This window comes from Sphingobacterium sp. UBA6317, from assembly GCF_002440385.1.
GTDB lineage: Bacteria > Bacteroidota > Bacteroidia > Sphingobacteriales > Sphingobacteriaceae > Sphingobacterium > Sphingobacterium multivorum.
The window spans coordinates 46,773-104,443 of record NZ_DJTD01000038.1; the positions used below are offsets into that span (position 1 = coordinate 46,773).

Genomic DNA, 57,671 nt, shown 5'->3' on the forward strand with positions numbered 1-57,671 from the left:
ATTTTCCCCTTTTTAGTTTTATGATCGAATGGTTAATAGCGATTACATAACCAATCGCGACTTAAAGACGATCTGTTGATCGACAATTTCGGTGTTGTCAATGCGTTCAAATAAAATTTCAGCCGCTTTACGCGCTTGCATTCCCGGAAATTGCTCTATGCGTCCCATTGGTGGATTTTCCATGTATTGCCATAAGGGATAGTTGGCATAACTAATAAAGAAAATATCTTGATTTAAGACAAGCCCCTTTTGTCTGGCCGCTTTCATCAAATCAAGTGTAACAAAGTCATTAAAAGATATAATTGCAGAAGGTCGCTCAGACATCGCAAATATACTATCCATAGCCTTTTCATTTCCTTCCGTACTCAGGTCTGTTTCGATGATATTCTTTTCTAAAATATCCATCCCATTCCTTTTCATGGCGGATAGATAAGCTACTTTTCGATCTTCACTAGCTGGCAAGGTTTTTGGCCCATTTACAAGCGCAATAACTTTATGTCCACGCGCGACAAAAGCATCCACAGCTTCGTTCATACCCGTAGAAAGATCGCTTTGTACTTTATTGATATTGGGTAAGCTAGGCACACAGTCAAAGAAGACAATCGGGATACCAGACGCTTCCAATTTTTCAATAAACTCCAAATTGGTCGTCTTCTTCCCTATAGACATCAAAATCCCATCGACACGATGGTTTTTAAATGTTTTCAAGATCTGTTCTTCTCGATCAGGATCGTCCAATGATTGTCCCATCAAAACAGTATATCGGTGTTCTGACGCAACATTTTCAATTTCACTGATCGCAAAAGAAAAAAATGGTTCAGACAAACTCGGTAAGATAACAGCAATCGTAAAAGTTTTACGCTGCTTGAAGAATATAGCCGTTTGATTGGGTTCATAATTCAATTCTTCGGCCATTTTTTTTACGCGCATTGTTGTTACCAATCCAATACTAGGATGATCATTCAATGCTCTAGAAACCGTCGAAGGACTGATTTTCAGCTTCTTGGCAATTTCTTTAATCGTGGCAGGCTTGTTCACTTTATTCATAAATCCAAGGGCTTTATATAAAAATAGGGCTTTTATATCCCTAATCATAATTTTTTCTCAACAATATCGAAAACGACTTTAATAACAATTATTGTTGGTAGATTCAACAAAGATACTGACTGTAAAGTTAGTCTACAAATTGAATTGCGGTCGTGTCTACCGTAAACTCATCGGCGAGGAACTCCAATGGATCAATTCCCCTAAAAACAAGTTCATCCTTAAAGTAAACTTTTATATCATCCCCATATTCACCCCAATCCACAAATTTGACTTTATTGAGTTGTTCTAGCGGATTTCCTTTCGTCAAAATACAAACATGTTTATCTGCGGCTTTTAACTGCCTAAACAGCGTATGAATATGATCAAACAAATGTAACCGTAGCGGCAAAATTGCATTGACATGAAGCCGCTCAAAATTCTCCTTATATTTTTGATCAAATCCAAAAGTTTGCTGCGCATGTTCGAACAATAAATTCTCACCTTGATGCTCGAGGTGATTTTTCATAAATTGAACCAAATCTGCTTGAGCCGGAACAGTCTCTGTAAATTCTATAAAATTAGCAAAAAGATAATATACTTGAAGTAAGTAATCCTTTTTAGGAAAAACAACGTCATCTAATTCAAAAACATATACCTTTTTTTCTTCTGGGAACATCATGATATGTAAAAGCTTAAAATTAAGGGCTGTGTCGACAGGGTTAAAACCTGAATAACACTAACCACAAAAATAAGATTCTATTTGGATACACAGATTAATGCTAAATCCTCCCCGGAATCCGAAGCAACAAACAATCCATCCAGTGATCTTTCGAAAGTCGCTGAGTCCAATAAATCGTTGCCCTTTGACAGAAGTCTATAAGGCAAATCAGCTGGTGGATTTTCCATAACAGGAATAGCTTCAAGCAGATCCTTATCGGGGACAAGAACTGAAATCTGATATTCCTCAAATAAAACTTTGGCTGCAGCCAAGGGTTCCAGTTCAAAACCACCTAAAGGCAGCACATAATCAACCTGTTGGTCTAAGCTTAATTTGAGTACCTCGTGTGCAAAAGTTGGAAGAAGGCCTTTCGGAATTCTGGCATATTTCCCCGATGCTAAAAGCAATTCGGGAATATCTTCTGAACTTGCATATACTATTTCGAAATCAGCACCAAGTCTTTTCGCGATACGCATCGCCAAAGGTCTGGTTCCGAAAGTTATGAGTATTTTCTTCATTAAAAATATAGTTATAATCCGGATTACTGTTACACGACTAACCCATCGCGCATATGAATCGTTCGATCCGAAATTCGGGCAAGTTCCTCATTATGGGTAACGATAATAAATGTCTGCTGAAATTTATGTCTAAGATCAAAAAACAATTGATGTAAAGCGGCAGCATTCTCCGAATCGAGATTACCCGAAGGTTCATCTGCCAAAATAATGGAAGGATCATTGATCAGAGCACGAGCCACAGAAACACGTTGTTGTTCTCCGCCAGACATTTCAGCAGGCTTGTGATCAATACGATGAGAAACCCCTAATAGTTCAAGCAATTCTCTTGCTTTAGCTTCCGCCTCGGACCTCCCCTTTCCTTGAATAAAAGCTGGAATACACACGTTTTCCAAGGCTGTAAATTCAGGCAGCAAATGGTGAAATTGAAAAACAAAACCAATATGTTCATTTCGGAAAGCACTGAGCTTTTTAGCATTCAATTTTTGAACATCAACACCATTGATGAAAACCGCTCCCTGATCAGGCTTATCCAAGGTACCAATGATGTGCAACAGTGTACTTTTACCAGCTCCTGAAGCACCAACAATACTGACGATTTCCCCTTTTTCAACAGCGATATCAACACCTTTCAAAATTGGTAATGACCCATAAGCTTTGTGAATTCCTTTGGCATGTAACATCATAGGACAAAGATAAATAAATTTACGATACCACGAGTTTGAATAAATAAGCTGTTATTTCTCTATTCCAGCCATTTTATTTTGTCTAAATGTCAAAAAATAGATAAAAGAGCAACTTATCCCTTGTCTTATCCCCCAAAAAATTATATTTTTACGCCAAATATTTTTGCAAATGAACATTCACGAATATCAAGGAAAGCAAATACTAAAGAGCTTTGGTGTGCGCGTACAGGAAGGTATCGTAGCAGATACTCCAGAGCAAGCTGTGGAAGCGGCCAAAAAAATGAAAGAAGACTACAATTCTGATTGGGTTGTTGTTAAAGCTCAAATTCACGCTGGTGGCCGTGGTAAAGGTGGTGGTGTCAAGTTAGCTAAGAACTTAGATGAAGTCAAACAAAGAGCAACTGACATCATTGGCATGCAATTGGTAACGCCTCAAACTGGACCTGAAGGTAAAAAAGTAAACAAAGTTTTGGTAGCTCAAGACGTTTATTATCCTGGCGAGAGCGAAACAAAAGAATTCTACATGTCTGTATTATTAGACCGTGCTAAGGGACGTAACATCGTTATGTACTCTACAGAAGGTGGTATGGACATCGAAGAAGTTGCAGAAAAAACACCACACTTGATTTTCAAAGAAGAAATCGATCCAAAAGTAGGCTTACAAGGATTCCAAGCACGTAAAATTGCTTTTAATCTTGGTCTTTCTGGTGCTGCACACAAAGAAATGGTGAAATTTGTTGCCGCTCTTTACAAAGCATACGATTCTACAGACTCTTCTATGTTTGAGATCAATCCGGTATTAAAAACTTCAGACGACAAGATCTTAGCAGTTGATGCGAAAGTAAATCTTGATGAGAACGCTTTGTACCGTCACCCAGATTACGCTGCTATGCGTGACGTAACTGAGGAAGATCCAACGGAAGTTGAAGCTGGTGAATCAAACCTAAACTACGTTAAATTAGATGGTAACGTAGGTTGTATGGTAAATGGTGCTGGTTTAGCAATGGCTACAATGGATATCATCAAATTAGCTGGTGGTGAACCTGCAAATTTCTTGGACGTAGGTGGTACTGCAAATGCTGAAACTGTAAAAGCTGGTTTCAATATCATTTTAAAAGACCCTAACGTAAAAGCGATCTTAATTAATATCTTCGGTGGTATTGTTCGTTGTGACCGTGTTGCTCAAGGTGTAATTGATGCTTACAGCGAAATCGGTAACATCCCTGTTCCAATCATCGTTCGCCTTCAAGGTACGAATGCTGAAGAAGCGAAAAAATTAATTGATGAGTCCGGTTTACAAGTTTATTCTGCAATCTTATTGAAAGAAGCTGCTGAATTGGTAACGAAAGTATTGAAAGGTTAATTCCTTTAATCATCATAACAAAAAACGCGGACTAGTTATAGTCCGCGTTTTTTGTTTCTACTCTTCCTATCGTTCGCCACACAGACAAAAAGTTCTCTTAGCAAACCTATATTCCGTAGCAAAACGAGCTGTGTGCCATTTCCCAATCTTGGAGTTTTCACCTGTCTTTATTTCAACATATATTTTCCTTGTGCAGGTTAACGAACCATCTTTAAGTGAATTAAATCAACATTTATAACCAATAAACCAACAGAATAGCTTATTTTTGTATTGCTTTTTTAACAAAGCATCTTTTACAAGTCAATCTCCAAAAATTAAGATGGAACACACAAGAATAAAGGAACTATTGAATGCCACAGAATTTGGCAAAGAGGTCGTTGTTAAAGGTTGGGTAAGAACTTTCCGCAACAATCAGTTTATAGCAATCAATGACGGTTCGTCAATCAATAATATTCAAGCAGTTGTCGATTTTGAAAATACACCTGAAGATATCTTAAAACGTATCACCACTGGAGCCGCAGTTCGCGTAAAAGGTCAATTGATAGAATCACTGGGTAAAGGGCAAAAAGTTGAGGTTAAAGCTACTGAAGTTAGTATTATTGGCGACTCTGACCCCGAAAAATATCCATTACAACCCAAAAAGCATAGCTTAGAATTTTTACGTGAAATTGCACATTTGCGTTTCCGTACCGGAACATTCAATGCGGTATTCAAAGTGCGTAATGCTTTAGCATTTGCGGTACACAAGTTTTTTCAGGAAAACGACTTTGTCTACATGCATACACCAATCATCACAGGTTCGGATGCGGAAGGTGCTGGAGAAATGTTTCAGGTTACAACCCTGGATTTAAAAAACCCGCCACGCAAAGAAAATGGAGATATCGATTTCAAAGAAGACTTCTTTGGAAAACCGACGAACCTTACTGTATCGGGCCAATTGGAAGGTGAGCTTGGTGCCATGGCATTTGGAAACATCTATACGTTCGGTCCGACATTTAGAGCGGAAAACTCAAATACAACACGTCACTTAGCCGAATTTTGGATGATCGAACCTGAAATGGCTTTCTATGAATTAGAGGACAATATGGACTTGGCCGAAGCTTTGCTGAAATATGTGATTAAATATGCTTTGGAAACCTGTCCAGAAGAAATTGAGTTCTTAACCAATCGTTTGTTGGAAGAAGAGAAATCTAAGCCTGCTGCAGAACGTTCAGAATTAAATCTTGTTGAGAAATTAAACTTCGTATTAACAAACGATTTTGAACGCGTTACCTATACCGATGCCGTTGAAATATTAAAGCGTAGCAAACCAAACCAAAAGAAACAATTCAAATATTTAATTGATGATTGGGGTGCTGATTTACAATCGGAACACGAACGCTACTTGGTTGAAAAACACTTCAAGAAACCTGTTATCTTAACAGACTATCCGCGCGAAATCAAGTCCTTCTATATGAAGCAAAATGAGCCGGATGCGCAAGGAAGAAACACCGTACGTGCCATGGATATTCTTTTCCCAGGTATTGGTGAAATGGTCGGTGGTTCGCAGCGTGAAGAAAATCTTGATCGCTTACTCGATCGCATGGCTGAAGTTGGTATTCCTGCAGAAGAAATGGAGTGGTTCTTGGATACACGCCGTTTTGGATCGGTACCGCATTCAGGATTTGGCGTAGGTTTTGAACGCCTCGTTTTATTCACGACAGGAATGACCAATATTCGCGACGTCATTCCATTCCCACGTACGCCGAAAAACGCAGAATTTTAATATAAAGAACAACAGCCAAAACAAAATATTTTGGCTGTTGTTCTTTTAGATATAGCGTATCTGAATGCAGATAATAACCATTGCCCTATTGACATCCTACAACAGCGGCTAAGATTAAACCTAATTCAGGTACTTAACAAAAATAGAAAATGCTTATTAAGATATATAACGACAATCCTAACCCTAAGGCAATAGAACAGGCGGTTGATATTCTACGGCGTGGAGGTGTAATCATCTACCCTACTGATACCGTATATGGTATCGGCTGTGATATCACGCAACAAAAAGCCATAGAACGAGTATGTGAAATTAGAGGTCTAAAACCAGAAAAGGCCAATCTATCATTTATATGCTATGATTTAACAGATATTTCGCAATACACAAAATCCTTCGATACCTCCGTATTCCGTGTATTAAAAAAAGCCTTGCCTGGACCTTTTACCTTTATTTTTAACGCAACAACTAAAGTCCCTAAGCTACTAAGTTCCAAAAAGAAGACTGTGGGTATACGTGTGCCAGACAATAATATTGTTCGTGAAATTGTCAAACAATTAGGCAACCCTATTGTGACAACCTCCATTCACGATGAAGATGAAATTATTGAATATTCTACTGATCCCGAATTAATTCATGAAAAATACGAAGATCTAGTTGATGCTGTTATTGATGGCGGTTATGGCGATAATGTCGCATCTACCGTGGTCGATCTTACAGAAGGAACTTTTGATGTTATTCGTGAAGGAAAAGGTGATTTGGAGCAATTCCTATAAAATCAACTTTCAATAGATACTCCCCTTATTAACTATTTGCAAAATTCCCAACAACAGCATTGTTGGTAATTTGTGTATAAACTACCCCCATCAACATACTTATCAACAAAACAGGCTACTTATTAACACAAGAAATGTTAATAAGTAGCCTGCCGACCTATATACATTAACATAAAATGTGCATAAGTACTCCTTTATCAACACTTAATTGTTAATAACGCAAACCAAAAGGATTCAAAAAAACAACAAAATGTGTAAAACTAAGGGGTTATACACATAAAAATGTGCATAAGATAACATTCATCGACAAATTTGTTAAATATCGTGTTTATAAATAAACTATACTAACAGATCCCTGTGGAAAGTTAAGAACGATACGCTACCCGTCTTTTTATCGCTATATTGAAAAGTTCAAATCCGCGCTTTGTTTCTATCAGTAGTTTTCCCAGAAAAGGAACCAACAATCCAGAAAACAATTCACCTTGGACAAATCTAACTTGCGTAGCGCCCACTTGCTCTAACCTAAAATAATGCTCGCCATCAAAAATACCTGGAAAGAATAAATCTCCTTTCCAGCGCAGCTCGCTATTCTGTTCAATAGACAGGAATTTTGGATTCATTTTGATCTTGAATCCGTTTGGTTGTTCTAAAAGGACTTTGCAGCGTTTTCCGACTACCGGTTGCTTTTCAAACTGTTTGATTGTTGGGCTCCATTGGGAATAAGCCTTAAATTCACTTAATACCTGCCAAACCTCTTCTGCTGTTGCATCAATGAGAATACTCGTTTCAATCTTTTTCATTTTGTACTTTTTATCGCTGAAACGACAAAATAGCTCAAGCTTCTTCAGCTGTCTTCAAATAACGATAAAACGTATGTGATGCTATTCTAGTTTCATCTTAATTTCAATTATTACAGCTACAAACAAACTATTCCAAGCTTATTATGAACCGTATAAATACATAAAATTTTGGTTACGTGTTCGATTAAGCAAGTTGTTCGTTAACAGCTACAAGACAAAACTAGAAAAAGACAGGCAGCTCGCTCTTGACTTTTATCAAGAACTTATTTTTGTTCGAATACGACTCAAGGTTTCTGGGCTCATACCCAACACGGAGGCGATATATTGAAGGGGAACTTGTTGGAATAATAATTTATGTTGTTCAAAGTATTGGACATACCTTTCTTCCGCTGTTAGACAAATAAAATCCGAGATTCGCTGCTCCATGGTACAAAAGCATTTTGCCAAAAAAGCCTTCTCAAATTTATTCCATTCCACAATTTCGGATTCCATTCGCTGGTAATCGGACTTTGACAAACGGTATACCGTACAATCGCTAATGCATTGGAAATTCCATATGGAAGCCCTGTCAAACATGAAAGAAGCAAGATCTGTCACAAAATGATTCCTTGTACCTATCCATTGCGTAAACTCTCCTTTTTTTGACCAAGCATATTGACGGATTAATCCGGATTCTATCACAAACAGATTGGAAGAGTAATCGCCCGCCTTGATCAGATATTCACCTCGTTTTAATTCAATACGCTCGAAGTTTGAGAAAAGTTTTAAGGCACTAGCCTCAGAAATAGGAAAAAAATCTTGAAAGAGTTGATCTAACATGAAAGGAGGTTTTATAAAATCACGACTTCTTCAATAATGACGTGACCTACATATTCATTTACCCTTCCTAGAATTTGTCTTCGCATAAGCGCCAATTCATTCTTAATCACAGCAGACTCCACACGTACGAACAGTTTTTTATCACGAACATATAGCTGCTGTGTGCGATTAGCGATAGCTTTACCAATCAATTGAGGCCAAACAGATGCGATCGAAGTTTCATCAAATTTTCTTCGTAGTTTATAAGCCTCAAGAAGACGCTCAACCCCCTCCTTAATTGTCATATCGTCGCTTGATCGAATGAATTCCAGGCTTTTTTTAGTTTGCTTCTTATACATTGACTTGTCCTCCTTCAATATCAAATATACGAACAGGTCGGCTGATTTCGTCAAAGATTCGCTGAATTCTCACGGAATCCGTATCTGTCAGGAAAATCTGTCCAAAATCATCTTCTGAAACCATTTGCATCAATTTATGTGTACGGCGATCATCAAGTTTATCAAAGATGTCATCCAAAAGAAGTAGGGGCTTAAAACCCTTTTTCTGCTGGAGATAAGAATATTGTGCAAGCTTCAGGGCAATTAGAAAAGATTTTTGTTGGCCCTGAGAACCAAACTTCTTTAAAGGCATTCCACCGTGAATGGTAAAGATCAGATCATCTTTATGTATTCCTTGCGTTGTGCGTTCCAGCATACGGTCACGTTCCAAATTCTTCTCCAAAATATTTAGAAAAGAATCTGTCATTAAAGGCGATTCATATTGTAATTGAACAGACTCTGCATCCTCGGTGAGGAACTGATAGTGTCGGTCAAACTCCGGCTGAAACTCCTCCATAAAAGACCTTCTTTTTTGAAAAATAATATTTCCAACTTCTTCAAGTTGAAAATTGAGAATTTCGATTAGGCCAAGATCCAATACACTGGTTTGACGTGCTTGTTTAAGGAGACTGTTACGTTGGGCTAAAAACTTATTATAAATAATCAGGGTATCTAAATATTTATTATCTGTTTGGGAAATCACATTATCCACAAACTTTCTACGCTCTTCACTCCCATCTGTAACGATGATGCTATCGTTTGGGGATACCATGACCAAAGGAAATAAGCCGATATGATCAGCCAGTCGCGGGTAATCCTTCTTATTTTTTTTAAATTGTTTTTTCTGATTTTTTTTTAGGCTACAAGAAATGAAATCACTAATGGATTCTTTATCAAATTCACCCTGTACCATAAACCAATCATTTCCTGATTTGATATGCTGCGAATCAATTGGATTGAAATAACTTTTACAGAGTGATAAATAGTGAATCGCATCCAAAAGATTGGTTTTACCAACACCATTATTCCCTGTAAACGCATTTACCTCGGGGAGAAATTCCAAAGATGATTCCGAGTAATTCTTGAAATTTAGAACAGAAAGTTGCTTCAGCCACATAGCACAAAGATACGCTATTTGGATTGCTAAAAATTATTTTATTTCCTCAAAATCCACAAACTCACCAGCAGTTTCAGTCCCTTTGCGTTCAGGGCTTTCTTTCGGTGGAATGTAATCGACATGTACCTTACCTTCGGGCTGAGACCTTTTACTTTCCTGTTGCCCTTGACCATTAAATTCATAATAAAAGGTACCACCTGATCCTTGGCTACCGTATGCTCCACCCTGCTGCTGCGCTTTTTTCATCAACTTTTCAGCTGCTTTACGCATTGCAAATGGTAAAAATAATCTAAATAAGAATCTTACTACAAAGTAAACAGCGAATGTAATAAGTATAAATTTTAAAAATGCCATAGTTAATTCGTTGCTATTTTATCAAATTTAACCAATAACTCGATAAACTGTTGTCTTTAAAATGTCAGATAAGAATTTATTAACAAATTTTAAGACTTTCCTAATCGCGCTTTTGTTTCCATAATAATTCGATAGAGCTCTTCCTGGCGCTGTGTACCCAACACGTAGGTAAGACCATCTTTATCTGTTAAAAAAACAGCATTTTTGCCTCCAGCGAAGAATTTAATCTTTCCTTTAGTGTGCAGATTATAAACAGGATTATTGAAAAAGAATGTATTATAAGGCGCCTTTTCTATTTTTGTAATGGAGGCAAGATCGATTTTGACGACTCGAGTAGACCATAGTCCACTAATAAGTATATGGTCTTGAAATACTTCCGTACGAAATAATACCATATACATCATGACAATAGATGTGATGATAATCCCTACTCCTACAATAAAGAACAATTGGCTCGATATCAAATGGTCTAAATTCAAATAAAATGCCGTAAAACAAAAAAGTACGAGCACTAAACGCACGCTGATCCAAACACGGTCACGACCTAAATATTGATTTTCCGAATAGAGTACACCTTCTTTCATTTACTTAAGATTTAGCTATTAATTTGGAGACTTCGCACCATTGTCTCTTACTATTTGAACTCCTCATTAGTATCATTTTTGCTGCTATAGATTTTGTATCATTCAGGATCCTTCCATCATTTTTAGCAGCAACAATTTTTCTTGCTAATCAGTTCTGCAAACTAAAGTAAGGACTTTTTTTGTATTGGCGGTAATTTTATAACGATTGTCCATGCGATAATTGGCTACCCAAAGGATATCTCCATTTCCATTCACCACGATCGGGATATTTTCCTTTTCAAATAAGCTGATCTTCTTATTGATAAAAAAATCACTCAACTTCTTGCGCCCTTCCATACCTAAAGGATAGAAGCTATCGCCAACTTTCCATGATCGAATCGTGAGCGGGAAAACTAATACATCATAATCCAGCTTTGCAACCTCACTCGCTTTGACAATAGCTAGATCCGCAGAAACATTGGCATGAAAACAATAGTGTTTCCACTCCACAGTTGAAGTTTCGGAAGTGATTAAAGCCTCATCTGGTGAAATAAATTCCTTTTCACGAATAAAAAGTTCATTTCTATCCAGGAGCATATGGTAGGCATCGGATTGAAAAATACGTCCAGACTCTCTTGACCAAGCTTGTTGAAGATCACTTAGTACCGGCTTTGAGAAATTAAAAGCCGAAAACAACTCATAGAGCAAAGGCAGATTATCTATATAGGGTTCCAGATCTTCCTTCCGAACTCCCCATCCTTCGTCAATAGGGTAAAACAGCTTTCTCCGAATGGGCTCCACAAATTGCTGCAACAGCTGGTAAGATTCCTTAAAATGATTGATATTCTGCTCGAAGACCATCTCAAAATCTGGCTGAAGTTTTTTAAAATGTGGGATGATATCAATCCTTATTTTATTACGTGCATATTTTGTTGAAAAGTTGGATTGATCGTCTCGATAAGCAATCCCATACATATTCACGAAATGTTCAATTTCGCTAGCCTTCAGAAAAAGTAGTGGTCGGATGATGCGCTCTCTGATAGGGAAAATACCCTGGAGGCCTTGGAGACCGGTTCCACGTGAAAGGTTCAGGAGTACCGTTTCGATATGATCGTTCAGATGCTGAGCTACTGCAATTCGGTCGAACTGCAGCTCATGTCGCAATTTCTCAAACCAAGCATAACGAAGTTCCCGTGCCGCCATTTGAATCGAAATCTGATGGTCCTTTGCGTAAGCTTGTGTATCAAAGTGCTTCACGTATATTGGCACATTATTTTCCGCTGCAAATTTTCTGACTAGAGCTTCATCCCCTTCAGATTCCGCCCCCCTTAATTGAAAATTGCAATGTGCAATAGCAATTGTATACCCTGCTTTTGCAAATAAATGTGCCATTAACATCGAGTCCTTCCCCCCACTCACCGTAAGCAATATTTTATCATGAGGCATCAACAAATGCTCCTTTTCAATATAGCCCATTAGTCTTTCCAGCACATTCATATAACAAAGTTACGGTATATTTTGTCCGAATGATAAATTCAAGTCTTAAAATTTGTGAAATCCAGTGAAGTAGCAATTAAAATCCATATTTTTGCCCTTGTGAAACAATACATTTATACACTTATTGTATTTATTTTAACTGGCTTGTCGGTCCAAGCACAGAAACAGGATGAACTAAAGCTTCTTTCATCATCCCATATTATTACTGGAAAAGACGGCAATATCCTCTTTTACCGCCCAGTCTATGAACATGTAGGCTCAACGCTATCATCAGATAGTGGCTATTTACACAAAGACAACATTGGTAGACAATTTTTTGAAGCCTTTGGAAATGTAATCATTACTCAACCCGACGGCACGCAGATATTTTCCAATAAATTACACTATGAAGCGGCCATGCAGCTCGCTACACTTACGGGCGCTGTACGAATGGTCAGCACCAGTGGCTCTATACTGACAACCGATCACCTTGTCTATAATATGCGAAGTAAAATCGGTAATTATTACAGTGGTGGGCGTATTCTATCAGGAAGCGATACAATTACAAGCCAGCGAGCTACTTATTTCGAAAATACAGGGGAATCTTATTTCAATCAAAAAGTTGTGGTCCGATCAACCAATGTAAAAGTCTACACGGACTCCATGAAATATAATGGTAATACTCGCATTACTGATTTCTATGGGCCTACCAATATCAAGGGAAATAAAGGGGAAAACCTGTATACTGAAAAAGGCCGATACCATATGGCAACGGGCCAGGCTTATTTCTCTAAAAACAACCTCTACACAGAAGGGACAAAGTTTCTTAAGGGAGACAGCCTATTCTACGATAGACAAGTGGGAATCGGTAAAGCCGTAAAAAATGTGGTCTTTGTTGATACCTTAGACAAATTTTACGCCTATGGTGGATTTGGTTTGTACAACGGGAGAAACGAATCCATTACGATGACAGACAAACCCCTGATCATTTCGGTTGTCAAAAAAGATTCAACACAAAAAGATTCTGTATCTTCTTTGTCTCCTGTCCAACAAAAATCGGAGAAAGAGCTAAAAAATGAAGCGAAAGAATTGAAGAAGATTGAAAAAGAACAACACAAAGATGACCTCAGATCAAATAAAACTACATCGCAAGTTGCTCTAGAAGAAAAGGAACATCCAGGTAAAAATATCAAAAGCGGCAATAATAAACCACTTAAGGCTGATTCACAGGTAGATTCTGTTTTTATGACAGCCGACACGCTCTTCTCACAGATGATATTTCGCCGGGATTATATTGCAAAAGATTTTAAATTGAATCGTGAAGGTGGGGCTATTGAGGATGATAATGAGGTCGATTATGGTGACCAGGATTCCAGCTCAACAACAGTTGATTCCACAGGTACATTAGAAAACATAAAAGATGACCTTCACAAGGGAATCGACAGTTTGCCTAAAAAAGACAGCGGCAAACCGGTTCTTGAAAAGAGCATTAAAAAAGTACAAGATACACTTACAAATAAGAAACCGATTGCAGCAAAGAAAACACCAGCTATTGTCGGTGACCAAAACAAGATAGAAATTGAAAAAAATCTCAAGGCTGATAGTGTATTGCGTAAAAAAGCGATCATCCCGAAAGGCGGTGAATCCGATAAACTGATGGGAGCAGCTTTAAAAAATGCCCAACAGGGTAAACGGGATTCTCTCGCCCAGGATACGGCCAAAACACGGATTATAAAGGCATACTATAATGCCCGATTATTTAAATCGGACTTGCAAGCCGTAGCAGATTCTATGTATTATGGTATGCAAGATTCCATGTTCAGACTGATGGGAAAACCAATGATGTGGGCCGAAAACTCACAAATATCCGGAGATACCATATTCTTACAGGTAAAGAATCAAAAATTGGACAATTCGCTACTCGTCGGTAACGCTTTCATGGTTAACGCAACAAGTGACTCATTGAAATTCAATCAGATTAAAGGTCGGAAGATTACCAGCTTTTTTACCAATAACCGTATGGAACGTCTGTTTGTTGATGGCAACGCTGAAAATATATTCTACAATATTGATGAAAAGACCAATATAACCACTGAGCTTGTCCATGATCGAAGCAGTCGTTTCAAGATCTTGATGGAAGATAATAAGCTGAAGGAATATGTATCTATTCGGAAAGTCGATGGCAAAGTATATCCTATTGCTGAAGTCACGGCCGACAAGGAGTTTCTTCCGAATTTCACCTGGCGCCCCGAAGATCGACCTAAATCAAAAGATGATTTATTAAATCGAAAAAGGGATCTTTCAAAAGCGTCATTTACGGTTCCGGCGGCACCAGAAGGTGAAGAATCTGGAACAATGAAGTCTATTAAAAAAGGCGATAAAACAACTACCCCTCAAAAGGGTGCCGCCAAGAAAGCTGGTGCTAACGAAACGCTCGAGAAAGAAAAAGAGGTGGACGCTACAAACAATAAATCAAGCGCTGTCACCAAAACAGCTAAGCCATCTGAAATAACGGATAAAGCTAACGTTACAAAAACAAGTGTTAAGACCGCAACTGACAAAGTAGCTGCAAAGTCCGACTCAACAACTAGTAAATCGGCGATAATACCTGCACAAGATAGTACACAGACAAAAGTAAAAGCTAAATAACCGGCCAATACTGAGTCGCACAAAAAAGCAGCGCAAAACAAATTGTTTTGCGCTGCTTTTTTGTATTTAAGTTATCTGCTGATCCTATCAGATGTGCTCATTCCCTACCTCAGATAAATGGAAATTTCTATTTTACAACTCAAATGAGTTCCTTAATATAACCTATTTTGTTTTTAGGTATTCAGCAAGTTTACCGACAGCAATCGCGCGATGGCTTATGCTGTTTTTTTCCAGGGCAGTCATCTCCGCAAAAGTTTTATCATAGCCATTCGGAATAAAAATGGGATCATAACCAAAACCATCAATACCCTTGCGTTCTTCAGTAATTTTCCCCTCGATACTTCCTTCAAAAAAGTGCTGCTGCTCATTCAAATATAATGAAATAACTGTTTTGAATCTCGCTGTACGATTGGGGTTATCGCCTAAATTTTTCAGGACAAGATCAATATTCTTTTCCATATCCCTCGATCCGGAATAACGTGCTGAATAAACTCCCGGTTCACCATTTAATGCGTCTATCTCCAATCCCGAATCATCACCAAAGCAATAAAGGCCATATTTATTAACCAAATAGTCTGTTTTCTGCTGTGCATTTTCCTCAAATGTTATACCTGTTTCTGGAATATCATCCTGACAGTCAATATCGTTTAAACTTTTAATGACAAAAGCATCCCCAACGATCGCTTGGACCTCTTCTAGTTTATGGGCATTATTGGTTGCAAACACTAGTTCTAGCATCTTCTTGAAAATAAAGTAAAATCCAAAAGTAAGAAATACTTACGAAACTATGCTATTTATACCTCCCTCCCGAAAAACCCCAATCCTTAATAAAGAATTACAACACGTATTCAGATCCAGCTTCAAATTACTTCGTAATACACATTTGGTAAGAAAAGAATTTTTAATTTATATTTACGCATTATTAACCCACTAACAAAAATGAAAAGTTTAAATGTTGCAATTAAATTAATGCTACTTGTATTGATGGCTATCCCTGCGGTTTCTATCGCACAAAGCTTAAAAGTTCTATCCGGAAATTTTAATTTTTTACAAGATCAGAAAGAGCTAAATGTTCAATTTGATTATACCCCATTAACGTTTTACAATGAGAAAATCTCAGAGGAAGAATATGTCAAAAGAAGGGTAAAGGAGATTTCCGACAGCAAAGGAAAAATGGAAGGAGAAATCTGGAAATCCGATTGGGAACAATCAAAAGCAAATGATTTTCAGAATAAATTCATCTCTTTACTGAACAGAAATGTGAATATCGAAAGCAGCAAAAATCCAAATGCGAAATATACACTTATTGTGCAATCCATATGGATTTACCCAGGATGGTATGCTGGCGTAATGGCACAGGCTGCCAAAGTGAGTACAGTTCTTAAATTTGTTGAAACAGAAAATCCATCGCATGTATTGCTGGAAATAGATAGTGAAAAAGCTCCTGGAAGTGCTTATGGTGGTGTCGCAAACAACAACGATAGAATGGCAGAAGGTTATGCCAAGACAGGTAAATCGCTAGGAAAATTAATCGCAAAGAAGATTAAATAGTACATGTTACATGCGGGCGTGAGCTACGGCTTGCCCCCGTTTGATTTGCTTAGTTTTAAAATAACTTCTGGAGATTAAATATCTTATTTATGAAAAGAGTCTTATTACAATTATTATGTTTATTGCTGTTTGGAATTAGCAAGGCCAACGCCCAATATTATTTGGACGAAACCGGAAATCATACAACAGATATGAACAAAGCCTATTATTCAAGAAAAGTTACTCCCGAATTTAAAGATGGTAAACAGCAATATATTGTTTTGGAAAAATTTGTGAGTAATGATAAAGTCAAAACAAGCGGAATATCGTTGTCCGGTAAGGTACCCTATAATTATATCGGGCATAAAGAGACCTACTACCCAGATGGCATGCCTAAAAGCAAAGAAACATTTAATGCTAAAGGATATTTGATCGATACGGCTTACTATTATTATCCATCTGGAAAAATCCACTTAATAACACTTAATAATGGAACCAATAACATAACTTGGCAATATAATAGTACCACACAATATCTAGCCTATTTTGATTCTTTGGGAATAAGAAAAATTGAAAATGGGAATGGGATTATACATTTTAAAACCGGATTTAAAAATGATTTTGAAGAAGGCCCTTTAGTTAATAACAAGCGTGAAGGTGAATGGCAAGGAAAGAGTACTGATATTATCCCACATACATTCAAAGAATACTATAAAGATGATAATCTGTTATATGGCGAAATGACCAAAAACGATGGAACTATATCACGTTACGATTCTACGAATTATAATATTGACCCGACCTATTCTGAAGGAATAGGGAAGTTAATGCAATTTATCTCAAATAATTATAATTGTCCATCAAAAGCTTTAAAAGCTGGTGCAAGTGGCACAATACTTATTGGCTTTTTTATTGAAAAGGATGGTAGTTTATCTGATTTTAGGATCTTTCAGGACCTCGGATTTGGCACTGGAGATGCAGGAATAGCTGTCATCAAAAAATCGAAGAAATGGATCCCAAGGGTATATAAAGGCGAATCCGTTCGTGTTGCTTACATGTTACCTATTCGGCTTAACCTGCAGAAAGATTGAAGAACCGTCGCAAAAGTTGGAAGTTAATCCCATTTACAAATTATGATACGATAAAAGTTTTAAATTCATTCCAGAACAGCTTCTTTTTATTCACATCAACAAACATCTCTTCAAAACTGAACGTATTAAAAACCGTCGCAATACGGCCTTTCATGTAGGAATTATGTTCAATAAATGGAAGTTTCAAAGACGCGGGTTCCACACCCAACAATATAATCTTAGTCGGTTGGAAAAACTGCATAATACGCTTAAAATCATTCGGGTTATGGGGATTTGCCAAATTGAGTACCGCAACGGTCTCTTTCGTCAATTTCAAAGCACCAATTGTTTTTTCAAAAGCGCCCAATGCGGCTGGAGAAAAATAGGGGTATTGCTCGTAACGCAAAATAAAGAGTATTCCCTGATCCTTATTTCCTTGATATATAAATTCACCACCCAATACCTCCAGATGATTAACAGTATCGCCGTCCCTGCCGGACTCAATAGCTACAGCGGCTTTCTCTGCACCTAAGCCCACCGCCACATACGAGGTATCCTTCATTTCCGATGATGCTTGTACAACAGCTGCTTGCGCATGAGCACTATTCTCCTCCTGTAAAGGATGTGTAGACAGATCGGCTTGAAAATCAAAACCATTACCAAAGATTGTTTCATCCATTAAGGTCTGAAGTGCAACGGGGTTATCTGTTGTAAGATTGCTCATCGGAAAAAGAAATATTAGACAGTAAAGATAAAGAAGAAAAAGGAGCGAAGAATCGCTCCTTTCTGTATGTCAAAAAGATTAATGACCTAAGATATACGAGAAGATTAATGGCGCAACGATCGTCGCATCAGATTCTACGATAAATTTAGGTGTATCAATATCTAATTTCCCCCAAGTGATTTTCTCGTTTGGAACAGCACCAGAGTAAGAACCGTACGAAGTTGTTGAATCTGAAATTTGACAGAAATAAGCCCAGAAAGGTACTTCTTCCCATTCAAGATCTTGATACATCATCGGAACTACACAGATTGGGAAGTCACCAGAAATACCACCTGCGATTTGGAAAAATCCAACACCTTTACCTGCTGAGTTGTTACGGTACCACTCTGTCAAGTAAATCATGTACTCAATACCAGATTTAACAGTACTCGCTTTCAATTTACCTTTGATCACATTGGAAGCGAAGATATTACCTGTCGTTGAATCTTCCCATCCTGGACATACAATTGGTAAATTTTTCTCCGCAGCAGCAACAATCCAAGAATCTTTTGGGTCGATTTCATAATATTGCTCCAACACACCAGAGTTAACAACCTGATAAAGAAACTCATGTGGTAAGTAACGCTCACCTTTAGCCTCAGCAGCATGCCAAACATCTTCAAGATGTTTCTGCAAACGACGGAAAGCTTCCTCTTCCGGAATACAAGTATCTGTAACACGATTATAGTGATTATCCAATAGCTCTCTTTCTTGCTCAGCTGTCAAATCTCTATAATTCGGGATTCTTTTGTAGTGTGAGTGTGCCACAAGGTTCATCACATCCTCTTCCAAATTAGCACCAGTACAAGAAATAAAGTGTACTTTATCTTGACGGATCATTTCTGCCAAAGAAACACCCAATTCAGCGGTAGACATTGCACCTCCCAAAGAGATCAACATTTTTCCACCATCCAATAGATGTTCCTCGTAACCTTTTGCAGCATCTACTAATGCAGCTGCGTTAAAGTGACGGTAATTATGCTCAATAAATTGAGAAATAGGTCCTTTTTGAGTACTCATGATATTTTCTAACTTTTATAAAATAATAAGTATCGCAAAGGTACTGAATATAATCTATTTTCGTCCCAATAGAGATTCAAAACGCGTATAGACCACATTTTTTTAACAAATGTAAAAAAAATGGTATTCCTAGGCTGCGATTATAAACGTGACGCTTCTCCTTCGATCGAAGCTTAGTATTCGAAGCTTTGATCTATTGCATTGGCTAATTTCTGAACAAAATCAGGTTTCACATTTTTATCAATGGCATTGATGTTATCCAGCTCAAGAAGAAGTGCCGGTATTTTAGCACTACGTAAAACAACATGTTTTGTACTGATCTGAGGCCTATTCACCGATAATCCATTTTGGATTAGATTCTGATCTAGGCTAAATGCAAACCTCTGATTATGCTGTTCCAATATATCGTTGGTGACCCCCGATTGGTACAGAATACGAATAGGAAGCTCTTCTCTTGTTTCTACACGATCAAAATGAATGGAAAGCAATAAATCCCCTTCAAAATTGGAACGCTCCTTCAACAATTTAAATTCATCACCTCCACGCGATAATATCACTTTATAGCCTTTATTTTCCAATTCTTGTTTCAAAAGTAAACAGGTTTCCCAGGTCAATGATTTTTCCATCAATCCAGAATATGCCGTTGCACCAGAATCCTTCCCGCCGTGCCCCGGATCCAGGACAATTGTCTTCGTAGTTCTTTCTTTTCCAAAATAAAAGATAGACCAGGAATGCATTGGTGGATTAATAAAAGAGTAAAATAGCAGTAAAAGGCCTAATAAAGGAACGGTCAGCACGTATTGCCATCTTTTCTTTTTAGAGGAAGGTTTTGCCATCATGGCCTGAACCCGTTCAACCAGCTCATGCCTATTGTTAAATAAACTGCTCTGCAATCCAGCAGGACAGGGCTGTTGTGTTAAAGTCAGTAGAAAACGGGCATAGCGGGTGTTACCATATCGATTGGCCAATACCTCGTCAACCTGATATTCATGCACCAAATACAACTGTCTACGCATCCAATAAACAAATGGATTTAGCCAAAAAAGGCAACGAAAAATTTCTATAAACAATTTATCCCGGCGATGTTTAAAAACAATATGCTGGCTCTCATGTTCAAAAATCAATTTTCCATCTGGTGTATCAAGCTGATCTTCTTCCATAACAATTACATGCTGAACTGAACAATTTGCATAATGTCCAAAGGGAGCAACCATCGTAAATCCTTCAAATTTATACTGACTCAGCTGTCCAATACGACGGCCTAAGCGGATATAGCGTAACGCAAATCGGCATAACAAAACAAAAGATACAAGCAGATAACCATAAGCAATGCCATATCCAATCGAAAAGGAATGCCAGAAAGAATCGACCATTTCTGTTTCAGATACGAGATCACCCGAAGCTCCTATCGAATGAGCAACTGTGTTCGATTGTTCAAAAGCGAGCACTGGACTTGTCGGCGAAAGAAATAGTTCGCCCAAACGTACAGTTCCAAATGGCAGAAGCAGACTCAACAAACATAAACCCAGGATAAAATAACGGTTCCATTGAAAAAATGAAAGCTGTCTGAATACCAGAAAATAAAGAACTGCCCCGATTACCAGACTGCAGTTAACTTCAAATAAATAATAAAGTAAGCTATTCATGATCTTCGTGTTTTTTGATGAGTTGTTCTATTTTCTGAATATCCTTCGCCGAAAGCTTCTTTTCTTTTACCATAAAAGACAGTAAGTTTTCAACCGAATCATCAAAATAATGATCGAGCACTCTTGAGAATGATAACTTTCGGTATTGCATCTTCGAAATCAAAGGATAATATTGATAAGTCTTTCCGAAGGCTCTATAACCTACATACTCTTTCTTTTCCAATATTCTTACAATCGAGGAGATTGTATTATAGGGTATGGAACCACTTGGATCCAGATACTCAATAATATCTTTGACAAAGACCTCTTTGAGCTTCCAGATCACCTGCATGACTTCCTCTTCTTTTTTTGTTAATTCTTCCATAATTTGATACGTTGTTTATGCTAACATAAAGCTATAACTTATTTTTCAGTTTTACAACTGAAAAATAAGTTACAAAACTTAAAAATAAGTTTACAGAAGATATTCAATCAAAAAAAAGAAATTAAAACCTACTTTTTCAATAACTTAGAGAAAAACAAATAGGCCGCTACCAAAAAGATAATGATAATAATCAGGACAATAATCTCTTGTGTCCCTATTCCCCAGTTCATACTATTCATAATTTTTTTTCCAATTTAAATGATCCATTTCTCGCATTGATCTAAAAAAGTTTGGTCTATATCTGCCCCGATTCCAATTTGGTCTGAGATATGTATTTTGTATCCGTCATATTGAATACCACCGATAACAGGATCCTCCAGATGGCCAACCATACATGTGTCCAGATCAAAAAACTTGACATTTGGGGCAGCATACGCGAAATTTACCTTAGCAGCCAAAGCCAAGCGAGATTCCAGCATTCCTCCGATCATACAAGTAATGCCGTATTCCGCAGCAATATGATTAATTTTTAAGGCCTCTTGAATACCTCCTGATTTGGAAAATTTAATATTGATATAATCGCAAGCATCAGCTTTACAGAGACGCTCTGCGTCATGGTGAGAATAAACAGATTCATCCGCCATCACGGGAACAATAGTTTCTGTGCGCAATTGCGGTAAATATTCGTCATCCCAGGTACGCATTGGTTGCTCACAAAATTGTATCTTAAAAGGTTCTAGCCCCTGCAAAGCTTCTATTGCCCCCGCATAAGACCAGCCTTGATTTGCATCCACGCGAATAGGCATTTCGAATCCAACAGCCTTACGTATTTCACGAATACGCGCAATATCCGTTTTTGGCTCCTTCCCCAGTTTAACTTTAAACATGACCGCACCTTCGTCCTGTAAACGCTTTGCCTTCAGCGCCATCTCTTCCGGAGACGCAATTCCTAAAGTGATATCTGTCGTAATTTCTCGTTTCGTTCCCTTTAGAAACTGATAAAGCGGTAGACCAGCATGTTTGGCGGCCAAGTCATACAAGGCCATATCAAAAGCCGATTTGATCGTTTTGTTACCGGCAATATACAAATCCAATTCAGCCAAACGCTCTTCTATGGCCAAAGGATCGCGCCCCTTCCAGATCTTTGCAAAATCTCTAGCCAGAACTAAGCAAGTATCTTGTGTTTCTCCAACGATCATCGGAAAGGCAGAACATTCGCCCACACCATATATATTGGCATCGGTATATATACGTATAAAAGTATTTTGCGCATAGTCCATTGTCCCTGTCGCAATGACAAAAGGTTCCATAGGAATGCTTAGTCGATAAATTTCAATTTCAGTTATTTTCATCTCATTCTCTTTAGTTAAGCCATGTCGATACAGCATAAAAGGATATGCAATACTTTGCCTAATTTATATATATTCTCGCAATCTTGGGATGCTTTTTCCATATCGCACAAAAAAATATTGCCAAATGTTGCATTATTCAGCTACGCATCAAACTGTATTAACAGCCACGAATACCAAATACAATATCAGCAACAAAACACTTCAAAAGAAATGATAAAATCAAATTAAACACATTTTCATTAGAATATTTACAATATTTACGTTTTTTATTCCTATATTAGCAATGTATAATATTTGAAAAGGAAAGATGATTCAACAAAGACCGAAAACGGAGGGCCTCTACGACCCTAATTTTGAGCATGACGCCTGTGGGGTAGGCTTTGTCGCCCATATCAAAGGAAATAAATCACACGCACAAGTAAAGGATGCATTGACCATGTTGGAAAACATGGAACACCGCGGTGCTTGTGGCTGTGACCCAGAAAGCGGTGACGGAGCAGGTATCATGATCCAGCTTCCACATGAATTTTTATGGGAAGAATGTATCAACTTGGGTATACAACTGGAAGAGCCAGGTTATTATGGCACAGGTATGGTCTTTCTTCCTAAAGAAGAAGACATGAACAAAATATGTCGGGATTTGATTGAGGAAGCGGCAACAGAAAGGGGTATGAAATTCCTTGGCTACCGTCCAGTACCAGTCAATCGTGAAGGTATTGGACCAACAGCGCTCAGTGCAGAACCTGAAATTGTCCAATTTTTTGTCAGCAGACCGGACGGCGTTTCAAACACTGAAGAATTTGAACGCAAACTTTTTGTACTACGTCGCCTGATCATTCAAAAAGTTAAACAACAACAAGAATATCCTCTCCCGCTTTACTTTGCATCGCTTTCTTGCAAAACAATTATTTACAAAGGTCAATTAACAACATACCAGGTCGGAACTTATTATCTTGATTTACGCGATCCTCGTGTGGTATCTGCTTTTGGCTTAGTTCACTCGCGCTTTTCCACCAACACCTTCCCTTCATGGTCGCTTGCTCAACCATTCCGTATGCTGGCACACAATGGCGAGATCAATACGTTGACAGGTAACCTGAATTGGTTTTATGCAGGTATGCGCGCTTTATCATCGCCCTATTTTACGGAAGAAGAGATGGAAATCTTACTTCCAATCGTTGACCGTGGTCAGTCCGATTCGGCCTGCCTCGACAATGTAGCGGAACTTCTTTTACACAGCGGTCGTAGCCTCACCCACGTCATGTTGATGTTGGTACCTGAAGCTTGGGATGGCAATACACAAATGGATCCTTTAAAACGTGCTTTCTACGAATACCATGCGACGTTGATGGAGCCTTGGGATGGTCCTGCAGCCCTCTGCTTCACCGATGGTAAGCATATTGGTGCTACTCTAGACCGCAACGGTTTACGTCCACTACGTTATGCCGTAACCTCAGACGACCGCGTCGTTGTTGCTTCTGAAGCGGGAGCACTTCCGATCGAGGAGTCTACCATCATCAAAAAAGGCCGCCAACAAGCAGGCAAGATTTTTCTTGTCGATATGGAACAGGGCCGTATCCTTACCGATAACGAAGTAAAAGATCAGCTGATCAACCAGCAGCCCTACAGCGATTGGTTGGACAATTACAAAATCAAACTGGAAGAACTGGAAGAGCCTCGTGTAACCTACACCTATCTTTCCAAAGATTCCGTTTTCAAATATCAAAAGACATTTGGTTTCTCCCGCGAGGATCTGGAAACCATCCTGACTCCAATGGCATTGACAGGGTACGAACCGACAGGCTCAATGGGGTCCGATGTTCCGCTGGCCATTCTTTCCGATCAACCACAGCATATTTCAAGTTATTTTAAACAATTTTTTGCCCAAGTAACTAACCCTCCAATCGATCCGATTCGCGAACGCTTGGTCATGAGTTTAGCAACATTCATCGGTAATGCAGGCAATATCCTGATCGAAGACAAGAAATTCTGTCACTGTGTGACTTTACCGCATCCGATCCTGACCTCCAAAGAACTGGAGAAATTGCGTTCGATCGACACAGGATTGTTCCAAGCAAAAACCATTCAGTCTTATTTCCGCTCAGATGGTAAGCCTGGATCATTGGAAGCAGGTCTGGAACGCTTGTGCCGCTATGCGGATGATGCCGTACGTGATGGTTTTGAAGTCTTAATTCTTTCAGATCGTGCGATCGATTCCAAACATGCAGCAATACCATCGTTACTTGCTGTTTCAGCAGTCCATCACCACTTGATCAAAACAGGTAACCGTGGCGCTGTAGGTCTAGTGGTCGAAGCCGGTGATGCTTGGGAAGTGCACCATTTTGCCTGCCTATTAGCTTTCGGTGCCACTGCGATCAACCCGTATATGGCATTGGCGAGCATCCGTACGATGAAGGAACAAAATACCTTAGATACAGAGCTCACTTGGCCAGAATTATCCAAAAACTACGTCAAGGCCGTCAACAATGGTTTGTTGAAAATTTTCTCCAAAATGGGGATCTCCACATTGCAATCCTACCACGGAGCGCAGATTTTCGAGGTACTCGGCATCGACAAATCTGTCGTTGATAAATTTTTCTGCGGAGCAGTCTCACGTATCGGTGGCATGACATTAGATGATCTTGCCAAAGAAGCCCTCTCAAAACACTGGCGTGGATTTGAAAAAAGCCGTACACCGCAAAATTTATTGCCAGAAGGCGGTATTTACCAATGGAAACGCCGCGGTGAAGGCCACCTTTGGAATCCCGACACGATTCACCTATTGCAACAGGCCTGTCGCACCGGAGACTACGCAACCTATAAAAAATACGCACAGAAAATCAACGAGCAGAAGGAACATATGTTTACCCTTCGTGGATTGTTGGACTTTGCAAAACATCGCAATTCTATTCCATTGGAGCAAGTAGAACCTGCTAGTGAAATTCTAAAACGTTTCGCAACCGGAGCGATGTCCTTTGGATCAATTTCCCACGAAGCGCATAGTACCCTTGCCATCGCCATGAACCGCATCGGTGCAAAATCGAACACTGGTGAAGGTGGAGAAGATGAATTGCGTTATCAACCGCTTCCAAATGGAGATTCTATGCGCTCGGCTATTAAACAGGTTGCGTCGGCTCGTTTTGGTGTCACGTCCAATTATCTGACACAAGCGGACGAACTACAGATCAAAATGGCCCAAGGTGCCAAACCGGGAGAAGGAGGTCAATTACCTGGTCCCAAAGTGGATGCCTGGATTGCAAAAACCAGACACTCTACACCGGGTGTCGGTCTGATTTCCCCCCCCCCCCACCACGATATTTACTCCATCGAAGATTTAGCGCAGCTGATCTTTGACCTAAAGAATGCTAACCGTCAAGCAAGAATCAACGTAAAATTGGTCTCTAAAGCAGGTGTTGGTACCATTGCTGCCGGAGTTGCAAAAGCCCATGCCGACGTCATTCTTATTGCAGGTTTTGATGGTGGTACAGGTGCATCTCCAATCAGTTCAATCAAGCACGCTGGACTACCTTGGGAATTAGGCCTTGCAGAAGCGCATCAGACACTTGTTAAAAACAAATTGCGCAGTCGTGTCGTGTTACAAGCGGACGGCCAGGTAAAAACAGGTCGCGACATCATCATCGCTACACTATTGGGCGCTGAGGAATGGGGCGTATCTACAGCAGCATTGGTTGCCGGCGGCTGTATCATGATGCGTAAATGCCACCTGAATACGTGTCCTGTAGGTGTTGCAACTCAAGATCCAGAACTGCGTAAATTATTCTCTGGAAAACCAGAAGATATTGTCAACTTATTTACCTTCCTCGCGGAGGAAGTCCGGGAAACTATGGCTTATCTAGGCTTCCGTACCATCAACGAAATGGTGGGAAGAGCTCAATTCTTGAAAAAACGCGAGAATATAAACCATTGGAAAGCTAAGAAAATTGATTTCACAGACATTCTACATGTGGAACGCAACGAGCCTGGACAATCGTTATACAATACCGAAGAGCAGGATCACGGTATGGCCATGATTTTGGATTGGGGCCTCCTAAAACAATCAAAATTGGCTTTAGACAGCAAAACTCCTGTATTTGGCACCTTTAAGGTCAAAAATACAGACCGTACGATCGGAACAATGTTGTCCAATGAAATTTCAAAACTCTACGGTTCTGAAGGCCTGCCTGATAATACCATCAATTTCAAATTTGAAGGTTCCGCCGGACAAAGTTTCGGTGCATTTTCAACAAAGGGTCTTTCATTTGAATTACAAGGTGAAGCCAATGATTATGTTGGAAAAGGGCTATCAGGAGCTCAGCTAGCAATCTATCCAGTTGCAGAAAGTGCTCTCGTACCGGAAGATAATATCATTATCGGCAACGTTGCACTATTTGGAGCAACCTCTGGACATCTATTCGTGAACGGACAGGCCGGCGAACGCTTCGCCGTACGTAACTCAGGTGCAACAGCTGTCGTTGAGGGTGTTGGTGACCATGGCTGTGAGTATATGACTGGGGGCCGTGCGCTGATCTTAGGGGCAACGGGTCGTAACTTTGCTGCCGGAATGAGCGGTGGTATCGCATGGATCTACGACATTAACGAGGATTTCCGCGAAAACTGCAATCAGGAAATGGTCGATCTGGACCCATTGGAAAGTGAAGACGAAACCGCAATTATCGCTTTGCTGAAACGTCATATTTTGCTTACCAATAGCCGCAGAGCAGATTTCATCCTGCAAAACTGGTCAAGAGAAAAAAATAAATTCATTAAGGTATTCCCTAGAGAATACAAAAATGTCATTCGTCAAAAATTAGTTGAAGCATAATATAGGAAGCACAGATCATGGGAAAAATTACAGGTTTTAAAGAATTTGAGCGCGTGCTTCCGACAAAAGAAGCTGTGGAAGGTCGCGTAAAGCACTTTAAGGAATTCAATAAAGGATATTCAGAGAATGAGCTCAATAAGCAAGCAGCTCGCTGCATGGATTGCGGCATTCCATTTTGCCATTCAGGTTGCCCACTGGGCAATGTCATCCCTGAATTTAACGATGCCGTATACGATGGAAAATGGGAAGAGGCCTATCAGATTTTGTCCTCCACCAATAACTTCCCTGAATTTACAGGTAGAATATGTCCGGCACCATGCGAATCAGCCTGTATACTTGGCATACATAGTACTCCGATCACTATTGAGGAGATCGAAAAACATATTATTGAGATTGCTTTTAAAAAGGGTTATGTCAAAGCACATAAAAGCTATTTAAAAACAGGCAAACGCGTCGCTGTCGTGGGCTCTGGTCCAGCAGGACTAGCGGCTGCCGCTCAGCTCAATAAGGCTGGGCACGATGTTATCGTCTTCGAACGTGATGACCAGGTTGGAGGTTTACTCCGTTACGGTATTCCGGATTTTAAATTAGAAAAATCGGTGATCGATCGCCGTGTCAATCTCATGAAAGAATCGGGAATAGAATTCAAGGTTAACACAGAAGTTGGCAAAGATATCAGCTTTTATGAATTAAAAGCTTATGATGCAGTTATATTGGCCACTGGTTCAACCGTTCCTTGGCACATGCAATTACCGGGGCATGAAGCTAAAGGCATACATTTTGCCATGGACTTTTTGACCCAACAGAATAAAGAAGTAAGCGGAATCGCTATCGAACAAGACCGCATCTTGGCAACAGACAAACATGTTGTTGTCATCGGTGACGGTGATACCGGATCAGACTGTATTGGTACATCCAATCGTCATCGTGCAAAAAGTATTACACAGATTGCCCGCAAACCTACACCATCTAAACATCGCCTAAAGAACAATCCTTGGCCGATGGACAAGCTCACATTCGGAACCTCCTCTTCCCAAGAAGAAGGCTGTGAAAGACTTTGGGCTACAGAAACCCAGGAATTTGTCCAAGACGAAAATGGTCATATTAAGGGAGTAAAAATCAAGGAAGTTCAATACGAAGTTGATGAATTTGGAAAAAGAACCCGCTTAGGAGAATCCGAGATCCGTGAAATACCGGCAGACCTCGTATTACTGGCTATTGGTTATCAACATACTGAACATACGCTCTTAGAACAGTTAGGTGTTCGTGTAGATGAAAAAGGAAATATCCTCGCAAATGACAAAGAATACCAAACGACAATTGATAATATCTTTACAGCCGGAGACTGCCGTAAAGGCCAATCGCTTGTTGTTTGGGCCATCTCCGAAGGACGCGAATGTGCTCGAAAAGTCGATGAATACCTAATGGGTTATTCAGAGCTTGAAAGCAAAGACTTCCTGACCACAATAAATGCTTAAAAGTAGGCCGCGCTCAACAGAGAGTTCATACAAGTGGTACACCAAGCCACCGTATAATCTTTAGCGATAAGAGCAAAAGCGTGAACAGTATAAAATCATAAAAAGGTCCGTTGAGAATTCAACGGACCTTTTTATGATCAGTCATTCGTCCCTATTTCAGTGGGTCCTTAAGTTTAACAAAATAAATGCTGTTTTTATCTACAGTCTTTATGTAAGGCAATATTTTCGACTCATAGAAACCTTTTCCGGTTACCCCAAAATCATCATCATTACATACCGCGATCATGAATGGATTAATGACAGCCAAGCCCTCTGCTTTATCATGCGGATACAATTCCTTGATGTCAGTCATTAAATCAGCAACCAATGTCTTATTGACTGGTTTAATATTATACTTTGCCAATGTAGCTGCGTCTTTGAGTTCCTCGACAGTTTTACCGTCAAATAATTTCCCAGTTGCGGTATTATTCGCATCCGAGATATCTGTTGCGCCAGAAAGATCTATTTTATAAATTTTCTTAAATACAGTAGAGCGAGTTGCTTCTGTCGCGTATTCCCCATCACGTTCCAAGACAATAAATGTTGAATTGCTCACGGCAGCAATTTCACTTACAGCCTGCAAATCGGTACGCTCCATCATATAGACATATTGTTTCGTGGCACCGCTCGCAATATCGAGCGTAACAATACGGATTGCCAACGAATTTTTAATCGCATCTTTAGATGGATTATACAGCGGAAATTGCATGATTCCGACCAGTGTTTTACCGTCAGGCGTAAGCGTCAATCCTTCCATTCCGCGATTAGGACGACGTTTGGCAAATACTAAAGGCAACTTTTTACCCGTAGACCAAGGATTAATCCGTTCGATTTCTTTTCCCGAAGCGTCAAAATGAACGATATGTGGTCCGTATTCGTCACTGACCCACCAAGAACCATCCGCCGCTCTCGCTAGTCCCTCTGAATCGATTCCATCCTCGCTTTTCCCTAGATCTTTACCATCAACCCCCAATGCTTTTTCTCCAGAACCACCCTTCCCTTCAGGATTTGGCAGACCATTCAATTTCACACCATCTTTATTTTTCAATTCGATAACAGATTCCAATGTTAGCGTATTTTCCTTTAATCTGAATTTACCGATCTGCGGTGCAAATGCCGGAGTAGCAAATACTTTACTATCGCTTTCTGTCCCATCAATATTTGGTCCCCTATCAGTTAAAAGATAAAATATAGATTTATCAGTAGGATCTTGGACCATCGAAGACCCATAGCCTCCATTATACACTTTTACATCATTAATATCACTTAATACTTTTGGGTCTGTTGCTATTGCCTTTTGCGGATAGGTCAGTTCTGTCGGGTCAGTAATCTGCGACACATCATCTTTACTACATGAAGCACACAATAGGGCTATCCCCAGTACACTGTATATTTTTTTCATCTGTACAAATTTTTCAAATAATGTTTACTGCTATTCAGGTTCATTCCAATAGCCAAATTCTATTCCTGTTGCCTTGCATATCCGATAAAACAGTAAGGTTAGTCTAAACAATCTATACTTGGCTGGCTGTCCGAATACTGATGCAAACATAATTGCCAGATATTAGCCAATCATTAACATAAGTTTAAATAAACTGCATCTATCGTAAAAAACATCCTATAAAAATTAAATACCCTCGGTTATGGAATTTTGAATTTTCCTGCATCACTAGAAAAATAACAACTAATTGTACCGCGAACCATCGATGTATTCACGGACCTCACCTACTAAACATAGAAAGATGAAAAAGATCATAGTTGCCCTGTTCATAATTTTGGCATTTTCCAATGTGGATACGAAATCTCAGATCAAAACTACACGCGAAATACCCAGCTTAAGAATTAAAAATGACGATAGCCAGCAAAACAAGGTGATGTTGGCAGACCTAAAAGTAGATGTTGCGATCTTCGGAAATATGGCCAAAACGACGATGACAATGGTCTTCGACAATAAGACCAATCGCGATCTCGAGGGCGAACTGACATTCCCTATGCCGGAAGGCGTTTCCGTGAGCGGTTACGCCTTAGATATCAACGGCAAATTACGCCAGGCAGTTCCAGTCGATAAAAATAAAGGTACCGAAGTATTTGAAAGTATAGAAACACGCCGGGTCGATCCGGGTCTATTGGAAAAAGTCGAAGGCAATAATTTCCGAACTCGGATTTACCCATTACCAGCGAATGGGAAACGCACCGTTCAGATTAGCTATTCGGAAAATCTGACAACAGCATCCGATCAGGCTCGTTACTACCATCTACCCTTAAACTATACATCCCCCATTGAAAACTTCACCTTGGATATCCATGTCTTTCAAGACACACATAAGCCAAATTTCACAGAGAAACCAGATGGTTCGTTGGCATTCTCACAACATAACAGCAATTACACAGCTTCTTTACATAAACAACAGTTTAAATCCCAGCGAAATTTAGTCATTCAACTGCCGACAGACAACAGGGAAACATCAGGTCTATTTCAGGCAAATAATGACAATACATTTTATTTTCTTGCCAATGCAAGCGTCAACTCCATAAAACCTGCTCAAAAGAAATGGGGGCACAGCATTGGAATTATATGGGACCGTTCGCTCAGCAGTAAAAATAGAGATATAGAAAAGGAACTCGCGCTATTAGATTTCTTTTTTAAAGAAAACCCCAATATGACTGTTGATCTGGGCTTATTGGACATCCGCTTTGTAAAAGGGCATACGTTTCAGGTAAGTCAAGGTAATTGGAATGATCTCAAAAACTACATCAAAGGAATTAATTACGATGGCGGTACAGATTATAGCCAAATAAAGGCCGGTGTAATAAAGGCCAGCAATTACCTGCTGTTTAGCGACGGCCTTTCTACATTTGGTCAAAGTAAAATGAGCCTTGACAATCCAGTCTATTGCATTACTTCATCCAGCGGGTCCGACTATGGTGTCCTAAAACAAATTGCCCAAAAACATATTGGAAAGATGATCAATTTAGTCAATACCTCAATAACTGAAGCTTATCATAATCTAAATACGATAAACCTTATCTATCTGGGGATAAAAGAAAAAAATGATTTTGAAGAAGTTTATCCTCAAAAAGGTACCCCAATACAAGCCAATTTTTCTATCGCGGGCTTAGGGAAACACCCAGGATTGAAGCAGCTCACCGTACTTGTAGGAGATGGGCAACAAGCACCACAAGAGATTAGTATAGCGCTGCACCCTGACCATGGTGAAATTGACCTACAGCAGATCTGGGCACAAAAGAAAATTGAAGCGCTGGATCTTCAATACGAAGACAATCGTGAAGAAATTGAAACCCTTGGTAAACAGTTCGGTATTGTTACCCGAAATACCAGCTTAATTGTACTGGAAACTGTAGAAGATTACATACGTTATGCAATAACTCCACCTGCCGAATTGCTTTCCGAATTTAATCGGCTCATAAAAGAAGAACGTATCGCAAAGGAAGAACGTGTAGCAGACTTGTTGGATCAGGCTCAAGACATTACCAAACAGCTTCAGTCCTGGTGGAATACCGATTTTCAGCAAAAAAAGAAATATCCAAAGCGTAAAAGATTAATTCGCATTCCAGAACCTGCCGTTGCTGAAGAGATGGCTACCGGTGTTGCTCCTGTTACACCCATTCCGTCGCGTCGCTCAGCTAGTCCTGCAGCTCCCACGCTAGCCTTAGAATCGCGTTCATCTGACCGAACCTCAGCGAAAAGCATCTCGGCAACTGGCAATTCAAGCACTGGCCATACAGCAACCAGCGAACTGGCGAGGGCGGCCGCATCTGAGGACGTTCTTCAGGAATTCGCTGTTGTTCAATCCTTAGAAGGACGTGTAGCTGGCCTACAAACGCCAAGCAGCACTAACAACATACGTGGAAAAATCAGCATCCCCGAAATTAAAGAAGACCAAGCCTATTTACAGGACCTTATTCAATCCAAAGATCCTTACAAAAGCTATCTCCAACTTCGGGATCAGTATATGGGAACGCCAACTTTTTATTTTGATGTCGCAAACTTCTTTTTCAAAAGAGGAGATCGAGACAAAGCGCTACTCATTTTAAGTGCACTCGCAGACTTACAAATTGAAAATGCAGATCTCTACAAAACCATCTCTTATAAGTTACGGGAATGGGGCGATTACGACAATGCACTATTCATTACAGCTAAGGTTTTAAAATGGCGTCCAATGGATCCACAAAGCCACCGCGATTATGCCCTTGTCTTACAAGACAAAGGTATGTTCAAGGAAGCACTAGAACAATTATATGGGATTTTGACCCAGAGCTACTCCACGGAAGCAGCCGACCGCGATGACGGTATTGAAGAAACATTGGTTATGGAAATCAATAATATCATTAAAGCAAACAAAGCTGCAAGCTCCACAGTTACCGTGAACAAAAAATTGATTGCGGATCTGCCCGTCGACATTCGTGTTGTCATCAATTGGAATTCACAAAACACCGATATAGACCTTTGGGTAACTGATCCAAATCAAGAAAAATGCTTTTATAGTAATCCAGCCACAGCGATTGGGGGTCGACTCAGCAATGACTTTACTGGCGGCTATGGCCCTGAACAATTTTTATTGAAAAAAGCACTAAAAGGAAAATATAAAATTGAAGTTGATTTCTTTAACGATGGTTCCCTGACGCTAGCAGGTCCAGCGGCTGTGATGGCTGAAATTTATACCTACTATAGCAGTGGAAAGCAAGAACGAAAAATCGTTACGATCTACCTTGACCGCAATAAGGAGCGCAATATTGGTATTGGCGAATTTTCATTCCAGTAGATTACCAGAGACAGTGAAGTCAATAAATTGACTTCACTGTCTCAATTAATGCAATTTACGAATAACCAGATCCTTTTGTCTATTCTCTAATTTGGTTTTTACATAAGGGTAAGTAAATACTGCTCCTAAAACGATACAGGCTCCAAGATAAAACCCGCCGCTCATGGTCTCCTTTTGCCCAAATATCAACATCGCTAACAGAATACCATATACAGGCTCCAGATTGGTTGTCAGCGCAACAGTAAAAGCAGATAATTCCTTCATAACAGCAACGCCCATAACATAAGCCACCGCCGTACAAACCACACCTAACAACAGCAGATAAATTAAATCTTGCCGCCCCAGTCTCATTTCAGCATTGAAATCTCCTGTAAACAACATCAATATGCTGATCCAAAAGCATGCCCCCATCATCTCATAGAACGTAATCAGGGTTGGGCTCGATTTTTTAACCATACGCGCATTGGCGATAGAAAATATACTCGCGCAAAACGCACAACCAAGCCCCGCCAATAGACCAACGAGGTAATGTGTTTCAAAAGAAAAGATCGTATAAATACCGATGATAATTACCAAACCAACTACAATATCCAACAGTGCAATGCGCTTTTTATTCACAATAGGCTCCAATATTGCCGTAAATAAAGTCACCGAGGATAGCGTAACCAATGTCACCGATACGGTCGATACTTTGATCGAATAAAAAAATAATACCCAATGCAGCCCAACAACGGCCCCCACCATAAAAAACTGGAGAAACTGTTTCCGCGAAACTACAATCGATTGTTTGGTTACCAAGAAATAGATCAACAGCGCGATAGACGCTATTGCAACACGATACCACACTAAATGAAGGGCAGATACGGAAATCAGACTACCCAAAATCCCGGTAAATCCCCAAATAAGTATTGTTAAATGCAGAATTAGAATATTCCGATTTAATTGAATTTTAGCCATATTCTCTAGAATACATTTGTATAGAAATGATGAGCAATACCTATTATTTCCCTTTATAAGGCAGGCTCACTGAAGTTATTGAAAACTGAACAAAAAATTACTTTGGCGCTTTTATCGCCAGGTATAGTGCTACCAAAAAGAAGGTAACATTCGGAATTAATACGGCTATCAACGGTGGCAGTCCCCCTTTCAAAGAAAACATCGTTGCAAACTGTATAAAGACGATATATGTAAAACTTAACGCGATACCAATCCCAAGACTCAATCCTATCCCCCCACGCACTTTCTTAGAGGACAGTGCCACACCCATCAAGGTCAGTACAAAAGCTGAAAATGGATACACATAACGCTTGTATTTCTCAAGCAATAAATCGTTCATGACTCCTGTTCCTCTGATCTCCTCCTTATGGATACGAATATTTAATTCGCGTGTATCCATGGCGGTAAACATATTGTCACGTACCTCAAAATCCGAAGGTTTCATATCCAAAGTCGTGTCTTTAACGGCTCCTTTGTCCATGCGTTCATGCAGTCCATTGATAATACGATTGGTATATCCTTCGATCTTCCATTTTGTTGCCACCGAGTCCCAGGTAATACGGTCAGCCATCATTTTTTCCTTGAGGGTATCCCCTTTGAAAATTTCAAGTACAAAGCCGTATCCTGTTTTGGTTGTATTATCAAAATTGTCTATATAAACATAGCTGTTTTTGTCCAATTGCATGTGAGTAGAAACCCTCGAGTTATCCTTGGGTGGCTTTACGTAGATATTTTCAAAATCAACCTTCATCTTATTGGTATTCGGAATAATAAAAATGTTGAATACCAAAGAAATAGCAAATATCAGGGTTGCAGCCATCATGTAGGGACGAAGCAAACGGTTAAAGCTATACCCGGCGCTTAGAATCGGGACAATTTCAGTTTGGTCCGCCATCTTGGAGGTAAAGAAAATAACCGCAATAAAGTTGATCAGCGGACAAAGAAAATTTAAGTAAAAGGGAATAAACCCCGCATAATACTCAAAAATAATCTTATCGAGGGGTGCATGATATTTTAAAAAATCATCCAATCGTTCGGACACGTCAAAAACCACCATGACAACAGTAAATATCGCCATAGTGAATAAAAAAGTACTTAAATACTTTTTGATAATGTAACGATCGATTAACGACAGCATTTTTTTAACTTGCGCTATTTAGTACTACAAACGTTGATCCAATATCTTCACCATTTTGTTTTTCCAATCGTAGAAAGTTCCATCAATGATTCGCTCCCTAGCCTGATTAACCAACCAAAGGTAAAAATGTAAATTATGTAAAGAAGCAATTTGTGCTCCAAGAATTTCTTGTGATTTAATCAAATGCCTTAGATAGGCTTTCGAATAAAATTGATCAGCATGCAGATCACTCTCCGCTTCTATTGGTGAAAAATCATCTTTCCACTTTTCATTTTTGATATTGATAATACCATTTTGTGTGAAAAGCATACCATTTCTAGCATTACGGGTTGGCATAACGCAATCGAACATATCCACCCCTAAGGCAATATTTTCAAGAATATTTACCGGTGTTCCTACGCCCATAAGATAACGTGGTTTGTCATGCGGTAAGATATCACAGACAACTTCGGTCATAGCATACATTTCTTCCGCAGGTTCGCCAACCGATAATCCACCGATCGCATTTCCTTCACGGTTAAACGAAGCAATAGTCTCTGCGGATTTAATTCTTAAATCTTTGTAAACAGATCCTTGAACAATTGGAAACAAAGTCTGATCATACCCATAAAGCGGATCAGTGCTATCAAAACGATCCACACAGCGTTTCAGCCAACGATGGGTCATATCCAAAGAACGACGTGCATACCCATAATCACATGGATAAGGCGTACACTCATCAAATGCCATAATGATGTCTGCACCGATAATACGCTGCGTATCCATTACATTTTCTGGTGTAAATAGATGTTTTGATCCATCGATATGGGAACGAAAGGTAACCCCTTCTTCTTTGATCTTACGTACTTCGGTCAACGAATACACTTGATAACCACCAGAATCTGTTAAAATAGGTCGATCCCAACCATTGAATTTATGCAATCCGCCGGCTTTATTCAACACATTCAGCCCCGGACGTAAATAGAGGTGGTACGTATTACCCAGAATAATCTGCGCTTCAATATCGTTCTTCAATTCATGTTGATGAATTGCTTTCACTGTACCTGCCGTACCAACAGGCATAAAAATAGGCGTTTGAATGGGACCGTGTGCAGTTTCGACAACACCTGCACGTGCTTTTGACAACTTATCTTGTGCTTGTAGCGTAAATTTCATTAATATTTTTCCTCTGAGACTATTTCTATTTTAAAGAATGATTTGCCATGGAAATGGCGATATCGGCATTTGGAGTAAAAAATTAAAAACTCATTTTCAACTAGTTGCAACTTAAAAAGTCATTATAGCTTTCCTAATTTCCACCCAAGCTCGGATTCATCCCTAGAATACGTTGCAAAAATACTATAAAAAGATTTGCAAACAGGATGTTTCAAAAATAAATTATCATTTTTCCCCTATAAAAAAGTTGCGGAAAGCACTTATCTTTGTGAGCTATGCTTGACCTTCACGTATTTTTGGCCAATCTTCCATATATTGCTTTTGGAGTATTGGGTCTTTTCTTATTGATACAATTGTACTACATCTTATTTGTATATAGCAAATTGAGTCGTTATCAAATTGAACCTGTACAAGAAGGAACCGAATTCCCACCGCTATCCGTTATTATTTGTGCACACAATGAACAGGATAATATTCCTGAATTCCTTCCGAGTATACTGAATCAAGACTATCCCAATTTTGAAGTAATTGTTGTCAATGATTTCTCAACAGACAATACGCCTTGGATATTGCATGATTTCGAAGCAAAATATCCCAATTTAAAGATTGTGGATATCAAAGAGCATATTCGCTTGAAACATGGTAAAAAGTTTGCCGTCAGTATGGGTATCAAAGCATCAAAGCACCAGACACTGGTGTTTACCGATGCGGATTGTGCGCCACAATCCGATCAATGGCTCAAAGAAATTGCCGCAGCTTTCAGACCGGAAACAGAAATTGTACTAGGCTATTCTCCTTATTTTAAGAAAAAAAGCTTGCTAAATCTATTGATTCGATTTGAAACTAGCCATACTGCCATGAGTTATTTCTCCTATGCACTAAAGGGTGATGCCTATATGGGAGTAGGGCGTAACATGGCTTACAAAAAAGACCTTTTCTTTCGTAACAAAGGATTTGCAGCACATATGCATATTAAATCCGGCGATGATGATCTTTTTGTTAACCAAAATGCAAATCCGACCAATGTTAACATTGCACTGGCAGCCGAATCCATTGTCTATTCGGAACCCAAAGCGACTTGGAGGAGCTATTACAAGCAAAAAGCAAGACACTCAGGCGCCTCTACCATTTACAAAAAGCGACATCAGCGCATGCTGGGCACTCAGCTGGTATCGGCAGTCTTTTTTTACGTAGCACTTATCGCAACAGCGATTGCCTTTCCAATGTACTGGTATGTTCCCGTTACAGCCTACCTTCTAAGGCTGATTGCCCAATGGATAATATTTGCCAACATCTATAAAAAACTAGAAGTAAAGGAACTGATTTGGTGGCTGCCTTTGGTAGACTTCATCTACTATTTCTATATTTGCATCAATGGCATCTTCAGCAGAAAAAAGAAAAAAATAAGCTGGAAATAATTCACTTTTAAAATACGAAGCTTTGAATCCAACAGTTGATATCATCTATAACTATTTTCCAAAATTAACGGATATTCAAAAAGAACAGTTTGCAAAACTTGCCGACCTCTATACATTTTGGAATAGCCAAATCAATGTTATTTCACGTAAAGACATTGATAGCCTCTACCTGCACCATGTATTACATTCGCTAGGTATCGCTAAATTTGTCCAAGAGCTCACGCCAGGAACACAAATTTTGGATGTGGGAACCGGAGGAGGCTTTCCAGGTATCCCAATGGCCATTATGTTTCCTGAAGTCAAATTCCATTTGGTCGATTCTATCGGCAAAAAAATTAAGGTCGTACGTGAAGTTGCAGCTGGACTCGGTCTCCAGAATGTTGAAGCAGATCATATCCGCGCAGAACAACTCGACGACAAATATGATTTTGTCATATCACGTGCGGTGACAAGACTTGGAGAATTTACGCCTTGGATACAGAATAAATTCGCAAGAAAAGATAAAAACGGGATCCCTAATGGAATTCTTTACTTAAAAGGCGGAGATCTCACCGAAGAGATCAAAGAATCTAAGCTCAAAGCAGAATTACACCCACTTTCAGATTACTTTAAAGAAGATTTCTTTGATACAAAATATCTGGTATACGTACCTATGTAATTAAAGTTTGGCATTACCCATAGGAAACTGAAGTCGCCTATGGATAATGTCTACAGAATCGAGGTAGTTCGTTAAACACTTATGGATATAAGCGATCTTCTCATAGCGATCATTCTCACGAAGCCATTTTAAGGAAGGCTCATAGTATATCCTAAATTTGCGCAACGAATCTCCCGACAACTTGCTGTATTCCTGTGTCAGCGGATACCATTCCTCGCGAATCAGATCCTGTTGGTATTCTTTTTCAAACTGACGTTGAAGTTTTCTCGAATTTCGTCCCTTTCGACTGAATTTATTGTAAAGCTTGTTCAGATTGACAGCAATTCCGCCCTGATGAGGCAAGGTCACCATATTTTTCGTATCACCCCAGAAAAAGATCGACTTATACTCCTCCTTTTTTTCTTCCCATTTATCCCCCGCTGATTTGCGTTTGATCGAAACAGTATCCAAACGTAACGTATCTTTTGGACTTCCTTTTTTCCCAATGGTATCCAGAAGATGAGGTCTCCCGGAATAGGCAAAAACTCCCTGCCGATAAAACGAAAAGTAGACACAGAAAAACAATAAAGATAGAAATCCGATACGTACCATATTTATAATTGATAAACCAAAATAACCAACTATAAATAAAATTAAAAAGTATTTAACTATCTTTAACTTAAGAGACTAAAGACCCAATTCTTTTTTAATTTCTAAGCCAATTAGATTGATTTCTTCATCCATACCGAACATAGGAAGCTCCGTTTCTGGATTAAGTTTCAACCAGTTTGTATCATTGTCTTTAATAATCTTTACGTATTCCACACCATCCTTAAAAATAACATACGTATCTTCTTCCTCAGGGAAAACAGAATAAACTATATCCCCCAATTCGATATCAAAAGGTTCTTTCATTTCCATAGTTAAAATATCATTAATCGCTCAAAGTTACCAATTCCTCTTCTTTCTTTCCAAAATTGACCAATATTTCATCCCACTCGATCTCAAATAAGCTCAGGAAAATTGCATTCATTCTAGAGCAATCCGCAAATTTTCCAGCAGGCACGTGATCTCCTCCGATTAAGAACTTCGTCATTCTACTAAAAATACAACAAGCCTGAGCAATTCTAACAAAAAGTACAACAGCTCGTTATATTTTTCATATATTTAGATAAACCCAATTATGAAATTAATTTATCCCATAGCTTTGACGAAAATCAAGGGGATTGGCCCTAGAACAGCGCGTCACATCATTGACCAAGGTCACGATTTAGCGGACATATTTGCATACTCAAAAAAAGATTTGATGCAAATTCTTGGGATACGTGAGTCAATCGCCGAAGCAATATACAATAAAAGCTATATGCCCGCCTGTGAAAAAGAACTCGCTTTTATCGAAAAACATCAGATACAAGCGTTATGGCTGGAAGACCAAAATTACCCCGATAGGCTACGACAATGTGAAGACGCTCCGCTTGTTGTCTATTATAAAGGGAACCAACCACTCAACAGTGCAAAAGTTATTAGTATCGTCGGCACTAGACATGCGACCTATTATGGCCAGAAAATATGCGAAGATTTGCTAGAAGCCATGAATTGTACCAAAGACACCTTAATCGTTAGTGGTCTTGCTTATGGTATTGACGCATTAGCACATCGCAACGCACTAAAAAATAATATTCCAACCGTTGCTGTATTAGGGCATGGTCTCGATCGAATTTACCCCGCATCCCATCGCGAACTTGCCACAAAAATGCTAGACCAAGGCGGTTTATTGACAGAATTTACATCCAACACATTACCTGAGCGCAGTAATTTTCCTATGCGCAATCGCATCATAGCCGGTATGGCAGATGTCACCATTGTCGTAGAAGCTGCAATTAAAGGAGGCGCATTGATTACTGCCGAAATTGCCAACAGCTACAACCGCGATGTATGCGCCTTTCCAGGAGCCGTTTATGAAAAAAGCTCTGAAGGCACCAACTACCTCATCAAAACCAACCGTGCTCATATGATTAGAGGACTTCAGGATCTCGAATATCTCATGAATTGGGAAGTCAGCATAAAAGCTGTTGACCAGCAGCTTAGCCTTCCTTTGACACTGACAAAAGACCAACAACTCCTTTTTACACTCATTCAGCAAAAAGGACAATTAGAGATAGACCAGATGATTGACCTCACAAAATGGCCACAAAGTAAATTGGCCTTAATCCTATTGGAACTTGAAATGCAGTCACTCATTCACGCCTTACCCGGAAAACGGTATAAAACTGCCGGACACACGGAAATTCAAAAAAATTAGCTCATTTCCTATCATGCAGCAGTACTAAAATGCCGCTTGGATCGCAATAAAAATTCAGAATCATACTCAACAAAAAATCAAGAATTAATGAACGAAAACAATACAAAAAGTATTTGGAAAGTCATCGGAGCTTCCTCCATGGGAACACTTATCGAATGGTATGACTTTTTCATTTTTGGCAGCCTATCCATTGTAATTTCCACCAAATTCTTTCCGGCAGAAAATCCAACAGCGGCTTTTCTTTCAACCCTAGCCACATTTGCCGCAGGTTTTGTTGTCCGACCATTTGGCGCCCTATTTTTTGGCCGACTAGGCGATATTATCGGTCGAAAATATACGTTTATGGTTACTTTAATGCTCATGGGTGGAGCAACATTTCTCATAGGTTGTATCCCCAGCTATGAGAGTATTGGGTTTTGGGCACCGCTGCTGGTGTTGATCCTTCGTCTCTTGCAAGGTCTTGCTCTAGGAGGAGAATATGGAGGTGCAGCAACTTACGTCGCCGAACATGCCCCATTGGGCCAGCGGGGTTATTGGACATCATGGATACAAACAACAGCTACCTTTGGCCTTTTCATATCACTCGTTGTCATCCTCCTGACCAAAGGCTTTCTCAGCGAATCACAATTTGATTCTTGGGGATGGCGGGTTCCTTTCCTCCTATCTTTAGTCATGGTATATGTTTCCTATCTTATTCGTAAGAAGATGAAGGAATCACCCGAATTTAGCAAGGCCAAAGCGGAAGGAAAAACAAGTACAAATCCGCTAAAAGAAAGCTTTGGCAACCGATACAACCTCAAATTTGTACTGCTCGCACTTTTTGGTGCAGCCATGGGACAGGGCGTTGTTTGGTACACGGGACAGTTTTACTCGATGAGTTTCATGAAAACGGTCATGCACCTTCAATCTGACCAGGCCGATACAATCCTCGGCATCGCACTACTGTTGGGAACTCCATTTTTTGTCGTATTTGGGTGGCTTAGTGACAAAATTGGACGAAAATGGATCATGCTCGGTGGGATGTTACTTGCCGTATTGACTTACCGCCCGATTTACGAATCCATGTACCAACTTTCTAATGCAGAACAGAAAGTCAAGGTGAACGAAACAACGGAGGTCCCCCTTGGACCGCAATCAACAGAAGTCATTTCGATCATCAAGACTCAATATGAGGACCAGACCGAAGTTACTAGAGCCAGCATGATACATCAGTCAGGAAAACTCAAAGGACAGCCAATGACCAAAACCACAGTCCATCTTGCAGGCAAGAACTATATGCTGCTCGTCCTGCTGATCTTTATACAAGTGATTTATATTACAATGGTGTACGGGCCCATCGCGGCATTTCTTGTTGAACTATTCCCTGTAAAGATCCGGTACACATCCATGTCCTTACCCTATCATGTTGGAAATGGAATATTCGGCGGCCTCCTTCCTGCGGTATCGACATACTTAACAACAAATGCTGAAGCATCCAATACCCCGCAATTCTATCTTGCAGGTTTGTGGTACCCTATTATCATTGCCATTGTATGTTTTATCATTGGTAGTATTTATATCAACAACAAATCAACTCCCGCAACACATGAATAATCTCAAAAAATTCCTCGGCATACTTTGGATCGTTTTAGCATTGTTTACCGCTTATTTCTCCATTTTTGAACTGGCCCTGCCAAAGATTTCAACGGGACATCAGGAAGATCTCGTTTTCGGAATCATTATCCTGTGCATCTTAACTCCCATAATCTCCATTGGACTCGGCTTATTTGGCTATTATTCCCTATTGGGCGAATACAATCAAGAAAAAATGTAGTCCAAAAAATGAGATCGACTTTGAATAAGGGAAATTAGACTATATAAGCCTATTCAAAGTCGATCTCATATACGCCAGATTATACTACTTCCGACGTTTCCAAAAGAACAATTACAGCCAGTGGACTTCGCCAAGCACTTATTTTACGCCATTGTTAGCGGATTTACACAGATACCAGCTATTTTCCACCATAAAATAAAGCTAAGAGCAGCTACTAAATACAATTTATTGCAATGATAATCAGCAGCATAAGATAAAATAGCATTTTTTCTTTCCTAAAACTATTTTTTTTTCTACTTTTGTGGCGGGTAAGTCTTCTACGACCAGCTCCCATTGACTCCCCCAGGTTGGGAACAAAGCAAGGGTATTTGGTTGAGCGGTGCGATAGGAGTAGCTTACCCTTTTTTTATGCCCATTTTTTTTGACTAATCCTCCGGTCCAAAATTCAATTCTAACCTAATAATCAGCTAAATACCTTATATATCCCAATTGTTACCCGCATTTCCCCTATTTATAGAAGCCCTGTTACACAAGGAGTTTTAATCGCTTGGCATGTACATTCAACACAATTATAATTGTATATAAAAGCAAATTTATATAAGTTTGTAATCGAATAAGAACTATCGTATGAGTTGGTTTAAAAGAGAAAAAGCTGGTATTAGCACAGCTACCGCTAATAAAAAAGAAGCACCTGATGGTATGTGGAACAAATGTCCCACATGTAAAAAACCATTGTTGCATCTTGAACAAGTAGAAAACGACTATGTTTGTCAATATTGTGGGCACCACTTAAGAATTGGCTCCAAAGAATATTTTTCAATTTTATTTGACAATAACGAATTTACAGAACTATTTCCTAATCTAAATTCTGGTGATCCATTAGAATTTTTCGATTCAAAGCCATACCCTGAACGTTTAAAGGAAAGTCAAGCCAAAACAGGCCTGAAAGATGCTTTACGTTCTGGCCATGGAAAAATGAATGGTCAAGACATCGTTATTGCTTGTATGGACTTTAGTTTCATCGGCGGATCAATGGGATCTGTCGTTGGTGAAAAAATCGCGCGTTCGATAGATTACTGTATTGAGCATAAAATTCCATTTATGCTAATCTCCAAATCAGGAGGTGCACGTATGATGGAAGCCGCATTTTCATTGATGCAAATGGCTAAAACTTCGGCTAAATTAGCGTTATTGGCAAAGGCAGGACTTCCTTACGTTTGTTTATTGACTGACCCTACGACAGGAGGAGTTACAGCATCTTACGCGATGTTAGGTGATGTAAATATCGCAGAACCGGGAGCATTAATCGGATTTGCAGGACCACGTGTCATTAAAGAAACAATCAAAAAGGATCTTCCAAAAGGATTCCAGACTTCAGAATTTGTTCTTGAGCATGGATTTTTGGATTTCATTGTCGACCGTAGACAGTTAAAAAACAAAGTAGCTACTTATCTTAAATTAGTGGGATAATCATCCTCAAAATAAAAAAGAAAGCGGTGCCAAGAATATTCTTGGCACCGCTTTCTTTTTTGAAAGTGTCTATTTTATCGGCTAGAAAGCATCTTCAATTCAGCTCATAATTGTTGTGCCTATGACCTTATGAGGCTTTTATGGCAGGGTTGAATAGGCCATCTTTTTAAAGATATCGCCAAAAAGCCCATATTTTTCTTTTGGACAAATAATCTGTTTCGCCCTCCCTGTCATACGCTTCCCGCTCAAAAGAAATACGCCGGTAGGCTTTATCAAAATCTCTAAATTGAATAAAATGAACGACAAATTCTATGAGATACCATACATAGAAAAAGAGAATACCTAATTCAAGCGCCTGTCGCAAATGTATACGCTCATGACGAATCAAGTCGTCCTGCTGTTTAAAAAAGGTATTTTTCAGAAAGATAAAAGGATAAATAGTAATTGCATTGGCTTTTCCAAAAGAGAAGAAATTCGTCCAAAATTTGCTAACTATAATCATATATGATGTTTAGACCGTTTTCAAACTAGTCAAACTTAGAAAAATTTCCCTTTATACACAATTATTATTGGCTTCTCATAAATTGTACCATATCCCTCTCGGTCAGTCCCTAATCAGATAAGAGATCGCAAAAATTTCTTTTTGAATTGGAATTTTTATTAAGTTTGCTATAGATTAATCGTGAAGATATGCCGTACAAAGAGCGTGAAATAAATAAATTGTATTATACAATGGGAGAAGTTACAGAAATGTTTGATGTAAATGCGTCCCAAATACGTTTTTATGAGCGTGAATTTGACATTCTACAACCTAAGAAAAATAAAAAAGGCAATCGCTTATTTACGCAAGAAGATATTGCCAATTTAAAGATCATCTTCAATTTGGTTAAAGATAAAGGTTATACCCTACAGGGTGCACGTGATTACCTGCGTGACAACAAATCTGAGGCAAAAGAAAATCAACGTGTTGTAGATTCATTGGAGCGCTTGAAGAACTTTCTTCTTGAAGTTCGTGATTCACTATAGTACCTGAGAAACTTCTTTTAAAACTCCCGCAATAGGAAACTTTCCATCGTTTTCACCAACTTCTTCCCGTCTATCCGAGAGGGAAATTCTTTCGATTTATAGAAGAAATAAGATAACGAGCTGACACATTTTACAGCTGAAAATCATATATTTATTTTACATCAGTAATAGTGTTATTTTATAATATATAGCCATGAAAATTGTGCTAAAAAGAATATATGATGCAGCTTCCCCTAGTGATGGGTATCGTGTACTCATCGATAGACTTTGGCCTCGTGGAATAACAAAGGAAAAGGCTCATTTGTCTGAATGGAATAAGAATCTTGCCCCTTCAAAAGAACTTCGGATCTGGTATCACCACAATCCAGCTTTGTGGGATGACTTCTCGGAAAAATATCGAACAGAACTAAAGCATAACAACTATTGCAAGGAATTTCTTGACCACAACAAGCAACAAGAAATCATTACGTTATTATATGCCACCCATGATACCTTGCATACCCACGCCCTGATCTTACAGACCTATTTACAGGACCTTTATCAACAATATATCAGCAACAACAGATAATCCATGCAGACAGCATCTATTTTTCAAAACGTCACATTTCAGGACAAAAAACCCAAAATGGACCTCCTGCTAGAAACAAATGGCAGCAAAGAATATCGCTTGGCTTTTGCAGAAGGGCAATATCTAAAGGAGCATACAACAGCTGCATCAATTATTGTGGAAATTGTCGAAGGCAATATTGATTTTGGCGTTAACGGAAGCAAAATCAGTCTAACGAAAGGCATGTTAGTGACATTAGAGCCGAATGTACCGCACGATCTCTTTGCCATTACCCAAAGTATCGTCCGGCTGTCTATTCATAAAAAAGACTGAAGAAGAATCTAGGTGACTTAACGGTCTTTGAGTTCAATAACCTCCAGGTTCTCAATTTTATCTTTATTGATCTCAAACCGCATTAATGTCCTTACTTTGTGCCAGCCCTGCTTACCTGCCGCCCCAGGGTTGAGATGGAGACAATGGATCTTGGGGTCGAAGATAACCTTTAAGATATGTGAATGTCCAGTAATAAATAATTTAGGTGGATTTTTCATCAATTCCCCTTTTATGCGTGCAGCATATTTCCCCGGATAACCACCAATATGTGTCATAAATACGTCCACTTCCTCACACCTAAACCTCAAATCTTCTGGAAATTGTAAACGAATTTCCTGACCATCAATGTTTCCGTATACTCCGCGCAGTGGCTTAAAAGCGGCTAACCGATCCGCAACATCAGGATCACCAAAATCGCCCACATGCCATATCTCGTCGCAGGCTGCAAAATGAGTAAATACAGCTTCATCTAAAAAAGAATGTGTATCCGAGAGTAATCCGATCTTTGTCATCACTTAAAAAGCTAAAAAATAAGGTGCCAAGGCATTTCGATAAGCTTCTGAATAAATACCCTTGGCGGCATAAATAACAAACGTACGTTGAGCGAGCAGTTCGACGCGTAAGCGTTCAAATGTAACGATTTTCCGAATGGCCGATTCCCCTTCAAAGGAGCTTATTTGTACTTCACTGGAACAGTATAATCCCCTTTCCGCCGAAATTTTAGTCAACGTTTCCGCTAATGCCGTTGGAACGATCAACACTAATTTTCCCCGATCCGATAAACGTAAAGCGGCGAAATCCAGCAGTTCAGCAAAAAAATCCAGATCGGTATGTCGCGCCAGCTTCTTGCGTTCATCCGGGTTATGTAAGGAATCTGTATAAAAGGGTGGATTTGATACGATCAGATCGTAATGCCCTTGTACATCCATTTGTTGAAAGGAGGAAGCATGCAGCACTAAACGTTCCTGGAAAATGGAATTACGGAAGTTTCTGTCAGCCATCGCAGCAGCCAAAGGGTCAATTTCGACAGCCTCTACCCTACTGTCTACGAGCCGTTGAGCCAACATCAATGCAATGACTCCCGTACCTGTACCTACGTCCAGTATCCGGTCCACAGGTTCTACTTCCAGCAAGGAAGCCAGCAGTACACCATCTGTGTTAATTTTCATTGCACAGTCAGACTGATCAACCTCAAACTGTTTAAACCGAAATATCGACGCCATACATCAAAGATAAAACTTTTAGAACCTTTGGTACAAACAAACCAGTGTATCCTGCAATTTATTTGCTAATTTAGTCAGCAACAAATCTATATAAGCCATGAATATCCGTCAGCTTGCTTTTATGATATTGATCATCATCGGTGTGCTTCCTACAAAACTATTGCATGCACAAGAGAATTGTGACCGGCATACAACTGAAATACTTCCCTTATTGACAAAAACATTGAACAACAATGACTTTGACAAAATTGATCCTTTACTCAATAGTATACAAGCTAGCTGTGGTACCAACGAGTTTGTACAGCGTTTACGTATTCTTATATACATCATTGAAAAAAAGAATACCACAACAGAGATCAAAAATTATATAGACAATCAATTCGATAAAAATTTTCTACAAAGACTGGATGCGGCAGACCAGGACGATTTTTCAACACAATACGAACAGCATAAGGAAAAATACAATTTCGTGCCATTAAGGCATCCCCTGGACGGCCTGATAAAAGTAAGAGCCAAAGCCCTGCTTGCTTCCGATAGTTATACGTTAACCGATCAGGAAAAAACTATTTTAGAGCTTTTTTCAGATACTGAAGTTGCCAATGCCGTACAAGACCAACAAGCTAACGAACAAGATAATCAACAGCGGTTTCCAGTCCCCAAAGTGTACAGAGATAGACAGAAAGCCAAACTGGGCTATGTTCCTTCAATCGGCGTAGTCACCCCACTTGGCGGAGCCAACAAAATTTTCGGAACCAACATAAACTTTGGATTTATGCTGATGAGCTCGCTGGAAAGAAAATTTATTTTCGAAGGTGGCTTCAAGGTGCGCATCAACTCAAACGACCGCAATATTGATTACAATTACGAGGGCTCCAATGTTTCGGTCAATTCTTCAGCGACCGCATTTATGGGCGGTGCTGTAGGTTACAAAGTTTTTGACAACGACAAATTTATACTGATTCCAAAAGGTATCCTTGGCATAGATATTACAGATACCGGCATCACAGAAAGTGCTTATTCCTCCGGTTATTATGATCCGGATGGTTATTATTATGATGGCGGATACACCGATCGTATGGTAACCATCAATAATGTGCACTTAGGACTTGGTCTCGCATCCCTATTTCGCATGAAAAACCAAAAGTACATTGGTTTCGAACTCGGCTATCATTACACGCCTTATGATGCAAGCAGCAAGGTATTGATCCCGATACAGGCAAATTATGGAAGCTTGGAGCTATTCTTCAGGTTTTAGGCAAATAGCCCTCAAAAACCTGATGACTTCGCAGACACCAACAGCAATGAAAGCGAGCTGAAGGTTCTTTCTGGCCAATAAGACCAGACACTTTCAGAAAAAAATACGCCAGATGATGTCTATCTTACAAAACATCATCTGGCGTATATAAATCGAAAAAAATTCCGCTTGAGATCAATTTCCCAAGCCAAAAGGAAGATTTAATTCTTCAAAAGGCGTTGTATCTCATCCAATTTCATTAATGCTTCAACCGGAGTAAGCGAATTAACATCCAGGTTATTCAGCATATCCCTGATCTTATTCAAGACAGGATCATCAATAGAAAACATCTGCAATTGGTAGGCCTGTTTCTGGATTTTGCGCATGCTATCTTTAATCTGCTCACCACCTGTGCGCTCCTGCTCCAGCCTTTTCAAAATTTGATTGGCCCGATTAAGCAACTTTTGCGGCATTCCAGCGAGCTTTGCCACATGGATTCCGAAACTATGCTCTGAGCCTCCTGGAACAAGTTTACGCAAGAAAATAACTTTGTTATTAACCTCCTTCACCGTTACATTATAGTTTTTTATACGATCCAACGAAGTAGTCAGCTCGTTTAATTCATGGTAATGCGTGGCAAACAAGGTTTTTGCCTTAGCAGCAGGATGATTATGTAAAAACTCGGCAATAGCCCAGGCAATAGAAATACCGTCATAAGTACTTGTACCACGACCGATTTCATCCAAAAGAATAAGACTGCGGTCCGATAGATTATTCATGATGCTCGCGGTTTCATTCATCTCCACCATAAACGTAGATTCACCCGAAGAAAGATTGTCCGAAGCACCTACACGGGTGAAAATTTTGTCAACCAGGCCAATCTTAGCCTCTTTTGCTGGCACAAAACAACCAATTTGCGCCATTAACACGATCAATCCAGTCTGACGGAGCAATGCAGATTTACCCGCCATGTTAGGGCCCGTAATAATAATAATCTGCTGTGTTTTCGGATCTAAAAAAGTATCATTGGTAATATAATCCTCACCTATCGGCAGGTTTCTTTCAATGACAGGGTGTCTTCCACCTTTAATATCCAAAATCTTGCTCTCGCTGACTTCGGGTTTTACATAATAGTTTTTCTCCGCTACAACAGCAAAGTTAAGCAGTACATCCAACTTGGCTATGAGCTGGGCGTTGAGTTGAATAGGTTTGATGTATTCAGCAATGGCAACCAATAGCTCAGCATATAATCTATTCTCAAGCGCTTGTATCTTCTCCTCAGCACCGAGAATCTGTTCTTCATATTCTTTAAGTTCCTCCGTAATGTAACGTTCAGCATTCACCAGTGTCTGTTTACGGATCCACGTCGTCGGAACCTTATCTTTGTGCGTATTTGTGACCTCCAGATAATAACCGAAAACATTATTGAACGCTATTTTTAAAGAAGGAATCCCTGTGAGTTCCGCTTCCCTTTTTTGGATCTCAAGCAGATAATCCTTGCCACCAAAAGCGATCTTGCGCAATCGATCCAATTCAGGGTCCACCCCTTCCGCGATTACACTCCCCTTATTGATTGCGGCAGGAGGCTCCGCCTGAACCTGTTGCTCGATTTTTTCACGTATAACAGCACAAGCATCTAACTGATCTGAGATTGTCCGAAGAGCATCAGCATCTTTACGATCCGTAAGTTCCTTCAATTTCTCAATAGCATATAATGCGCGCTTCAATTGCACAATTTCCCGCGGATTCGCTTTTTGCAGTCCGATCTTGGAAATTAAACGTTCCAGATCTCCCACCTGCTTGATCTGACCAATCAGCTCATCCCGCAAATCACGGTTAGTGAAAAAGAAATCGACCACATTCAATCGCTCCTGAATACTCTTTTTGTCTTTGAGCGGCATCACGATCCAGCGCTTGAGCAGACGCGCTCCCATTGGACTGGATGTATGATCCAATACATCGGATAGCGTTACCGCATTTTCATTCAACGATCCGATTAATTCCAAATTGCGAATCGTAAAACGATCCAGCCACATAAAACGGTCCTCTTCAATACGGGAAAGCGTAGAAATGTGTTGCAGATTACGATGCTCGGTTTCATTGAGGTAATGCAATGCTACACCAGCAGCAACAACTCCTGCAGTCATGCGGTCCACACCAAATCCTTTCATCGAGGAGACTTCAAAATGCTTCAATAGCGTTTCAGTGGCATAATCACCCGTATAAGGCCACTCGTCAAGAAAATAGGTGTAATATTGTGATCCAAACTGCTCTGTAAACTCCTTGCTCTGTTTTTTTGAAAGAATAATTTCTCTCGGTTTAAAACCTTGAAGCAATTTATCTATATAGGCCACACTACCTTGAGCAACCAGAAATTCACCTGTTGAAATATCTAAGAAAGAAATACCGATCCGCTCCTTTTCGATAAAAATTGATGCTAAATAATTATTCGATTTCTGTTGAACAATATTGTCACTGTAGGAGACTCCAGGTGTCACTAGCTCGGTCACACCGCGCTTAACAATTGTTTTTGTCGTCTTCGGATCCTCCAGCTGATCACAGATCGCCACCCGTTGGCCAGCACGCACCAGTTTCGGAAGATAGGTTTCCAATGAATGATGGGGAAAACCAGCCAATGCAGTTTCCGATTCCGAGCCATTGCCACGCTTTGTCAAAACGATGCCCAAAATCTGGGCAGCTTTGATCGCATCCTCACCAAATGTCTCGTAAAAATCGCCAACACGGAACAACAACAACGCTCCAGGATACTTAATCTTGATCGCATTGTACTGTTGCATCAATGGGGTCACTTTCTTTTCTTTTGCCAACTTTTAAAATCAATTTTTATGAAGCGTAAAAATAGGATAATATCGTCGCTTTGGCAAACGATACACTCAACTTCTCGACAAAATCATTTCCATTAAACAAGAATATAAGCTAAGTTTGTATCCGAAAAAAATTAGTCATGGCCATCAAAAGATCTGGTAAACAAAATACGTCCAGCAAACAACAAAATACCTTCAAAAAAAAATCCTTCAACCCATTGAAGTCCATAAAATCTCCTATCCTGCGCATTGTGACACGGGTAGTACTCTATTTTATTGGCATTTCACTCTTTTGGGTCATTAGCCTGCGGTTTATTAATCCTCCCATCACTTGGTTGATGATTCAACGTGGGTTTGAGCTAAAAGAACAGGGCAAGGGATTTAAACTGGAAAAAAACTGGCTGGATTACGATGAACTTTCGGACAACCTAAAGTTAGCGGCCATTGCCGGAGAAGACGCTCACTTTATGACACACTGGGGATTCGACATGCAAGGAATTCAGAATGCCATTAAAAAAAATGCACAGGGAAAGAAATTACGCGGCGGAAGTACAATCAGTCAGCAGGTAGCCAAAAATGTCTTTTTATGGCCAGGGCGCTCCTGGTTAAGAAAAGGCTTCGAGACCTACTTTACCATTCTTATCGAAACATTCTGGAGCAAGAAACGCATCCTCGAAGTTTATCTTAATGTGATTGAAATGGGACAGGGAGTTTATGGTGCGGATGCGGCAGCTTCGTATTATTTTAGCAAAACAGGCAGCAATCTTTCCAAAAAACAGGCCGCATTGATTATAGCCATATTGCCAAACCCAAGAGAATGGGATGCGCGTAACCCTTCTGCTTATGTCAATAGACGTGCAAATGCGATAGCAAAATATATGCATCATTATACTATTCCTGAATAAGCGAAACCATCGCTGTTCGGCGGATCGATCAGAAGAGAAGCAATACAGATCTATAGATCAAAAAGAAAGGCCATATGTAACTATGGCCTTTCTTATATAAAATGGTTTTACAACCTATCTAAAAAGTCGTTTATGCCAGCTTTGATGGAAGGGTATTACCCAAGCGTCTTCCATTTGATGCTCATGGGTAATGGTATTATCAAATACTAAGGTATTATCGTTGATGGTACCGTCTGCCAATAACTTCTCAAATCCGTCATGGTTAACCACGCCTATTCCCTGATCCCCTTTATATGCAAATTGCATTCGATCAAATAGTTGAATACCATACTTCGATTCAACTCCTTTTAAAAATCGAACCGAACTATCAATAGAACAACCTGATGCAGCCGCCACTTCCTCGTCCACCTTAAGGATGATAAAAAGATTATCCCGCAATTCTGCGGATGCAGAAAGTGGTTTTCCATGCACTTTCCATTGTTCGGCAAACGCTTTCAGGTCAGTAACAATCTCCTGTCCCTCTGTCGCCGTTAACAGGCGATCTGCCTGATAAATCCAGATACGCTTCATATGCGAATGATTTTTACAGATCCATCTAGCCGATATGAATCAACTGATTAATCCGATACTGTTTATACTCCCGGATACATGGAATATAGTCTCCATCGCATCCGATTTCATTTAAATATTAAACCAGATTAAACAACTCGAATCCGGCGTGCCATTGTATTTCATCACAATACCTTGACCCTCAACTCTTACCACTAACCAATATAATACGGAGAGATCATCAAATAAACGATCACGCCGGTAACAGCTACATAAAGCCACATGGGATAAGTAATACGGGCAAGCTTTTTATGACGCTCATAAGAACCCGATATGCCTCTAACAAATGTAAAGAGTACAAAGGGGATGATGATAATGGAAAGCAAAATATGCGTGATCAGGATAAAGAAATAGATCGGTCTTAAAATTCCCTCGCCGCCATATTTCGTTTCGATTGAAGTCATGTGATAAGCGACATACATCGCCAGAAAAGCTAAAGAGCAAGCAATACACATTTTGATCAAACGCTCGTGCAGGGGCTTATTACCCTTTTTTATCGCAGCCACAGCCCAAAAAAGCAATACAGCCGTAATCCCATTGATAGCCGCGTAGATAGGAGGCAAAAATGTTAGCGGTTTTACATCATAACCCAGCTTTTGTAAATTCACCGTAAAAAGGATAGCAACCACTATCGGTATCACAATCGATAGCAACCAAATCCATTTACTATACTTTTTTTCCTTGTTAAGACTCTCTTCCATGATATAATTACCTCTTTTGTTCTATTGTAGCTGGATGGTTTCGGACTTCCTCGACCAATAATAATTTGATTTCATCCTCAAGGCGGTCAACATCCGTTTTGACATTAATGTCATAAATACCTCTTATCCGTCCTTTTGTATCAAGTAAAAGATAATTAGACCCAATAATAAATGGTTTGCTGCCCTCCTTATTGACAAGTGCATCTTGTAATAAACTTTCCTGGGCAAATTTAAAGATATCAACAGAAGGATCTGTCACAAAAAACCAAGATTTGGTCCATGGTTTGTAAACTTTTGCGTATTTAGCTAACACTTCTGGTGTATCGTATGCCGTATCAACCGTAATTGAATACAAGCGGACCTTCTTATTCTGAATAAATCGATTGGCGATTTGATCCAAACGCTTAATCATCGTCCGCGATAATGAAGCATCTCTAGAGTACATCAGATGGACGACAGAAAGTGTTGTATCATTATCCAATAGATGCACTTTCTTGCCATCGAAATTCACAAAATCAACCGGGGGTACAGTATGGTAGATGGTATCGGGAATATCACGTCCCCATTTACGATGGGTAGTTCCCGGAACCTCTTTCTTTCCAAAAATTGGCAAAGAGGCGTAGCTATTAGAACCGCTTTTATTTAGTACAAAATATAAAAATCCTGGCAATAAAAGAATTACTGCCAGGATCAATATAGTTTTAATACCTTTCTTTTGTCCAGTATTATTATCCATTCACTTTATCTATTTATTTGGAAACAATTGATGTTCTTGAAAAGCAGATGCTAAATACCCTCCTTCAACAAGCATCAAAACAATAAAATAAATAATAAAAATAAACACAATTGCAACGGTAACAATGAAACTCGACTTCTCGAATTTCAAGTGCATAAAGAATGCAACGATATAATAAGCTTTAACTAAAGTAAGCACGATATAAATAGTATTTACTAACGCACCTTTAGCTAAAATTTGCCAATGGTGCACGAAGCCCAATGCAATTAAAAACTCTAGACAAGTAAGGGCTAAAAGTACACCAAATACTCTCCAGATGGCCTTCTTATCCATCCCACCTTCGTGAGCGTGCTCGCCATGAGCGATATTATCTTGATATTGTGACATAGCTATCTAAATTTATTATTTCGGAATTAGATTAAGTAGAAGAACGTAAATACGAATACCCACACTAAATCCACAAAGTGCCAATATAAACCTACTTTCTCGATCATAAGATAAGAACCACGGTTTTCGAATGTATTATTTAATGTCATACATAGAATGATGATATTCAAAATAATACCCACAGTAACGTGGAAACCGTGAAAACCAGTAATTGTAAAGAACAAGTTAGCAAATTGCAAGGCCGAAGTATAAGAAATGTCATGTGTGAAATATGGCATTAATGCTGTTTTGATGGCATCACCTTCTAAACCTGTTGCTGGATTTTTACCAAACCAGAAACCCATGTGGTGTAAATGAGTCCACTCGATAGCCTGACAACCTACGAAACAGATACCTCCCAAAATAGTCCAAAGCATCCATTTAACAACTTCATTCTTTTGGTTACGGTGACCAGCTTCCACGGCCAAAACCATAGTTACAGATGACATAATCAAAATAAAGGTCATTAAACCGACAAATACCAACGGTTGACCATGCTCTGCAATTCCTGGGATAGATTGGAAGATCTTATCAGGATCAGGCCATGTTGGATGAGAAAAGCGTTGTGCGCCGTAATAAACCAAAAATGCAGAAAATGTGAAGGCATCCCCTACCAAGAAAAACCACATCATGATTTTTCCATACTCTAAGTTCCAAGGTGATTTCCCACCATTCCATGGACCAGTTTTTACCTTATCCAATTGCGATACTGTTGTACTCATTGTTTACTATTATTGATTCAAAAGTAAGAAAACATATATATAAATCCATAAAAGATCGAGAAAATGCCAAAAAATACTGGCAAGATCCATGCGGAAAAGATTGCCGTCTTTAGGAAGTTTGTTAATTCCTATAATCGCGCCAATCAAAACGATCAACCCCGCAATAATATGCGCCAAGTGCATCCAGATAAAAACGTAAATAAAAGATTGCGATGCATTGTTATTCACAAAATAAACACCCCTATCGATCAATACATTCCAAGCATGAACTTGCAAGGCAAAAAATACAGCTCCCAAAATAAAAGTTGCTATCAAAAACAACCGTTGTTTGGAAGACTCGCCATTTTTAGCCGCTTTATGTGCTAAAAACATCGTTAGACTACTAACCGCAATCACCAAGGTACTATATAAAAGTGCATTTGGCAATAGGGTCTTAATCCCTTTGTCCACGCCGCTCGCTGTATATACAATGAAACCACTGGATAACGCCGCAAACATCATGAACATACCCAACATACCCAACCATAGGTTGAACTTTTGGGCTTTTCTCTGTACTAACTTCTCGTCAGTTTGTGCTTGTATATCTAACATTATTTCAACGGAATAAAGTTAAGCAATAATACGAGTTGTGTCACAGGTAAATAAATAAATGAGGTAAACATCACTTTCTTCGCTGAAGGAATATCACAATTCTTAAACAGCAAATAACCGTAATAACCAAACATTATTCCACCGACCACGGATACAATCGTAAACCAAATTCCACCAAAGCCAAAATGATAAGGTATAAAACCTGCAGGTATCATAAACAAACCTGAAATGAATACCATAAACGCAGATATCTTATCACGTTTTGTCGTCGGCAATAAGCGAAAGCCCGCTAATTTATAGTCATCATCCACAACCCAGGCAATTGCCCAGAAATGCGGAAACTGCCATAAAAACTGAATAGCAAACAACACAAAGGGAATAATAATAATTGCCGCTTCGTTATGTCCACTATAGTAGGCTAAATCGTCTTGCGAAAAGGCTGCATAATATCCAATTAATGGCGGAAATGCACCCGGAAACGCGCCGACAAACACTGCTATTGGTGATTTTCTTTTTAATGGTGTATAGATAAAGGCGTAAAGAAGGATACAGAAAACCGACAGCAGACCAGCGACAAAATTTAAACGAACAAGCACCAAGGTTCCTAAGATGCCCATAAAGACACTCAATACCAAAGCCTGTCCTGTTGTCATGCGGCCTGATGGCAACGGTCTGTCCTCCGTACGTTTCATCAGTTTATCCAAATCCTTTTCAATGATCTCATTAAAACCGTTGGCAGAACCTGTCACCAGAAAACCACCTATAGTCAACAATAACCAATTGAACCAGAATATATCACCCTGTTGTTTTGATCCTATCAGAAAAGCAATTGACGCGGAAAATACGACCGTCAATGTAAGTCTCAACTTAACAAGCTTTTTGAAATCTGAAATAAATTCTTTCATAACTAAAAGAGACCTCCTACTATCAGTGTAATTAAACACGTACTTTTAAACATAAACATCCCGAATTCCAAGATTAGTGCCTTTGCTTGTTTAACAATAACAACAGGTAGAACTGTGCCCCAAATAAGAGCGTAGCTACCACCAAATGCGTTG

Annotated in this window: 56 protein-coding genes and 1 other RNA gene (1 of these 57 only partly in view); 21 read left to right on the forward strand and 36 right to left on the reverse strand. The window is 39.4% G+C overall.

Annotation, left to right across the window (positions count from 1 at the left end; genetic code table 11):
* Window positions 1–42 precede the first annotated feature (42 nt).
* The 4 genes from B3E92_RS11685 to B3E92_RS11700 all read right to left on the reverse strand — a co-directional run bounded on the left by B3E92_RS11685 (window position 43) and on the right by B3E92_RS11700 (window position 2,942).
* A complete protein-coding gene (locus tag B3E92_RS11685; RefSeq protein ID WP_286896824.1) occupies window positions 43–1,047 on the reverse strand; it encodes a LacI family DNA-binding transcriptional regulator in 1,005 nt (334 codons plus the stop codon).
* 127 nt (window positions 1,048–1,174) lie between these two features.
* Window positions 1,175–1,705, reverse strand: a complete 531-nt coding sequence (locus B3E92_RS11690; RefSeq protein WP_286896827.1) for an HAD family hydrolase — start codon at window positions 1,703–1,705, stop codon at window positions 1,175–1,177.
* Window positions 1,706–1,782: 77 nt separating this feature from the next.
* Entirely contained in the window at window positions 1,783–2,262 is a 480-nt protein-coding gene (locus B3E92_RS11695; RefSeq protein ID WP_286896829.1) for a hypothetical protein, read from the reverse strand.
* Window positions 2,263–2,291: 29 nt separating this feature from the next.
* Window positions 2,292–2,942 (reverse strand): ABC transporter ATP-binding protein, encoded by a 651-nt coding sequence (locus B3E92_RS11700; protein WP_208734186.1) that lies wholly within the window; start codon window positions 2,940–2,942, stop codon window positions 2,292–2,294.
* Between the two features lie 172 nt (window positions 2,943–3,114).
* On the opposite strand from B3E92_RS11700, the gene sucC reads away from it, so the two are divergent.
* The 3 genes from sucC to B3E92_RS11715 all read left to right on the forward strand — a co-directional run bounded on the left by sucC (window position 3,115) and on the right by B3E92_RS11715 (window position 6,843).
* On the forward strand, window positions 3,115–4,308 hold the full coding sequence (sucC, locus tag B3E92_RS11705; protein ID WP_046674091.1) for an ADP-forming succinate--CoA ligase subunit beta: 1,194 nt from the start codon (window positions 3,115–3,117) through the stop codon (window positions 4,306–4,308).
* Window positions 4,309–4,627: 319 nt separating this feature from the next.
* The gene (gene asnS, locus B3E92_RS11710) at window positions 4,628–6,073 is read left to right on the forward strand and encodes an asparagine--tRNA ligase (RefSeq protein WP_088160265.1); all 1,446 of its coding nucleotides are present in this window, start codon (window positions 4,628–4,630) and stop codon (window positions 6,071–6,073) included.
* Between the two features lie 149 nt (window positions 6,074–6,222).
* The gene (locus B3E92_RS11715; RefSeq protein WP_120333498.1) at window positions 6,223–6,843 is read left to right on the forward strand and encodes an L-threonylcarbamoyladenylate synthase; all 621 of its coding nucleotides are present in this window, start codon (window positions 6,223–6,225) and stop codon (window positions 6,841–6,843) included.
* Window positions 6,844–7,208: 365 nt separating this feature from the next.
* Here the strand turns inward: B3E92_RS11715 and B3E92_RS11720 are convergent, their stop codons facing one another.
* The 7 genes from B3E92_RS11720 to tilS all read right to left on the reverse strand — a co-directional run bounded on the left by B3E92_RS11720 (window position 7,209) and on the right by tilS (window position 12,310).
* A complete protein-coding gene (locus B3E92_RS11720; protein ID WP_145327827.1) occupies window positions 7,209–7,643 on the reverse strand; it encodes an SRPBCC domain-containing protein in 435 nt (144 codons plus the stop codon).
* 255 nt (window positions 7,644–7,898) lie between these two features.
* Window positions 7,899–8,462, reverse strand: a complete 564-nt coding sequence (locus B3E92_RS11725) for a Crp/Fnr family transcriptional regulator (protein WP_286896831.1) — start codon at window positions 8,460–8,462, stop codon at window positions 7,899–7,901.
* Window positions 8,463–8,473: 11 nt separating this feature from the next.
* Window positions 8,474–8,800 carry a DUF721 domain-containing protein gene (locus tag B3E92_RS11730; RefSeq protein WP_070560660.1) on the reverse strand — a complete coding sequence of 109 codons (327 nt, stop codon included), beginning with the start codon at window positions 8,798–8,800 and terminating at the stop codon, window positions 8,474–8,476.
* On the reverse strand, window positions 8,793–9,896 hold the full coding sequence (gene recF, locus B3E92_RS11735; RefSeq protein WP_088160262.1) for a DNA replication/repair protein RecF: 1,104 nt from the start codon (window positions 9,894–9,896) through the stop codon (window positions 8,793–8,795). Before recF ends, B3E92_RS11730 begins: the two co-directional genes overlap by 8 nt.
* Before the next feature lie 33 nt (window positions 9,897–9,929).
* Window positions 9,930–10,250, reverse strand: coding sequence for a DUF4834 family protein (locus B3E92_RS11740; RefSeq protein ID WP_088160261.1), 321 nt, complete (start codon window positions 10,248–10,250; stop codon window positions 9,930–9,932).
* Between the two features lie 89 nt (window positions 10,251–10,339).
* Window positions 10,340–10,834 (reverse strand): hypothetical protein, encoded by a 495-nt coding sequence (locus B3E92_RS11745; RefSeq protein WP_088160260.1) that lies wholly within the window; start codon window positions 10,832–10,834, stop codon window positions 10,340–10,342.
* A 144-nt stretch (window positions 10,835–10,978) separates the two neighbouring features.
* Entirely contained in the window at window positions 10,979–12,310 is a 1,332-nt protein-coding gene (gene tilS / locus B3E92_RS11750) for a tRNA lysidine(34) synthetase TilS (protein WP_088160259.1), read from the reverse strand.
* Window positions 12,311–12,409: 99 nt separating this feature from the next.
* Between tilS and B3E92_RS11755 the strand changes: the two genes are divergently transcribed.
* Complete coding sequence (locus tag B3E92_RS11755; protein ID WP_232475680.1) at window positions 12,410–14,938, forward strand: OstA-like protein; 2,529 nt, start codon at window positions 12,410–12,412, stop codon at window positions 14,936–14,938.
* Between the two features lie 162 nt (window positions 14,939–15,100).
* On the opposite strand, the gene B3E92_RS11760 is transcribed toward B3E92_RS11755, so the two are convergent.
* Complete coding sequence (locus B3E92_RS11760) at window positions 15,101–15,676, reverse strand: non-canonical purine NTP diphosphatase (protein WP_088160258.1); 576 nt, start codon at window positions 15,674–15,676, stop codon at window positions 15,101–15,103.
* A gap of 201 nt (window positions 15,677–15,877) precedes the next feature.
* On the opposite strand from B3E92_RS11760, the gene B3E92_RS11765 reads away from it, so the two are divergent.
* Both B3E92_RS11765 and B3E92_RS11770 read left to right on the forward strand, forming a co-directional pair.
* On the forward strand, window positions 15,878–16,489 hold the full coding sequence (locus tag B3E92_RS11765) for a hypothetical protein (RefSeq protein WP_198386031.1): 612 nt from the start codon (window positions 15,878–15,880) through the stop codon (window positions 16,487–16,489).
* Window positions 16,490–16,578: 89 nt separating this feature from the next.
* A complete protein-coding gene (locus B3E92_RS11770) occupies window positions 16,579–17,559 on the forward strand; it encodes an energy transducer TonB (RefSeq protein WP_088160257.1) in 981 nt (326 codons plus the stop codon).
* 40 nt (window positions 17,560–17,599) lie between these two features.
* On the opposite strand, the gene B3E92_RS11775 is transcribed toward B3E92_RS11770, so the two are convergent.
* The 5 genes from B3E92_RS11775 to B3E92_RS11795 form a co-directional block, all read right to left on the reverse strand.
* On the reverse strand, window positions 17,600–18,262 hold the full coding sequence (locus B3E92_RS11775; protein ID WP_232475679.1) for a hypothetical protein: 663 nt from the start codon (window positions 18,260–18,262) through the stop codon (window positions 17,600–17,602).
* A gap of 78 nt (window positions 18,263–18,340) precedes the next feature.
* Entirely contained in the window at window positions 18,341–19,321 is a 981-nt protein-coding gene (locus B3E92_RS11780) for a deoxyhypusine synthase family protein (RefSeq protein WP_046674101.1), read from the reverse strand.
* A gap of 173 nt (window positions 19,322–19,494) precedes the next feature.
* Entirely contained in the window at window positions 19,495–20,967 is a 1,473-nt protein-coding gene (locus tag B3E92_RS11785) for a M56/M15 family metallopeptidase (protein WP_088160256.1), read from the reverse strand.
* Window positions 20,960–21,331, reverse strand: coding sequence for a BlaI/MecI/CopY family transcriptional regulator (locus B3E92_RS11790; RefSeq protein ID WP_145327829.1), 372 nt, complete (start codon window positions 21,329–21,331; stop codon window positions 20,960–20,962). The genes B3E92_RS11785 and B3E92_RS11790 overlap by 8 nt, the downstream gene beginning before the upstream one ends.
* Window positions 21,332–21,585: 254 nt before the next feature.
* Window positions 21,586–22,683 (reverse strand): mandelate racemase/muconate lactonizing enzyme family protein, encoded by a 1,098-nt coding sequence (locus B3E92_RS11795; protein ID WP_286896836.1) that lies wholly within the window; start codon window positions 22,681–22,683, stop codon window positions 21,586–21,588.
* A 307-nt stretch (window positions 22,684–22,990) separates the two neighbouring features.
* Between B3E92_RS11795 and gltB the strand changes: the two genes are divergently transcribed.
* Window positions 22,991–27,505, forward strand: coding sequence for a glutamate synthase large subunit (gltB, locus tag B3E92_RS11800; RefSeq protein ID WP_088160254.1), 4,515 nt, complete (start codon window positions 22,991–22,993; stop codon window positions 27,503–27,505).
* A gap of 17 nt (window positions 27,506–27,522) precedes the next feature.
* Window positions 27,523–28,983 carry a glutamate synthase subunit beta gene (locus B3E92_RS11805; protein WP_286896839.1) on the forward strand — a complete coding sequence of 487 codons (1,461 nt, stop codon included), beginning with the start codon at window positions 27,523–27,525 and terminating at the stop codon, window positions 28,981–28,983.
* A gap of 151 nt (window positions 28,984–29,134) precedes the next feature.
* Here B3E92_RS11805 and B3E92_RS11810 read toward each other — a convergent pair whose 3' ends face one another.
* Entirely contained in the window at window positions 29,135–30,424 is a 1,290-nt protein-coding gene (locus tag B3E92_RS11810) for an esterase-like activity of phytase family protein (protein ID WP_088160252.1), read from the reverse strand.
* Window positions 30,425–30,764: 340 nt separating this feature from the next.
* Here B3E92_RS11810 and B3E92_RS11815 point away from each other — a divergent pair, with 340 nt between their 5' ends.
* On the forward strand, window positions 30,765–33,806 hold the full coding sequence (locus tag B3E92_RS11815; RefSeq protein ID WP_286896842.1) for a VIT domain-containing protein: 3,042 nt from the start codon (window positions 30,765–30,767) through the stop codon (window positions 33,804–33,806).
* Window positions 33,807–33,851: 45 nt separating this feature from the next.
* Here the strand turns inward: B3E92_RS11815 and B3E92_RS11820 are convergent, their stop codons facing one another.
* The 3 genes from B3E92_RS11820 to tgt form a co-directional block, all read right to left on the reverse strand.
* On the reverse strand, window positions 33,852–34,763 hold the full coding sequence (locus B3E92_RS11820) for a DMT family transporter (protein WP_145327832.1): 912 nt from the start codon (window positions 34,761–34,763) through the stop codon (window positions 33,852–33,854).
* Between the two features lie 97 nt (window positions 34,764–34,860).
* Window positions 34,861–35,937 carry an LptF/LptG family permease gene (locus B3E92_RS11825; protein WP_145327864.1) on the reverse strand — a complete coding sequence of 359 codons (1,077 nt, stop codon included), beginning with the start codon at window positions 35,935–35,937 and terminating at the stop codon, window positions 34,861–34,863.
* Window positions 35,938–35,964: 27 nt separating this feature from the next.
* Window positions 35,965–37,095 carry a tRNA guanosine(34) transglycosylase Tgt gene (gene tgt / locus B3E92_RS11830; protein WP_075991063.1) on the reverse strand — a complete coding sequence of 377 codons (1,131 nt, stop codon included), beginning with the start codon at window positions 37,093–37,095 and terminating at the stop codon, window positions 35,965–35,967.
* A 275-nt stretch (window positions 37,096–37,370) separates the two neighbouring features.
* On the opposite strand from tgt, the gene B3E92_RS11835 reads away from it, so the two are divergent.
* On the forward strand, window positions 37,371–38,513 hold the full coding sequence (locus B3E92_RS11835; RefSeq protein ID WP_145327833.1) for a glycosyltransferase: 1,143 nt from the start codon (window positions 37,371–37,373) through the stop codon (window positions 38,511–38,513).
* Window positions 38,514–38,535: 22 nt separating this feature from the next.
* Window positions 38,536–39,171 (forward strand): 16S rRNA (guanine(527)-N(7))-methyltransferase RsmG, encoded by a 636-nt coding sequence (gene rsmG / locus B3E92_RS11840; RefSeq protein WP_088160248.1) that lies wholly within the window; start codon window positions 38,536–38,538, stop codon window positions 39,169–39,171.
* Here rsmG and B3E92_RS11845 read toward each other — a convergent pair whose 3' ends face one another.
* The 3 genes from B3E92_RS11845 to B3E92_RS11855 form a co-directional block, all read right to left on the reverse strand.
* Window positions 39,172–39,762: a hypothetical protein gene (locus tag B3E92_RS11845; protein ID WP_145327834.1), complete on the reverse strand. Its 591-nt coding sequence runs from the start codon at window positions 39,760–39,762 to the stop codon at window positions 39,172–39,174.
* A 75-nt stretch (window positions 39,763–39,837) separates the two neighbouring features.
* Window positions 39,838–40,071 (reverse strand): hypothetical protein, encoded by a 234-nt coding sequence (locus B3E92_RS11850; RefSeq protein ID WP_070560687.1) that lies wholly within the window; start codon window positions 40,069–40,071, stop codon window positions 39,838–39,840.
* Between the two features lie 13 nt (window positions 40,072–40,084).
* Window positions 40,085–40,246, reverse strand: coding sequence for a hypothetical protein (locus B3E92_RS11855; RefSeq protein WP_157698362.1), 162 nt, complete (start codon window positions 40,244–40,246; stop codon window positions 40,085–40,087).
* An 87-nt stretch (window positions 40,247–40,333) separates the two neighbouring features.
* Here B3E92_RS11855 and dprA point away from each other — a divergent pair, with 87 nt between their 5' ends.
* The 5 genes from dprA to accD all read left to right on the forward strand — a co-directional run bounded on the left by dprA (window position 40,334) and on the right by accD (window position 44,735).
* Window positions 40,334–41,452 (forward strand): DNA-processing protein DprA, encoded by a 1,119-nt coding sequence (gene dprA, locus B3E92_RS11860; protein ID WP_088160246.1) that lies wholly within the window; start codon window positions 40,334–40,336, stop codon window positions 41,450–41,452.
* 87 nt (window positions 41,453–41,539) lie between these two features.
* Window positions 41,540–43,045, forward strand: coding sequence for an MFS transporter (locus B3E92_RS11865; protein WP_088163444.1), 1,506 nt, complete (start codon window positions 41,540–41,542; stop codon window positions 43,043–43,045).
* On the forward strand, window positions 43,038–43,265 hold the full coding sequence (locus B3E92_RS11870) for a DUF6814 family protein (protein ID WP_075991056.1): 228 nt from the start codon (window positions 43,038–43,040) through the stop codon (window positions 43,263–43,265). Before B3E92_RS11865 ends, B3E92_RS11870 begins: the two co-directional genes overlap by 8 nt.
* 306 nt (window positions 43,266–43,571) lie before the next feature.
* An RNA gene (gene ffs / locus B3E92_RS11875) (signal recognition particle sRNA small type) lies at window positions 43,572–43,669 on the forward strand.
* A gap of 223 nt (window positions 43,670–43,892) precedes the next feature.
* Entirely contained in the window at window positions 43,893–44,735 is an 843-nt protein-coding gene (gene accD, locus B3E92_RS11880) for an acetyl-CoA carboxylase, carboxyltransferase subunit beta (protein ID WP_088160245.1), read from the forward strand.
* 166 nt (window positions 44,736–44,901) lie between these two features.
* Here accD and B3E92_RS11885 read toward each other — a convergent pair whose 3' ends face one another.
* Window positions 44,902–45,237 (reverse strand): hypothetical protein, encoded by a 336-nt coding sequence (locus B3E92_RS11885; RefSeq protein WP_088160244.1) that lies wholly within the window; start codon window positions 45,235–45,237, stop codon window positions 44,902–44,904.
* A 188-nt stretch (window positions 45,238–45,425) separates the two neighbouring features.
* Here B3E92_RS11885 and B3E92_RS11890 point away from each other — a divergent pair, with 188 nt between their 5' ends.
* The 3 genes from B3E92_RS11890 to B3E92_RS11900 all read left to right on the forward strand — a co-directional run bounded on the left by B3E92_RS11890 (window position 45,426) and on the right by B3E92_RS11900 (window position 46,641).
* On the forward strand, window positions 45,426–45,761 hold the full coding sequence (locus B3E92_RS11890) for a MerR family transcriptional regulator (protein ID WP_046674120.1): 336 nt from the start codon (window positions 45,426–45,428) through the stop codon (window positions 45,759–45,761).
* Window positions 45,762–45,954: 193 nt separating this feature from the next.
* Entirely contained in the window at window positions 45,955–46,329 is a 375-nt protein-coding gene (locus B3E92_RS11895) for a DUF488 domain-containing protein (RefSeq protein WP_286848512.1), read from the forward strand.
* Window positions 46,330–46,332: 3 nt separating this feature from the next.
* Complete coding sequence (locus B3E92_RS11900) at window positions 46,333–46,641, forward strand: AraC family ligand binding domain-containing protein (protein WP_088160242.1); 309 nt, start codon at window positions 46,333–46,335, stop codon at window positions 46,639–46,641.
* Between the two features lie 17 nt (window positions 46,642–46,658).
* Here B3E92_RS11900 and B3E92_RS11905 read toward each other — a convergent pair whose 3' ends face one another.
* Both B3E92_RS11905 and B3E92_RS11910 read right to left on the reverse strand, forming a co-directional pair.
* Window positions 46,659–47,153: a metallophosphoesterase family protein gene (locus B3E92_RS11905; RefSeq protein ID WP_088160241.1), complete on the reverse strand. Its 495-nt coding sequence runs from the start codon at window positions 47,151–47,153 to the stop codon at window positions 46,659–46,661.
* A gap of 3 nt (window positions 47,154–47,156) precedes the next feature.
* Window positions 47,157–47,864, reverse strand: a complete 708-nt coding sequence (locus B3E92_RS11910; protein ID WP_088160240.1) for a tRNA1(Val) (adenine(37)-N6)-methyltransferase — start codon at window positions 47,862–47,864, stop codon at window positions 47,157–47,159.
* Window positions 47,865–47,961: 97 nt separating this feature from the next.
* On the opposite strand from B3E92_RS11910, the gene B3E92_RS11915 reads away from it, so the two are divergent.
* Entirely contained in the window at window positions 47,962–49,119 is a 1,158-nt protein-coding gene (locus B3E92_RS11915; RefSeq protein ID WP_286735783.1) for a hypothetical protein, read from the forward strand.
* Window positions 49,120–49,319: 200 nt separating this feature from the next.
* On the opposite strand, the gene mutS is transcribed toward B3E92_RS11915, so the two are convergent.
* Entirely contained in the window at window positions 49,320–51,926 is a 2,607-nt protein-coding gene (gene mutS / locus B3E92_RS11920) for a DNA mismatch repair protein MutS (RefSeq protein WP_286735782.1), read from the reverse strand.
* 137 nt (window positions 51,927–52,063) lie between these two features.
* Between mutS and mtgA the strand changes: the two genes are divergently transcribed.
* Window positions 52,064–52,828 carry a monofunctional biosynthetic peptidoglycan transglycosylase gene (mtgA, locus tag B3E92_RS11925; RefSeq protein WP_070560704.1) on the forward strand — a complete coding sequence of 255 codons (765 nt, stop codon included), beginning with the start codon at window positions 52,064–52,066 and terminating at the stop codon, window positions 52,826–52,828.
* 114 nt (window positions 52,829–52,942) lie between these two features.
* On the opposite strand, the gene B3E92_RS11930 is transcribed toward mtgA, so the two are convergent.
* The 8 genes from B3E92_RS11930 to B3E92_RS11965 all read right to left on the reverse strand — a co-directional run.
* Entirely contained in the window at window positions 52,943–53,398 is a 456-nt protein-coding gene (locus tag B3E92_RS11930; protein WP_088160237.1) for an ABC transporter ATPase, read from the reverse strand.
* 194 nt (window positions 53,399–53,592) lie between these two features.
* Entirely contained in the window at window positions 53,593–54,138 is a 546-nt protein-coding gene (locus B3E92_RS11935) for a DUF420 domain-containing protein (protein WP_088160236.1), read from the reverse strand.
* 7 nt (window positions 54,139–54,145) lie between these two features.
* The gene (locus B3E92_RS11940) at window positions 54,146–54,874 is read right to left on the reverse strand and encodes an SCO family protein (protein WP_088160235.1); all 729 of its coding nucleotides are present in this window, start codon (window positions 54,872–54,874) and stop codon (window positions 54,146–54,148) included.
* A 9-nt stretch (window positions 54,875–54,883) separates the two neighbouring features.
* Complete coding sequence (locus tag B3E92_RS11945) at window positions 54,884–55,261, reverse strand: cytochrome C oxidase subunit IV family protein (protein ID WP_088160234.1); 378 nt, start codon at window positions 55,259–55,261, stop codon at window positions 54,884–54,886.
* Window positions 55,262–55,287: 26 nt separating this feature from the next.
* Complete coding sequence (locus B3E92_RS11950) at window positions 55,288–56,022, reverse strand: cytochrome c oxidase subunit 3 (RefSeq protein WP_046674128.1); 735 nt, start codon at window positions 56,020–56,022, stop codon at window positions 55,288–55,290.
* Between the two features lie 9 nt (window positions 56,023–56,031).
* Complete coding sequence (locus B3E92_RS11955; RefSeq protein ID WP_088160233.1) at window positions 56,032–56,613, reverse strand: cytochrome c oxidase subunit 3; 582 nt, start codon at window positions 56,611–56,613, stop codon at window positions 56,032–56,034.
* Window positions 56,613–57,518, reverse strand: coding sequence for a heme o synthase (gene cyoE / locus B3E92_RS11960; protein ID WP_070563553.1), 906 nt, complete (start codon window positions 57,516–57,518; stop codon window positions 56,613–56,615). The genes B3E92_RS11955 and cyoE overlap by 1 nt, the downstream gene beginning before the upstream one ends.
* 73 nt (window positions 57,519–57,591) lie before the next feature.
* Window positions 57,592–57,671, reverse strand: partial view of a COX15/CtaA family protein gene (locus B3E92_RS11965; RefSeq protein WP_070563550.1) — the end only. The gene runs 964 nt beyond the window's last position; the window shows 80 of its 1,044 coding nt (coding positions 965–1,044); the start codon falls outside the window, past its right edge — the gene reads right to left on this strand; it ends in the stop codon at window positions 57,592–57,594.

Bases quoted from the DNA above. Each gene is read 5' to 3' on its own strand.
- B3E92_RS11855 (WP_157698362.1), bottom strand. From the start codon at position 40,246: ATGACGAAGTTCTTAATCGGAGGAGATCACGTGCCTGCTGGAAAATTT.
- B3E92_RS11950 (WP_046674128.1), bottom strand. From the start codon at position 56,022: ATGAGTACAACAGTATCGCAATTGGATAAGGTAAAAACTGGTCCATGG.
- gltB (WP_088160254.1), top strand. From the start codon at position 22,991: ATGATTCAACAAAGACCGAAAACGGAGGGCCTCTACGACCCTAATTTT.
- accD (WP_088160245.1), top strand. From the start codon at position 43,893: ATGAGTTGGTTTAAAAGAGAAAAAGCTGGTATTAGCACAGCTACCGCT.
- B3E92_RS11935 (WP_088160236.1), bottom strand. From the start codon at position 54,138: ATGGAAGAGAGTCTTAACAAGGAAAAAAAGTATAGTAAATGGATTTGG.
- B3E92_RS11775 (WP_232475679.1), bottom strand. From the start codon at position 18,262: ATGAGCAATCTTACAACAGATAACCCCGTTGCACTTCAGACCTTAATG.
- B3E92_RS11910 (WP_088160240.1), bottom strand. From the start codon at position 47,864: ATGGCGTCGATATTTCGGTTTAAACAGTTTGAGGTTGATCAGTCTGAC.
- B3E92_RS11685 (WP_286896824.1), bottom strand. From the start codon at position 1,047: ATGAATAAAGTGAACAAGCCTGCCACGATTAAAGAAATTGCCAAGAAG.
- B3E92_RS11805 (WP_286896839.1), top strand. From the start codon at position 27,523: ATGGGAAAAATTACAGGTTTTAAAGAATTTGAGCGCGTGCTTCCGACA.
- B3E92_RS11835 (WP_145327833.1), top strand. From the start codon at position 37,371: ATGCTTGACCTTCACGTATTTTTGGCCAATCTTCCATATATTGCTTTT.
- B3E92_RS11785 (WP_088160256.1), bottom strand. From the start codon at position 20,967: ATGAATAGCTTACTTTATTATTTATTTGAAGTTAACTGCAGTCTGGTA.
- B3E92_RS11760 (WP_088160258.1), bottom strand. From the start codon at position 15,676: ATGCTAGAACTAGTGTTTGCAACCAATAATGCCCATAAACTAGAAGAG.
- B3E92_RS11695 (WP_286896829.1), bottom strand. From the start codon at position 2,262: ATGAAGAAAATACTCATAACTTTCGGAACCAGACCTTTGGCGATGCGT.
- B3E92_RS11820 (WP_145327832.1), bottom strand. From the start codon at position 34,763: ATGGCTAAAATTCAATTAAATCGGAATATTCTAATTCTGCATTTAACA.
- B3E92_RS11795 (WP_286896836.1), bottom strand. From the start codon at position 22,683: ATGAAAATAACTGAAATTGAAATTTATCGACTAAGCATTCCTATGGAA.
- B3E92_RS11930 (WP_088160237.1), bottom strand. From the start codon at position 53,398: ATGAAGCGTATCTGGATTTATCAGGCAGATCGCCTGTTAACGGCGACA.
- B3E92_RS11885 (WP_088160244.1), bottom strand. From the start codon at position 45,237: ATGATTATAGTTAGCAAATTTTGGACGAATTTCTTCTCTTTTGGAAAA.
- B3E92_RS11700 (WP_208734186.1), bottom strand. From the start codon at position 2,942: ATGTTACATGCCAAAGGAATTCACAAAGCTTATGGGTCATTACCAATT.
- B3E92_RS11945 (WP_088160234.1), bottom strand. From the start codon at position 55,261: ATGTCACAATATCAAGATAATATCGCTCATGGCGAGCACGCTCACGAA.
- B3E92_RS11895 (WP_286848512.1), top strand. From the start codon at position 45,955: ATGAAAATTGTGCTAAAAAGAATATATGATGCAGCTTCCCCTAGTGAT.
- B3E92_RS11770 (WP_088160257.1), top strand. From the start codon at position 16,579: ATGAAAAGAGTCTTATTACAATTATTATGTTTATTGCTGTTTGGAATT.
- B3E92_RS11780 (WP_046674101.1), bottom strand. From the start codon at position 19,321: ATGAGTACTCAAAAAGGACCTATTTCTCAATTTATTGAGCATAATTAC.
- B3E92_RS11720 (WP_145327827.1), bottom strand. From the start codon at position 7,643: ATGAAAAAGATTGAAACGAGTATTCTCATTGATGCAACAGCAGAAGAG.
- tgt (WP_075991063.1), bottom strand. From the start codon at position 37,095: ATGAAATTTACGCTACAAGCACAAGATAAGTTGTCAAAAGCACGTGCA.
- B3E92_RS11740 (WP_088160261.1), bottom strand. From the start codon at position 10,250: ATGGCATTTTTAAAATTTATACTTATTACATTCGCTGTTTACTTTGTA.
- B3E92_RS11810 (WP_088160252.1), bottom strand. From the start codon at position 30,424: ATGAAAAAAATATACAGTGTACTGGGGATAGCCCTATTGTGTGCTTCA.
- B3E92_RS11905 (WP_088160241.1), bottom strand. From the start codon at position 47,153: ATGACAAAGATCGGATTACTCTCGGATACACATTCTTTTTTAGATGAA.
- B3E92_RS11845 (WP_145327834.1), bottom strand. From the start codon at position 39,762: ATGGTACGTATCGGATTTCTATCTTTATTGTTTTTCTGTGTCTACTTT.
- B3E92_RS11890 (WP_046674120.1), top strand. From the start codon at position 45,426: ATGCCGTACAAAGAGCGTGAAATAAATAAATTGTATTATACAATGGGA.
- B3E92_RS11940 (WP_088160235.1), bottom strand. From the start codon at position 54,874: ATGGATAATAATACTGGACAAAAGAAAGGTATTAAAACTATATTGATC.
- sucC (WP_046674091.1), top strand. From the start codon at position 3,115: ATGAACATTCACGAATATCAAGGAAAGCAAATACTAAAGAGCTTTGGT.
- recF (WP_088160262.1), bottom strand. From the start codon at position 9,896: ATGTGGCTGAAGCAACTTTCTGTTCTAAATTTCAAGAATTACTCGGAA.
- tilS (WP_088160259.1), bottom strand. From the start codon at position 12,310: ATGAATGTGCTGGAAAGACTAATGGGCTATATTGAAAAGGAGCATTTG.
- B3E92_RS11715 (WP_120333498.1), top strand. From the start codon at position 6,223: ATGCTTATTAAGATATATAACGACAATCCTAACCCTAAGGCAATAGAA.
- dprA (WP_088160246.1), top strand. From the start codon at position 40,334: ATGAAATTAATTTATCCCATAGCTTTGACGAAAATCAAGGGGATTGGC.
- cyoE (WP_070563553.1), bottom strand. From the start codon at position 57,518: ATGAAAGAATTTATTTCAGATTTCAAAAAGCTTGTTAAGTTGAGACTT.
- B3E92_RS11815 (WP_286896842.1), top strand. From the start codon at position 30,765: ATGAAAAAGATCATAGTTGCCCTGTTCATAATTTTGGCATTTTCCAAT.
- mtgA (WP_070560704.1), top strand. From the start codon at position 52,064: ATGGCCATCAAAAGATCTGGTAAACAAAATACGTCCAGCAAACAACAA.
- B3E92_RS11900 (WP_088160242.1), top strand. From the start codon at position 46,333: ATGCAGACAGCATCTATTTTTCAAAACGTCACATTTCAGGACAAAAAA.
- B3E92_RS11865 (WP_088163444.1), top strand. From the start codon at position 41,540: ATGAACGAAAACAATACAAAAAGTATTTGGAAAGTCATCGGAGCTTCC.
- B3E92_RS11870 (WP_075991056.1), top strand. From the start codon at position 43,038: ATGAATAATCTCAAAAAATTCCTCGGCATACTTTGGATCGTTTTAGCA.
- B3E92_RS11850 (WP_070560687.1), bottom strand. From the start codon at position 40,071: ATGGAAATGAAAGAACCTTTTGATATCGAATTGGGGGATATAGTTTAT.
- B3E92_RS11725 (WP_286896831.1), bottom strand. From the start codon at position 8,462: ATGTTAGATCAACTCTTTCAAGATTTTTTTCCTATTTCTGAGGCTAGT.
- B3E92_RS11915 (WP_286735783.1), top strand. From the start codon at position 47,962: ATGAATATCCGTCAGCTTGCTTTTATGATATTGATCATCATCGGTGTG.
- B3E92_RS11955 (WP_088160233.1), bottom strand. From the start codon at position 56,613: ATGTTAGATATACAAGCACAAACTGACGAGAAGTTAGTACAGAGAAAA.
- B3E92_RS11745 (WP_088160260.1), bottom strand. From the start codon at position 10,834: ATGAAAGAAGGTGTACTCTATTCGGAAAATCAATATTTAGGTCGTGAC.
- B3E92_RS11765 (WP_198386031.1), top strand. From the start codon at position 15,878: ATGAAAAGTTTAAATGTTGCAATTAAATTAATGCTACTTGTATTGATG.
- B3E92_RS11730 (WP_070560660.1), bottom strand. From the start codon at position 8,800: ATGTATAAGAAGCAAACTAAAAAAAGCCTGGAATTCATTCGATCAAGC.
- B3E92_RS11790 (WP_145327829.1), bottom strand. From the start codon at position 21,331: ATGGAAGAATTAACAAAAAAAGAAGAGGAAGTCATGCAGGTGATCTGG.
- asnS (WP_088160265.1), top strand. From the start codon at position 4,628: ATGGAACACACAAGAATAAAGGAACTATTGAATGCCACAGAATTTGGC.
- B3E92_RS11690 (WP_286896827.1), bottom strand. From the start codon at position 1,705: ATGATGTTCCCAGAAGAAAAAAAGGTATATGTTTTTGAATTAGATGAC.